The organism is Longimicrobium sp., from assembly GCF_035474595.1.
Lineage (GTDB): Bacteria > Gemmatimonadota > Gemmatimonadetes > Longimicrobiales > Longimicrobiaceae > Longimicrobium.
The window spans coordinates 1-57,671 of sequence record NZ_DATIND010000151.1; the positions used below are offsets into that span (position 1 = coordinate 1).

The window sequence follows — 57,671 nt, forward strand, 5'->3', positions numbered from 1 at the left end:
AGGACAGTGGTCGTGAGCGCTGATGCCACAGAATGAGCGGATCAGCCTCGCGCAGTTTGCGAGGCTTCCCGTAGTTGTTGCTGCGACTTCAGTCGCCGGTGGGGGGCCAGGCCGCGAACTTTCTATTCAGGCCGGCCACACCGACCCAGCCCCCGCGCAAACCGTTGCAGGCCGAAGGATCTATAGCCGGCCCCGCACGCCCGCCCGTCGAACCGCACCCGTCCGAATCGCCCCAAGTGCCGTGCTACTCAGGACTTAGGACTTAGGACTTAGGACTGTCTGTTCTTCAGTTCCTCACCCGCCGCCGCGCCGCGCGCCGCTCCTCCGCCCGCGACCGGCTCTCGGCCAGTCCGGCGTCGTCGCCCGTGCCCGCGGCGGCCAGGTATCCCGCCAGCTCCTCGACCGTGGTGTAGCGGAAGAGGTCGACCATGCGCAGGTCGGCGCGCGCCTCGCGCAGGCGGCTGAACACGCGGTACAGCAGGAGCGAGGTGCCGCCCAGGTCGAAGAAGTTGTCGTGCACCCCGATCTCCGCCGCGCCCACCACCTCGCGCCACACCTCGGCCACCAGCGACTCCAGCTCGTTGCGCGGCGCGGGCGAAGCCGTGCCGCCGCCCTGCTCCGGCGCGGGAAGGGCGCGGCGGTCCAGCTTGCCGTTGGGCGAGCGGGGAAGCCCGTCCAGGAACACGATGGGGCTGGGCACCATGTACTCCGGCAGCGTCTGGCGGAGATGGCTCCGCAGCGCTTCCCCATCGCCCTCGCCCACCACGTAGCCCACCAGGCGCTTCTCCCCCGGCGCGTCCTCGCGGGCGATGACGGCGCACTCGCGCACGCCGGGGTGCGTCCTGAGCGCGGCCTCGACCTCGCCCGGCTCGATGCGGTAGCCGCGGATCTTCACCTGGCCGTCCAGGCGGCCCAGGTACTCCAGGAACGCAGTGCGTGAGTGCGTGAGTGCGTCAGTGCGCTCGGCCTCGCGCGGATCCAGCGCACTTCCGCACTCCCGCACTTCCGCACTCTCGCACCAGCGGACCCGGTCGCCCGTGCGGTACAGCCGCGCGCCGGGGTTCCCCGAGAACGGGTCGGGGATGAAGCGCTCGTCGGTGAGGTCGGGGCGGCCCAGGTAGCCGCGCGCCACGCCCAGCCCGCCGATCAGCAGCTCGCCGGGCACGCCCGGCGGCTGCAGGCGGCCGTGCGCGTCGCAGACGTACAGGCGCACGTTGCCGAAGGGGAGGCCGATCGGGTGCGCCTCCACCCTTCCGTCCGCGGCAACGGGGTGCCACGAGGCCAGGATCGTCCCCTCGGTGGGGCCGTACAGGATGTGCGTGGCGGCCGCCGGGAACGCCCCGGCCATCTCGCCCAGCAGGTCGGGCGAGACCAGGTCGCCGCCCACGAAGGTCCGCCGCAGGCGGCCCAGGCGCGGCGCGGCGCGCTCTTCCCGCGCGATCTGCCGCATCAGCGCGGGCACCGCGTGCAGCAGCGTGGCGTCGGCGATGTCACCCATCAGCGCGGCCACATCGAGAACGCGCTCGCGCTCCACCAGCCGCGTGGCCGCGCCCGAGGTGAGCGGGAGCAGCGCCTCGAAGAGCCAGATGTCGAAGGCGTACGAGGCCAGCGCCGGCATCACGTCGCCCGGCGCCACCCCGAACGCGTCGCGCGTGGCGGCCAGCAGGTTGGCCAGCGAGCCGTGCTCCACCAGCACGCCCTTGGGCTTCCCGGTGGAGCCGGAGGTGTAGATGACGTAGGCCAGGGTGGACGGAGACACCTCCGCCGCCACCGGCGCCGCGCCCGCCTCCGCGTGGATCTCGTCGGCGTGGACCAGCGTGGCCGCGTGCTCCGGCAGCGCGGCGGCCGCGCTTCCCGCGGTGACGATGACGGGGAGCGCCGCGTCCGAGGCGATCCACGCCAGCCGGTCGGCCGGGTAGTCGGGGTCCAGCGGAACGAAGGCGCCGCCCGCCTTCCAGATCCCCAGCACCGCGGCCAGCAGCTCCGGCGTGCGCCCGGTGCACACGCCCACGGGCACCTCGGGGCGCACGCCCAGCGCGCGCAGCCGCCGCGCGACGGCCTCGGCGCGCGCGTCCAGCTCCGCGTACGTCAGCGACCCGCCCGCGTGCAGCAGCGCCACCGCATCGGGCGCGCGCCGGGCCTGCGCCGCGACCGCCGCGTGGACCGGCACCAGCGGCCAGTCGCGGTCGGTGGCGTTCCACTCCACCAGCAGCCGCTCGCGGTCGCCCGCGTCCAGCAGCTCCAGCTCCGACAGGCGCGGGTCGGCGTCGCCCGCCACCTGCTCCAGCACGCGGTGCAGCTGCGCCAGCATGCGGCGGATGGTGGCGGGCTCGAACAGGTCGGCGTTGTACTCCATCACCCCCAGCAGCCCGTCGGCCTCCTCCACGAAGGCCAGCCCCAGGTCGAACTTGGTCGAATCCGACCCCGCCTCGACCACCTCGGCGCGCACGCCGGGGAGCTCGCCGCGCAGGACGCCGCCGTCCACCAGCTGGAACATCACCTGGAAGAGCGGCGCGTGGCCCAGGCTGCGCTCGGGGTGCAGCTCCTCCACCAGCTTCTCGAAGGGCACGCCCTGGTGCTCCCACGCGCCCAGCGTGGTCTCGCGCACCCGCCGCAGCGCCTCGCGGAAGGTGGGGTCGGCGGAAAGGTCGGTCCGCAGCACCAGCGTGTTCACGAAGAAGCCGATCACCTCCTCCAGCTCGCGGCGCGTGCGGCCCGCGACCGGGCTGCCCACCACCACGTCGTCGCTCCCGGCGTGGCGCGCGAGCAGCGACTGGAAGGCCGCGAGCAGGACCATGTACAGCGTGGCTCCCTCGCCTCTCCCCAGGGCCCGCAGCCGCTCCACCAGCGCGGCGGGCAGGGCGATGCGCTCGTCGGCGCCGCGGTGCGTCTGCACCGCCGGGCGGGGGTGGTCGGTGGGCAGCTCCAGCAGCGCGGGGGCGCCGGACAGCCGCTCCTTCCAGTACGCCAGCTCGGCGTCCAGCGCCGGGCCGCGCAGCTGCGCGCGCTCCCACGCGGCGTAGTCGGCGTACTGCACCGCGGGCTCGGCCAGGGGCGATTCGCCGCCCTGCCCGAAGGCCGCGTACAGCGCCGCCAGCTCGCGGAAGAGCACGCCCATGCTCCACCCGTCGGTGACGATGTGGTGCATCGACAGGAGGAGGAGATGGTCCTGCGGGGCGATGCGCACCAGCCAGGCGCGGAAGAGCGGCCCCTGGGCCAGGTCGAACGCGCGCGCCGCCTCCAGGTCCACGATGCGCCGCACCTCGTCCTCGTCCGCGCCCGGGTGCTCGGCCACGGGGAGCGAGAAGCCGGCGAACGGGGCGATCACCTGCACCGGCGCGCCGCCCCGCTCGGGGAAGGTGGTGCGCAGCGACTCGTGGCGGCGGACGATCTCGCCCAGCGCGCGCTCCAGCGCCGCGGCGTCCAGCGGGCCGCGCAGCCGCAGCGCGGTGGGATGGTTGTAGGTGGTCGATTCGGGCTGCAGGCGCTGCAGGAACCAGAGCCGCTCCTGCCCGAACGACAGCGGCATCTGCGCTTGGCGCTCCACGGCCGCGACGGGCGGGAGGACGGGGAGGCCGGCGCGGCGCAGCGCCTCCAGCCGCTCCGCCAGCTCGGCGACCGACGGCCCCTCGAACAGCAGCCGCAGCGGCACGCCCACGCCAAAGATCTCGCGGATGCGGGCCATCACCTGCGTGGCCAGCAGCGAGTGGCCGCCCAGCTCGAAGAAGTTGTCCAGCGCGCCAACGCGCTCCACGCCCAGCACCTCGGCCCACACGCCCGCCAGCACCTCTTCCACCGGCGTGCGCGGCGCGACGTAACCATCCGCGGGCGCCGAGCCGGCGGCGTCGGGCTCCGGGAGCGCGGCGCGGTCCAGCTTGCCGTTCGCGGTCAGCGGGATCCGCTCGATCGCCACGAAGGCGGAGGGGACCATGTATTCGGGAAGATGCCGCCGCAGCGCGTCCCTCAGCTCCGCCGCGGCCGGGGTCTGTCCGCTGGGGACCAGGTACGCCGCGAGCGATGCATCGTCCCCCTCGCCGCGCACCACCACGGCGGCGGCGGAGATGCCGGGGTGCGCGAGCAGGAGCGACTCGATCTCGCCCAGCTCGATGCGGAAGCCGCGGATCTTCACCTGCTGGTCGATGCGGCCCAGGTACTCCAGCGTGCCGTCCGCCTTCCACCGCGCCAGGTCGCCCGAGCGGTAGAGCCGCGCGCCCGCATCGCCCGAGAACGGATCGGGGACGAAGCGCGTCGCGGTCAGCCCCGGCCGGCCGAGGTATCCCCGCGCCAGCCCGGCCCCACCGACGAACAGCTCGCCGGGAACGCCCACGGGAGATGGGTTGCCCGCACGGTCCAGCACGTAGGCGCGGAGATCCGGGATCGCGACGCCGACGCCGCTGCCGGCCGTCTCCCGCCGCAGCTCCGCGCCGGTGACGGTGTGCCAGGTCACGTGAACGGTGGTCTCGGTGATCCCGTACATGTTGACGAGGCGGGGGCGGCGGGGACCGTAGCGGTCCAGCCATCCGCGCAGCGCGGCGTAGTTCAGCGCCTCGCCGCCGAAGACCACGGCGCGCAGGTGCTCCAGCGGCTCCGGCTGCGCCTCGTCCGCGCGGCAGAGCGCGCGGAAGGCCGAGGGCGTCTGGCTCAGCATCGTCACCCGCTCGGCCGCCAGCAGCTCGCGGAAGGCGGCGAAGTCGCGCGACACGGTCCAGGGGACGACGACCAGGCGTCCGCCGTACAGCAGCGCGCCCCAGATCTCCCAGACCGAGAAGTCGAAGGCGTAGGAGTGGAAGAGCGTCCACACGTCGCGCTCGCCGAAGCCGAATCCCGACGCGGTGGAATCGAACAGGCGCAGCACGTTGCCGTGCATCACGCCGACGCCCTTGGGGCGACCGGTGGAGCCGGAGGTGTAGATGACGTAGGCCAGGTGCGCGGGATCAACCTCCACGTCCAAGTCGCCGGGAAGCTCGTCCGCGGGGACGTCTTCCAGCGCCAGGAAGGGGATGCCGTCCGCCGGGACGCGGTCGCGGAGCGCGGACTGGCCCAGGAGCACGCGGATCCCCGAATCCCCCGCCATGTACGCCAGACGGTCCTCGGGATACGCCGGGTCGAGCGGGACGTAGGCGCCGCCCGCCTTCAGGATGGCGAGGATGCCGGCGATCATGTCCAGCGAGCGCTCGGCGACCAGGCCGACGCGCGACTCGGGGGCGACGCCGAGCGCGCGGAGGCGCCGCGCCAGGCGATTGGCCCGCGCGTTCAGCTCGCCGTAGGTCAGGCTCTGGCCCTCGCACGTCAGGGCGACGGCGTCCGGCCGCTCGGCTGCGCGCGCCTCGAAGCGCCGGTGCAGCGCGGTCGTGACGGGGAAGCTCTCCCCCGCCCCGCTCCACTCGCGGACGATGGTCTCGCGCTCGCCCTGCGAGAGCAGGGGGATGGTGGAGACGCGGCGCTTGGGATCGGCCGCGGCGGCCTCGAGCAGCGCTTCCAGGTGCGCCGCCATCCGCTCCGCCGTGGCCGCGTCGAACAGGTCGGTGGCGTAGACCAGCGCGCCGTCCAGCCCCGCGTCGCCGCGGGTGAGGAAGAGCGAAAGGTCGAACACCGCCTTCGCGCCCTCCATGGGGATCTCGGCGATCGCCAGCCCCGGAAGGCGCAGCGCCTCGCCCTCCAGGTTCTGCAGCGCGAAGAAGGCCTGGAAGAGCGGGTTGTGGCCCAGCGAGCGCTCGGGCTGCAGCTCTTCCACCATCTTCTCGAACGGCGCCTCCTGGTGCTCGTAGGCGCCCAGCGTGGCCTCGCGCACGCGCCGCAGCACGTCGCGGAAGCCGGGGTCGCCGTCGAAGCGCGTCCGCAGCACCATGGTGTTCACGAAGAAGCCGATCAGCCCCTCGACCTCCTTGTGCGCCCGCCCGGCCGCCGGGCTCCCCACCACCACGTCGTCGCACCCGGCGTAGCGCGCCAGCAGCGTCTGGAAGGCGGCCAGAAGCACCATGTACAGCGTGGCGCCCTCGGCGCGCTGCAGCGCCTCGAGCGAGGCCACCAGCCGCGCCGGGAGGGTGAAGTGGTGCACGCCGCCGCGGTAGCTCTGCGCGGCCGGACGCGGATGGTCGGCCGGCAGCTCCAGCAGCGTGGGCGCGCCCGCCAGGTGGCTGCGCCACCACGACATCTGCGCCTCCAGCGCCGCGCCGCGCAGCTGCTCGCGCTGCCAGGCGGCGTAGTCGGCGTACTGCACCGGCAGCGCCTCCAGCCGCGGCGTGCGCCCGTCGCGGAAGGCGGCGTACAGCGACGACAGCTCGCGCTGCAGGATGCCCACGCTCCAGCCGTCGGTGGCGATGTGGTGCGTGGCCAGGATCAGCAGGTGCGAACGCGGCGCCAGCCGCACCAGCCGCGCGCGGAAGGCGGGCTCGGCGGCCAGGTCGTACGGACGCGCCGCCTCCGCCGACACCAGCCGGCTGAGCGCGGCCTCGTCCACCCCGGCGACGTCCTCCACCGGCAGCGTGAAGCCGGCGAAGGGGAGCACCACCTGCACGGGGCCGCCGTCCACCTCGGGGAACACGGTGCGCAGCGACTCGTGGCGGCGCACGATCTCGCCCAGCGCGCGCTCCATCGCGGCCACGTCCAGCGCGCCCTCCAGCCGCAGCGCCAGGAAGTGGTTGTACGGCGTCGATTCGGGCTGCAGGCGCTGCAGGAACCAGAGCCGCTCCTGCCCGAACGAGAGCGGGAGCGCGCGCGTGCGCTCCACCGGCGCCACCGGCGGCAGCGCGGGGAGGTCGGCGCGCAGCTGCGCGTCCACGCGCACGGCCAGCTCGGCCACGGTGGGCGCCTCGAACAGGATGCGCACCGGCATGGGCGCCGCGAACACCTCGCGGATGCGGGCCATCACCAGCGTGGCCAGCAGCGAGTGCCCGCCCAGCTCGAAGAAGTTCTCGTCCACGCTCACCCGGTCGGCGCCCAGCACCTCGGCCCAGACCGCCGCCAGCACCTCTTCCACCGGCGTGCGCGGCGCCACGAAGGCGTCGCCCGACGGCTCGCCCACGGCGTCGGGATCGGGGAGCGCGGCGCGGTCCAGCTTGCCGTTCGCGGTCAGCGGGATCTTGTCGATCGCCACGAAGGCGGAGGGGACCATGTATTCGGGAAGATGCCGCCGCAGCGCGTCCCGCAGCTCGGCCGCGGCCGGGGCCTGTCCGCTGGGGACCAGATACGCCGCGAGCGATGCGTCATCCCCCTCGCCGCGTACCACCACGGCGGCGGCGGAGATGCCGGGCTGGGCGAGCAGGAGCGACTCGATCTCGCCCAGCTCGATGCGGAAGCCGCGGATCTTCACCTGCTGGTCGATGCGGCCCAGGTACTCCAGCGTGCCGTCCGCCTTCCACCGCGCCAGGTCGCCCGAGCGGTAGAGCCGCGCGCCGGCCTCGCCCGAGAACGGGTCGGGAACGAAGCGCGTCGCGGTCAGCCCCGGCCGGCCCAGGTATCCCCGCGCCAGCCCGGCCCCACCGACGAACAGCTCGCCGGGGACGCCCACGGGAGATGGGTTCCCCGCGCGGTCCAGGACGTACGCGCGGAGATCCGGAATCGCGACGCCGACGCCGCTGCCGGCCGTCTCCCGCCGCAGCTCCTGGCCGGTGACGGTGTGCCAGGTCACGTGGACGGTGGTCTCCGTGATCCCGTACATGTTCACCAGCCGCGGGCGGCGGGGACCGTAGCGGTCCAGCCATCCGCGCAGCGCGGCGTAGTTCAGCGCCTCGCCGCCGAAGACCACGGCGCGCAGGTGCTCCAGCGGCTCCGGCTGCGCCTCGTCGGCGCGGCAGAGCGCGCGGAAGGCCGAGGGCGTCTGGCTCAGCATCGTCACCCGCTCGGCCGCCAGCAGCTCGCGGAAGGCGGCGAAGTCGCGCGAGACGGTCCACGGCACCACGACGAGCCGTCCGCCGTACAGCAGCGCGCCCCAGATCTCCCAGACCGAGAAGTCGAACGCGTAGGAGTGGAAGAGCGTCCACACGTCGCGCTCGCTGAAGCCGAAGCCCGACGCGGTGGAATCGAACAGGCGCAGCACGTTGCCGTGCGTCACCCCGACGCCCTTGGGGCGGCCGGTGGAGCCGGAGGTGTAGATGACGTAGGCCAGGTGCGCGGGATCGATCTCCACGTCCAGGTCCTCGGGGAGCTCGTCCGCGGGGACGTCTTCCTGCGCCAGGAAGGGGATGCCGTCCGCCGGCACCCGGTCGCGGAGCGCGGACTGGCCCAGGAGCACGCGGATCCCCGAATCCCCCGCCATGTAGGCCAGACGGTCCTCGGGATACGCGGGGTCCAGCGGGACGTACGCGCCGCCCGCCTTCAGGATGGCGAGGATGCCCGCGATCATGTCCAGCGAGCGCTCGGCGACCAGGCCGACGCGGGACTCGGGGGCGACGCCGAGCGCGCGGAGGCGCCGCGCCAGGCGATTGGCCCGCGCGTTCAGCTCGCCGTAGGTCAGCGAAGATCCGTCGCACGTCAGGGCGACGGCGTCCGGCCGCTCGGCCGCGCGCGCCTCGAAGCGCCGGTGCAGCGCGGTCGTGACGGGGAAGCTCTCCCCCGCCCCGCTCCACTGCCGGACGATGGTCTCGCGCTCGGCACCGGTGAGCACCGGGAGCGCGGAAAGGCGGCGCGCGGGGTCGGCCGCCACGGCGCCCAGCAGCACCTCCAGGTGCGCCGCCATCCGCTCCGCGGTGGCCGCGTCGAACAGGTCGGTGGCGTACTCGATGGAGCCGTCCAGCCCATCATCGGTGGGGGTGAGGAAGAGCGACACGTCGAACTTGGCGGTCGCGATCTCCACCGGCACCGGCTCGGCCCGGACCCCGGCCAGCCGCAGCGCCTCGCCGCGGCCGTGCAGGGCGAAGAAGGCCTGGAAGATGGGGTTGTGGCCGAGCGAGCGCTCCGGCTGCAGCTCGCCCACCAGCGTCTCGAACGGCACCTCCTGGTGCGCGTACGCCTCCAGCGTGGTTTCGCGCACCCGCGCCACCACCTCGCGGAACGAGGGGTCGCCGGACAGGTCGGTGCGCAGCGCCATGGCGTTGGCGAAGAAGCCGACGAGCCCCTCCAGCTCGGCGCGCGGGCGGTTGGCCGCCGGCCCGCCCACCACCACCTGCTCCTGCCCGCTGTACCGCGCCAGCAGCACCTGCCATGCGGCCAGCAGCACCATGTACAGGCTGGCCCCCTCGCGCCGCGCCAGCGCCTCGAGCCCCTCCGCCAGCCGCGCGGAGAGCGCGAAGCGGTGCAGCGCGCCGCGGTAGCTCTGCACGGCCGGGCGGGGATGGTCGGTGGGCAGCGCCAGCAGCGCGGGCGCCGGGGCCAGGTGGCCGCGCCACCACTCCACCTGCCGCGCCAGGCGCTCGCCCGAGAGCAGGGCGCGCTGCCAGGCCGCGTAGTCGGCGTACTGCACCGGCACCGCGGGGAGCGTGGCCTCGTCCTGGCCCGCGTACAGCGCCGCCAGCTCGCCGAAGAGCACGCCCAGGCTCCACCCGTCGCTCACCACGTGGTGCACGCAGAACAGCAGCAGGTGCTCGTCGCCGGCCAGCCGCAGCAGCTCGGCGCGGAAGAGCGGGCCGCGCTCCAGGTCGAACGGTGCCTCGGCCGAGCGGCGCATCCGGGCGCGCACTTCGCGCTCGCGGGCCGCGGGCTCCAGCGCGGAAAGGTCGTCCACCGGCAGGTCGGCGGCGATCTCGGCGAGCACCACCTGCACCGGCTCGCCGCCCTCGGCGCGCAGGACGGTGCGCAGCGCCTCGTGGCGGCGCACCACGCCGTCCAGCGCCGCCCGCAGCGAATCCGCGTCCAGCGCGCCGGAAAGGCGCCAGGCGGCGGGAACGTTGTACACGGCCAGCCCGGGCTGCAGCCGGTCCACCAGCCACAGCTGCCGCTGCTGGAAGCTCACCGGGAGCGGCCGGTCGCGCGGCGCGGGCTCGACCGGCGGAAGCGCCGCCGCGGTGCCGCCGGCGCGCGCCGCCTCCACCCGCGCGGCCAGCTCGGCCACCGTGGGCGCCTCGAACAGCGCGCGCACCGTCAGCTCCACCCCGAACACCGTACGCACGCGCGAGATCACGCGCGTGGCCAGCAGCGAGTGCCCGCCCAGCGCGAAGAAGTTCTCCGTCACCCCCACGCGCTCGCGCCCCAGCAGTTCGGCCCAGGCGGCGGCCAGCACCTCCTCGGCCGGGGTGCGCGGGGCGGCGTAGCCGTCGGCGTCGGCCGCGGCGTCGGGCGCGGGGAGCGCGGCGCGGTCCACCTTGCCGTTGGGCGAGAGCGGGAGCGCGTCCAGCGCCACGAAGGCGCCCGGCACCATGTAGCCGGGAAGGCTGGCCCGCAGATGCGCGCGCAGCTCCTCCGCGTCCGCGCCGCCCACCACGTAGGCCACCAGGCGCTTCCCGCCGGGCCCGTCGTCGCGCGCCACCACGGCGCAGTCGGCCACGGCGGGGTGCCGCATCAACGTGGCCTCGACCTCGCCCGGCTCGATGCGGAAGCCGCGGACCTTCACCTGCCCGTCCAGGCGGCCCAGGTACTCCAGTGCGAGAGTGCGGGAGTGCGGGAGTGCGGGAGTGCGCTCGTTCTCGCGCGGATCCGGCGCACTTCCGCACTCACGCACTTCCGCACTTTCCTTCCATCTCACCCGGTCGCCCGTGCGGTACATCCGCGCGCCCGGCTCGGCCGAGAACGGGTCGGGCACGAAGCGCTCGTCGGTCAGCTCCGGGCGGTTCAGGTAGCCGCGCGCCACGCCGTGGCCCGCCGCGTACAGCTCGCCGGGAACGCCGACGGGAACGGGGCGCAGGGCCGCGTCCAGCACGTAAACGCGGGTGTTGGAGATGGGGCGGCCGATGGGGATCGACGTCCCGCTCCACCCGTCGGGAACCGGATAGCAGCAGGTGAAGGTGGTGTTCTCGGTGGGCCCGTAGCCGTTGATCACCCGGCAGCCGGGGATGCGCTCGCCGAGGCGGCGCACCGCCTCCACCGGCAGCACGTCGCCGCCGGCCAGCAGCTGGCGCACGCCGCGCAGGTCGTCCAGCCGCTCCTCCACCATCACCTGGAAGAGTCCGGCGGTCAGCCACATCGTGGTCACCCCGTGGCGAACGATCGCTCTGCCCAGCTCCTCGAGCGTGGGGTTGGCGCCGGCCACCATCACCATCCGCCCGCCGTTCAGCAGCGCGCCCCAGATCTCCAGCGTGCTGGCGTCGAACGACACCGGCGCGGCCTGCAGGATCACCTCGTCGGGCCCCAGGGCGACGTAGTTCGCCCCGCGCACCAGGCGCACCACGCTGCGGTGCTCCACCGCCACGCCCTTCGGGGTACCGGTCGATCCCGAGGTGTAGATGACGTACGCCAGGCTGCGCGGCCCCGCGCCGCTCCCGGCCGGCTCCGCGCTTTCCGCCGCGATCGCGTCCGCGTCGCCATCGACCCTGACGGTCGCCACGCCGTCGGAGACGGGGAGCGAGGCCGCCAGCTTCTCCTCCGTCACCAGCACGGCCACGCCGCTGTCGGCCAGCATGAAGGCCAGCCGCCCGGCGGGATAGCCGGGGTCGAGCGGAACGTAGGCGCCGCCGGCCTTCAGCGTGCCCAGGATGGCCACCACCAGCTCCATCCCCCGCTCCAGGCAGATCCCCACCCGCGTCTCGTGCCCCACCCCCAGGCGGCGAAGGTGCCGCGCGAAGCGGTTGGAGCGCGCGTCCAGCTCGCCGTACGTCACCGCGTCATCGCCGAAGACCACCGCGACGGCGTCCGGGGTGCGCGCGGCCTGCTCCGCGAACAGCGCGTCGAGGGAGGCGTGGGGATACGGCGCCTCGGTGCGGTTCAGCTCGTCGATCACGAACGAGCGCTCGGCCGCGTCCAGCATCTCCATCTCCGACAGGGGGAGATCGGGATGCTCCGCGGCCTGCTCCAGGAGGCGCTGGAAGTGGCCCAGCATGCGCCGGATGGTGGCGCGCTCGAACAGGTCGGTGCTGAACTCCGCCTCCGCGGTGAAGCGGCCGGGAGCCAGGGAGATGCGGAGGGTGAGGTCGAACTTGGCCGTCCCCGTCTCCACCTCGACGCGCTCCGGGCGGATGCCGGGAAGGCCGTCCAGGTCGGCGTCGTTCTCTTCGACCACGAACATCGCCTGGAACACCGGCGAGTGGCTGAGCGAGCGGTCGGGGCGCAGCTCCTCCACCAGCCGCTCGAAGGGCACCTCGCCGTGGGCGTACGCGCCCAGCATCCCCTCGCGCACGCGGCCCAGCAGCGCGCGGAAGCCGGGGTCGCCGGAAAGGTCGGTGCGAACGGCCAGCGTGTTCACGAAGAAGCCGATCAGCTCCTCCACCTCGGTCCCGCTGCGCCCGGCGATGGGGGTGCCGACCACCACGTCGCCGCTCCCGGTGTACTTCGCCAGCAGCGCCTGGAAGCCGGCCATCAGCGCCATGAACAGCGTGGCGTCTTCCCCGCGCGCGAGCGCCCGCAGCCGCCCGGCCAGCTCCGGGGCCAGGGCGATGCGCTCCACCGCGCCGCGGTACGACTGCACGGCCGGGCGCGGGTGGTCGGCGGGAAGCTCCAGCAGCGCGGGCGCGCCGGCCAGCCGCTCCTTCCACCACGCCAGCGGCCGGTCCAGCGCCTCGCCCCGCAGCCGCTCGCGCTGGGCGGCGGCGTGGTCGGCGAACTGCAGGGCCGGCTCGGCCAGGGGCGGCGGGCCGCCCCCGGCGAAGGCCGCGTACAGCGCCGCGATCTCGCGGAAGAGCACGCCGCGGCTCCACCCGTCGCTGGCGATGTGGTGGGTGCAGAGGAGCAGGACGTGGTCGTCGTCCGCCAGCCGCAGCAGGGTGGCGCGGAAGAGCGGGCCCGCCGCCAGGTCGAACGGCCGCGCCGCCTCCTCGCCCGCGCGGCGGCGCACCGCCGCCTCGCGCTCGTCGTCCGCCAGCGCCGACAGGTCCTCGACGGAAAGGGTGAAGCCGGCGAAGGGCGCGATCACCTGCACCGGCGCGCCATCCTCCTCGGCGAAGGTGGTGCGCAGCACCTCGTGGCGGCGCACGACCTCGCCCAGCGCGCGCTCCAGCGCCGCCGCGTCCAGCGCGCCGGTGAGCCGCTGCGCCTCGGGAAGGTTGTAGAGGGCGCTCTCCGGCTGCAGCCGGGCAAGGAACCACAGCCGCTCCTGCGCGAACGAGGCCGGCGCGGTGCGCGTCCGGCTGATCCGCTCGACCTGGATCTTCCGGAGCAGCTCCAGCTTCTCGCTCCTCGACAGCGCGCCCGCGGACTCGGTTGGTGCGGTCATTCCTGTAGTTCCGGCTTCAGGTGGTAAGGCCCAGGAGGCGGTCCAGCTCGTCCTCGGACAGGTCGTCGATCACGGCCAGCAGGCGGTGCGGGCTGGCGGCTTCGCCCACCTCCGCCGCGCGGCCGCCATGCGCCGGAACGGCCGGGGGATCGGGGAGATGGCGGGCCAGCGCCTCGATGGTGCGGTTCTCGAACACCGCGTCCAGCGTCAGCTCGGCACCGAAGGTCCGGGAGATGCGGCTCGCCGCGCGGATGGCCAGCAGCGAGTGCCCTCCCAGCTCGAAGAAGCTCTCGCGCACCCCCACGCGGCCCAGCCCCAGCACCTCGCGCCAGATCGCCGCGAGCGCCGCCTCGGCCGGCGTGCGTGGGGCCACGTACTCCGCGTCCGCCGCCTCGAAGCGGGGCGCGGGAAGCGCCTTGCGGTCCAGCTTGCCGTTGGGCGAAACGGGAAAGCGGTCGACCGTGACGAAGGCGCCCGGCACCATGTGCTCGGGAAGCGTCCGCCGCAGGTGCGCCCGCAGCGCGTCCGCCTCCGCCGCGCCGGCGACGTACGCCACCAGCCGCCGCTCTCCGCCCCCGTCCTCGCGCGCGACGACCACGCAGTCGTGAACGCCCTCGCACCCGCGCAGCGCCGCCTCGACCTCGCCCAGCTCGATGCGGAAGCCGCGGATCTTCACCTGGTCGTCCAGGCGGCCCAGGTAGTGAAGTGCGAGAGTGCGAGAGCGCGAAGGTGCGAGAGTGGCTTCGGCGTGCGATGAGTCGCTCTCGCACTCTCGCACTTCCGCACTTTCGCACTCCGTCCACCGCGCCTCGTCGCCCGTGCGGTACAGCCGGGCCCCCGGCATGCCGCCCAGGGGGTCGGGGACGAAACGCTCCGCCGTCAGCGCCGGACGGTTCAGGTAGCCGCGCGCCACCTGCACCCCGCCGATGTACAGCTCGCCGGATGCGCCGGCGGGCACCGGGCGTAGCTCCGCGTCCAGCACGTACAGTTCGGTGTTCCACACGGGGCGGCCGATGGGAACCACGTCGGCCGCGGCGCGCTCGCACGGCCAGTGGCTGACGTCCACCGCGGCTTCCGTGGGGCCGTACAGGTTGTGCAGCGTGACCGGCGGCGCGAACCGCTCGTGGAAGCGCGCGGCCAGCGCGGGCGGCAGCGCCTCGCCCGAGCAGATCACCCGCTTCAGCGTCCGGCAGCGCGCCGGGTCCGCCGCGTCCACGAACTGCCGCAGCATCGAGGGAACGAAGTGCAGCGTGGTCACCCCGCGCCGCTCGATCACCTCGGCCAGGTACGCCGGGTCGCGGTGGCCGTCCGGCCGGGCCATCACCAGCGTGGCCCCCTGCTGCAGCGGCCAGAACAGCTCCCACACCGAGACGTCGAACGAGACCGGCGTCTTCTGCAGCACCGCGTCGCCCGGCCCGATCCCGTACTCCGCCTGCATCCAGCAGAGGCGGTTGACGACGCCGCGGTGCGCGTTCACCACGCCCTTGGGGCGGCCGGTCGATCCGGAGGTGTAGATGACGTACGCCGCGTTGTCCGGGGTGACGCCGCTCTCCACCGGCTCCGCGGGCTCGGCGGCGATGGCGTCCCATCCTCCGTCCATGCTGGCGACGGCAATGCCCGGGGGGATGGGAACGGCGCCGCGCAGCCGCTCCTGGGTCAGCAGCACCGGCGCGGCCGAGTCGGCCAGCATGTGCCGCAGCCGCTCGGCCGGGTAGCCGGGGTCCAGCGGAACGTAGGCGCCGCCCGCCTTCAGCACGCCCAGGATGGCTACCGCCAGCTCCAGGCCGCGCTCCAGCGCTATGGCCACCGGCACCTCCGGCCCCACGCCCAGCCGGCGGAGGTGGTGGGCCACCCGGTTCGCCCGCGCGTCCAGCTCGCGGTAGGCCAGCGAGGCGTCCTCGAACACCAGCGCCACGGCGTCCGGCGTGCGCGCCGCCTGCTCCTCGATGAGCGCGTGGATGCAGCGATCGGCCGGAAACGCCGCCCGCGCACCGGTCCCGCCCGCCACGACCCGCTCCAGTCCGGCCCCGTCCCGCGCCAGCGTCATGCGGCGTCCCCGGCCGGGAGCGAGAACGGGTCGACCGGCGCGGTCGCACGCGGCGGGGCGATGGAGACCACTTCGGGCGGCCAATCGGCGGACCAGCCGGGGATGGGGAAGCGCGCGCAGAGCGCCGCCACCTCGTCGCGCGCCATGGCGGCCACGGCGGGGCACAGCTCGTACGCGTCGTCGTCCACCGGGCGCACGGCGGCCAGGACCATGTCCACCAGCTCGGCGCACCGCGCCATCTCCGCCGGGCCCATCCCCCGCAGCGCCAGGCCGTGGGTGCCCAGGCGCACGCCGCTCGCGGCGGCAGGGCTCCGCCCGTCTCCGGGAACGCGGCACCGGCTCACCCTCATCCCGCACTCCTCCAGCGCCCGCTCGGCCACCGCGCCGGCCAGCCCGCGCGCGGAAAGGTCGACCGCCACCAGGTGGGTGTCGGTGCCGCCGGTGACCAGGGCCCAGCCGCGCGAAGCCAGCCCGGCCGCCAGCGCCCGGGCGCCCGCGGTGGCGCGGCGCGCGGCCTCGTGGAAGCCGGCCGACGCGGCGGCGGCCAGCATGCTGGCGGCGGCGGCGATCGCGGCCAGGTCCGGCCCTTCCGGCGAGGCGAGCGAGGCGGTGCGCTCGATGGCCCCGGAGAGCGTCCCCTCGCCCACGGGGGCGGGGGCGTCGTGGTCGCGCCCCATCAGCACCAGCCCGCCGCGCGGCCCCGGCAGCTGCCCGCGGGTGCGGGTGATGGTGAAGTGCGCGTGGTCGATGGGGCTGGGGTGCTCGCCCGCCGCCACCAGCGCGGCCACCGGAGAGATGTCGGCCAGGAGGAAGGCGCCCGCCTCGTCGGCGATGCGGCGGAACGCGGCGAAGTCGGTGGCGCGGGGATGGGCGGACGCGCCGCAGACGATCACCCGCGGCCGGTGCTCCAGCGCCAGCCGCCGCACCGCCTCGCCGTCGATCCGCCCGTCCGCTCCCGCCCCGCAGGCCACCGTCACCGTCCCGGGGGGCGAGGACGGGAAGCCGTCCGCCTCCGGCGCCAGGACGACGTCGCCCGGGCGGAGGAGGATGGAAAGGACGAGCTCGCGGGCGGCGGACCCCGAGGCCGGCCGCACGCTGGCGTAGCGCGCCGCGAACGCCAGCCGCGCCCGCAGCACCGCGATGCGCTCGACCGCGCCGGCCACGCCGCACCCGGCCGGCGTGTTGGCCAGCGGCGATCCCCCGCAGGCCAGCACGGCCGCGCCCGCCACGCCCGAGGCGTCGTCCATCGCCAGCGTGGCGTTCTGCCGCCGGTGCTCGCGGGCGACCAGGCCGTACAGCTCCGGGTCTCCGGCGCGCAGGGGCTCCAGCCCGTGCGCGGCGGCGGACTCCGGCGCGCGGCCGTCCGCGTCCGCCCGCTCGCCGGCGTGCGGCGCCGGCGGCTGCACGATCCCGCCGGGAACGCGCACCTTTCCGGGCTCGCGTCCCGCAACCACTGCCGCAGCTGCGCCGATCGGGGTCATTCGCGCTACCTGGTGCCTGTGGGGGGGGTCCGGCCGCCGCCGCGCCCGCGGCGGGGATGCCGCTCGCGCCGGGGTCCCGGCGCGCGAATACTTCGGTTGGCGGGCGCAGCTCGCGCCGGAGCGGCGGCGAATGTTTTGACGCGCGGCGGCGGAGCTGGAGACCGGCTGTCTCCATGAACCGGCCGCGGCGGACAAGGACACGCTGCCGTTCGACTGCGGGGATGCGGCACCGAACCGGCCTGCTGCTTCCGTCGCTCCGGGAGCGCCGCCCGGGGGCGGCAGCCATCCAGAGTTCACGGATGTTTAATACAAAGAGTCTGGAAAGAGATGGATGCGGGATCGCGCCTTTCGACCCCGGGCGGCGCGCCCGGCGCACCGGCAGAGCGCGGTCCCGTGAGTGGAATCCGGCAGTGCGGTGGAGCTCCCATTCGGACGCGAAGCCCGCCAGAAGCCGCCCGGCCACCCGTCTCCCGCCGCTTCGCCGATAAACATGCGGTTACCGCGGCGCACAACTGATAAGGCCACAAGCTCAGAACCACAAGGGATGACCCCGTACCGACACGGAATGCGCCATTACATTTTCAACCGCACCGGAACGACTTTTTATTCATCCAGGTCGACGGAAACACCCGTCGCCGGGGAGGCCCGGCCGTACGGGGGTCTGCCGGAAACCCATGTGCCACCGGCCGCGCGCCGGATGGAATCGGGTGTTTACAGGGGTGCCCTTGACGTCACATAACGGTCGTGGCTACTCTTTGGGCCGGTGCGGGTCCGTTCGTGCGGAGTCTCTCGCCAGTGTCTCATTCGGATCGCAGGCCGGAACCGGCCGTGTTCCGCGGCGCCCCCCCGCCGCGTGATCCGCCCATCCCGCACGCATCGCCGCCGCCCGCGGGAAGGCGGCGCACGTTCATCTCCCCAGGGAGTCCCTGATGGCCACGATCGAGCAGGAAATCCAGGCCCCCGTGCTCCACGGCGCGCTGCAGCTGAACGGCATCGACCACGTGGAGCTGTACGTGGGCAACGCGTACCAGGCGGCCCACTTCTACCGCGCGGTGTTCGGGTTCCGGCCGGTGGCGCGCGCGGGGCTGGAAACCGGGGTGCGCGACCGCATGTCGGTGGTGCTGGAGCAGGGCGACGTGCGGCTGGTGCTGACCAGCGGCATCGCCCCCGAGTCCGAGATCGCGCGGCACGCGGCGCTGCACGGCGACGGCGTGAAGGACGTGGCGTTCACCGTGGACGACGTGGAGGCCGCCTTCGAGACGGCGGTCCGCCGCGGCGCGCACGGGCTGTCGGAGCCGCGGGTGCACGAGGACGCGCACGGCCGCGTGCTGCGCGCCACCATCGCCGCGCCGGGCGACACGGTGCACTCGTTCGTTGAGCGGCGCGGCTACGGCGGCGCCTTCCTCCCCGGCTTCGACCCCATCCTGGGCGCTCCCGCCACGGTCTCGACCGGGATCACCGAGGTGGACCACGTGGCGGTGAGCATGGAGCAGGGCGAGCTGGACCGCTGGATCGACTTCTACACCGACGTGCTGGGCTTCCACCAGTCTCACCACGAGATGGTGTGGACCAAGCACAGCGCCATGAACAGCAAGGTGGTGGAGGACGCGTCGGGGAAGGTGAAGTTCCCCATCGTGGAGCCGGCGCAGAATGCCGAGAAGAGCCAGGTGCAGGAGTACCTGAACTTCAACCGCGGCGCGGGCGCGCAGCACGTGGCCTTCCTGACCCCCGACATCCGCCGCAGCGTGCGCGCCATCCGCGACAACGGGGTGAACTTCCTGAAGGTCCCGCCGACGTACTACGAGGTGCTGGAGGAGCGCGTGGGGCACCTGGGGCCGGAGATGATGGCGGAGCTGCAGGAGCTGGGAATCCTGGTGGACAGGGACGACGACGGCCGGCTGATGCAGATCTTCAGCGAGCCGGTGGGGTCGCGGCCGACGATGTTCATCGAGCTGATCGAGCGGCAGGGCGCGCTGGGCTTCGGCTCGGGGAACATCAAGGCGCTGTTCGAGGCGGTGGAGCGCGAGCAGGAGCGCCGCGGGACGATCTGATCTTCGCTGCGGAAGTGCGGAAGTGCGGAAGTGCGGAAGTGCGTGAGTGCGGAAGTGCGTGAGTGCGGGTGATCTCACGCGGAGACGCGGAGGCGCGGAGAACCGGGCCTCCGTGGCTCCGTATTTCCGCGTGAGGTTTCCCTTCTTTCTGGGTGGAGATGATGACCGAAATCGCGCCGGCGCGGACGCGGATGGAGCTGGCGGCGTGGGCCCGCGCCTCGGGGGCGTCGGCACTGCAGACGATGCTGTCGGTGGGAACGCGCCCGGGGACGATCTCGTTCGCCCTCGGCCTTCCCGCGCCCGAGCTGTTCCCCACCGAGGAGTACGGGCGCGCGGCCGCGGCGGTGCTGGCCGAGGACCCGCGCGCGCTGCAGTACTCGCCGCCGCACGCGCCGCTGCAGGCGCACGTGGCCGCGCTGATGGCCCAGCGCGGGGTCACCTGCGCGCCGGAGCAGGTGTTCCTGACCACCGGCGCGCAGCAGGGGATCGCCCTTCTCGCCCGGCTGCTGCTGGAGCCCGGGGGCGAGATCATCACCGAGACGCTGTGCTACACGGGCCTTCAGCAGGCGGTGGAGCCGTTCGGGCCGCGCTTCCTGACCGTGCCGTCGGACCCCGAGACGGGGATCGACGTGGACGCGGTGGAGTCGCTGCTGGCCTCCGGCTCGCGGCCGGCGTTCCTGTACACGGTGCCCGACGGCAACAACCCGCTGTCGCTCAGCCTGAGCGCGGAGAAGCGCGCGCGGCTGGCGGCGCTGGCGGCGGAGCACGGCGTGCCCATCATCGAGGACGACCCGTACGGCTTCCTGGCGTACGACGGGCCCGCGGCCACGCCGATCCGCGCGCTGGACGCGGAATGGGTGCTGTACGTGGGCTCGTTCTCCAAGATCCTGGCGCCGGGGCTGCGGCTGGGGTGGATCGTGGTGCCCGAGGAGCTGGTGCCGCTGCTGGCCATCGCCAAGGAGGCCAGCGACATCAACACGGCCACGCTGGCGCAGCGCGCGGCGGCGCGGTACCTGGACGGCGGGCACCTGGCCGGGCACCTGGCCACCGTCCGCCGCGAGTACCGCCTTCGCCGCGACACCATGCTGGCCGCGCTGGAGACGCACTTCCCGGCCGGGTCGCGCTGGCAGCGGCCGTCCGCGGGGGTGTTCGTGTGGGTGGAGCTTCCGGAGGGCTACGACACCGCCGAGGTGCTGCGCGCGGCGCTGGAGCAGCGCGTGGCCTTCGTCCCCGGCCACGCCTTCGCGGCGGACGGCAGCCGCACGGGGAGCAACTGCATGCGCCTGAACTTCTCCCACTCGACGCCCCAGGTGATCGAGGAGGGGATCGCCCGCCTCGGACGCGCGCTGGAGGCGGTCCGCGCGTAGATTCCGGCATCGACCTGTCTCACGCGGAGACGCGGAGTCGCGGAGGAGTCATCCGCGGCTCGGCGTCTCCGCGTGAGCTCATCTTTTCAGCGACCGACCAACGTGACCGATACACCTGCGACCGCGGCCGAGACTTTCCCGATCGAGCGGCTGCGCGAGTTCTCCACCCGCGTGTTCGCGGCGTGCGGGGTGCCGGAGGAGGACGCGGCGCTCGCGGCCGGGGTGCTGGCCAGCGCGGACCTGCGCGGGATCGACACGCATGGCGTCGCCCGTCTCCCGCAGTACCACGAGATGTTCGAGCAGGGGAGGATCAACCCGCGCCCGAACATCCACGCCGTGCGCGAGTCGCCGGCGACGGCCACGGTGGATGGGGACAACGGGCTGGGGCTGGTGGTCGGGCCGCGCGCGAACGAGATGGCGATGGAGAAGGCGGAGCGGGTGGGGACGGGATGGGTGGCGGTGCGCAACAGCAATCACTTCGGCGCGGGCGAGTACTATCCGCTGCAGGGGCTGCCGCGCGGGCTGATCGTGTGGGCGATGACGAACTCGCCGCCGCAGGTGGCGCCGCTCTGGGGCGCGGAGAAGATGCTGGGGACCAATCCCATCTCCATCGCCTTTCCGGGGATGGAGGAGCCGGCGGTGGTGATCGACTTCACCACCAGCGCCATCGCGTTCGGCAAGGTGGAGCACGCGGCGCGGAAGGGCGCCACCATCCCCGCGGGCACCGCCATCGACCGCGACGGGCGGATGACGACGGACCCGCGGGAGATGCTGGACGGCGGCGCGCTCCTCCCGCTGGGTGGCGACGCGGAGCACGGCGGGCACAAGGGATACTGCCTGGCGGCGATGGTGGACCTGCTGGCCGCGGCGCTTCCGGGAGCCAACTGGGGCCCCTTCCCCCCGCCCTTCCCCGCGCATCTCCCGGAGCCACCGCGCTCGGTGGGGCTGGGCGTGGGGCACATGTTCGGCGCGTTCCGCATCGACGCGTTCGCCGACCCGGCGGAGTTCCGCCGCCAGGTGGATGACTGGGTGCGGACGATGCGCTCCACCCGCCCGGCCGCGGGCACGACCGGGCCCATCATCCCCGGCGACCCCAACCGCCGCGCGGAGGAGACGCGCCGCGAGCACGGCGTTCCCGTCATCCGCCCCGTGGTCGAGGCGCTGGAGCGCGTGGCGGCGGCGACCGGAGTGCCGTTCCGGTAGAGGCGATGGCGGTGGGGGGGTTCTCCGCCATCGGCGAGCGCGGCTGGGAAGGCGAATGAATTCGCGGCAACAACTGCACGAAGTCCCCGCGGGACTGCTGTCCGGCATCGGGGCGGAGGAAACGGCACCGGTGCGGCCTCGGGTGTGAGGCTGGCGGGCGGAGGGTGTCCGCTCGTGGGACGGCGGTTCCCACATCCGCATACCGATCCTCCCGGCTCCATCGACGAAGTTGTTGCGCTGCAAAGACTTATCTGAAGATACAAATCGGCACGCGTCTTCCTTTACTCTGCGCGCAGCACCGCCCTCCGAACGAGCTGGCGACCGATCCTCAATCTCAATCTTCCGGAGTTGGAAACGTGGATATTCCCCGCAAGCCGGCGCGCAAGAGCCGCAAGTGGTTCGCCTACAGCGGCGCGGCGATCCTGCTGCTGGTGGTGGTGACCGCGGCGCTGGCGCGCATGGACCCGGCGGCGCCGTCGGTCGACCGCGCGACGCTGTGGACCGACACCGTGCGCAAGGGCGAGATGATGCGGCAGGTGCGCGGCCCCGGCACGCTGGTGGCCGAGAACATCCGCTGGATCAGCGCGGTCACGCAGGGGCGCGTGGAGCGGAAGCTGGTGCAGCCCGGCACCACCGTCGCGGAAGGCGCGGTGCTGGTGGAGCTCAGCAACCCCGACGTGGAGCGGCAGGCGCTCGAGGCGCAGCGCCAGCTCACCGCCGCCGAGGCGGAGCTGACCACGCTGCGGACGAACCTGCAGAACCAGCTGCTGACGCAGCAGGGCGCCGTCGCCCAGATCCAGGCGCAGTTCAACCAGGCGCAGCGACAGGCGCAGTCGGCCGAGGCGCTGGCGCGGCAGAACATGGTCTCGTCGCAGGAGCTGGCCACCGCGCGCGACAACGCCGCCGACCTGCAGACGCGGCTGAACGTGGAGCGCCAGCGGCTGGACTACATGCGCGGCTCCATGCGCCAGCAGATCGCCGGGCAGGAGGGGCAGGTGACGATGCTGCGCCGCCTTGCCGCGTTCAACCAGACGCAGATCGCATCGATGCAGGTGCGCTCGCCGCAGGCCGGCGTGCTGCAGGAGCTTCCCGTCGAGCTGGGGCAGTGGGTGAACTCGGGCGCCACGCTGGCCAAGGTGGTGCAGCCGGGGACGCTTAAGGCCGTCCTCCGCATCCCCGAGACGCAGGCGAAGGACCTGGCGGTGGGCCAGCCCGCGTCGATCGACACGCGCAACGGGGTGGTGCCGGGCCGGGTGACGCGCATCGACCCGGCGGCGCAGAACGGCACCGTCACGGTGGACGTGGCGCTGACGGGCCCGCTGCCGCGCGGCGCCCGCCCCGACATGTCGGTGGACGGCACCGTGGACCTGGAGCGCCTGGGCGACGTGCTGCACGTCGGCCGCCCCGCCTACGGGCAGGCCGAGAGCACGGTGGGGATGTTCCGGCTGCTCCCCGGCGGCCACGAGGCCGAGCGCGTGAGCGTGCAGCTGGGCCGCGGCTCCGCGACCGCGGTGGAGATCGTCCGCGGGCTGAACCCCGGCGACGTCATCATCCTGTCGGACATGTCGCAGTACGACGCCGCCGAGCGCGTGCGGCTGAAGTAAGCAACTGCATCCATCGATATCGATCCCCCAACCCCGCTACATCTGATGAACAAGCGTAACGGCAACGGCAGCGACGCGCTGATCAAGCTCGAGGGCGTGAGCAAGGTGTTCCTGACCGAGGACGTGGAGACGCATGCGCTCGGCGGCGTGCACCTGGAGATCGGGAAGGGCGAGTACGTGGCGATCGCCGGCCCGTCCGGCTGCGGCAAGACCACGCTGCTCTCGATCCTGGGGCTGCTGGACTCGCCCAGCAGCGGGACGTACCTGCTGAACGGCGAGCCCGTCTCCGGGCTGACGCCCGCGGACCGCGCGCGCATCCGCAACCGCGAGATCGGGTTCGTGTTCCAGGCGTTCAACCTGATCGGCGACCTGACGGTGAAGGAGAACGTGGAGCTGCCGCTGACCTACCGCGGCATGCCCGCCGGCGAGCGCACGAAGCGCGTGCAGGAGGCGCTGGAGAAGGTGGGGATGAGCCACCGGATGGGGCACTACCCCAGCCAGCTCTCCGGCGGCCAGCAGCAGCGCGTGGCCGTCGCCCGCGCCATCGCCGGATCGCCCAGCGTGCTGCTGGCGGACGAGCCCACGGGGAACCTGGACTCGGCCAACAGCGAGCAGGTGATGTCGCTGCTGCGTGAGCTGCACGCCGAGGGCGCCACCATCTGCATGGTGACCCACGACCCGCGCTACGCCGAGCACGCGCAGCGCAGCGTGCACCTGTTCGACGGCCAGGTCGTCCGCGACGAGAGCAGCGGCGTGTTCGACGAGCTGGAGCGCCACGGCTTCGTGCACGCGTAGCCGCATCCAGAGCATCACCCGGATCGTAAAAAGACCGGGAGTGCGCCCGCTGGCACCGGAAACCGGGATCCGGGCAGATTTCCGCACCTTGGCCCCGTTCACATCGCAAACGCGTCCGTGAGCGTCAGGTCGCGGCGCACCACGAGGAGTATCGCGAACTCCGACCGCGGCGGGGCGGCTGCGGCGAGAAAATAGAAGCCGCCTGCGCGGAAGTAGGTGAACGGCTCGCCTCCCGGCGCCGCGACGGCGGCGGCGCGAAGCCTCCTGCACGCTTCGCTGTCTCGCCGGTCCGTGAGTAGCCGCAGCTGCGCGGGGCTTACGTTGATCCCGTGCTTTGCCCGTTGCACCGCCAGCGCCGGCGACGATAGGAAACGGACCGCGATCGCACGGGTGCGCGGGTACTCGCGAGGGCAGTCGCGCCTCCCCCGGTCCGCGCTCGCCGGTCCGGCGCCCAGGCACCCCGCCAGCGTGATCCCGGCCGGGACTATCATGAGAAGCGCCCTGCGGGCGCCGCGTCCTTTCGGCATTCTCCCTCTTCCCTACCCGGTGAGGCTGGAGCGTACCCGCCGCACCCACTCCGGCGCGGGCACTCCCGCACTGCCATATAGCCGGTTGATCGTGGCGATCAGGATCGCCACTCCCTCATCCGGCTCCGGCAGCGTGCTCACGTAGCGGCGGAGCTGGTCCGCGATCACCTGCGCGGGGACTCCGCTCAAGCCCTCCTCCCGCTGATACCACTCCCGCAGCCGGACCATCGTCTTGCCATAGGGCTGCGTCCCGTTCAGCACGTTGCTCAGGCCCGTGGGCGACATTCGCACCGACTCCGCGACGGAGCGCAGCGAACGAGCGTCGACCTCGGCCTGGAGCGCGCTCCTGATCCGCTCCAGCTCGCTGGAGCTTCCGCGTGGGAAGGTCACGACCTCAGCGCCTCGTCATCTCGGATGTGCACCTGGCGCCGCGCGCCGGATGCCGTCGCGCAGCTCGCCCGCGCCGACGTCGAGCTCCGCCAGTTCCGCCTCGTCGCAGCGGGGCTTGAGCAGGAGCCGCGATCAACCTCGCGACCTCCCCCGGCTCTTCCTCCATCGCCTGCACCCGTACCCGCGCTTCGTGCGGCGGGCTCACGTCCGGAGCCGCGCGCGCAGCCGGCCCAGCCATCCGGGAACCTCCCGACCGTGGGCCTCGTGGATTTCCGCCAGCCGCTCCGCGAACTCCCGCACGGCGTCATCACGCTGCTCCGGCGGGATATCGTCGAAGATGCCGTACAGCATCGTGGCGAGCGCTTCCGTATCGTCCCGAAAGGAATCTCGACTTGACACGCTGCCGCAGCCTGCCGCCGTTGGAACTGGAGCGGACCACTCCCCCGCCTCGCGCCTCCTGCTGCCTCCGGAAGTGAATCGTAGGGCATCCGTTTTCGTGCAAACAGCCGCACAAATCAGCATCCCGGAACTGACTTACAAATTGGCGCGTGCGAACTGACTACGGTTCTGGCGGCTCGTGTGTGGTGCAGGTTATACTCCCCCTTCGCCGTCCGGCGCTCGAATGCAATTCACCCGCGGACCACGGGGGAGACACACCATGAAGCGAATCGGCCTCGCAATGTGCCTGGCGCTGGGTATCGCATGCGGCGTCGCGGGATGCGAAAAAACAGCGGGCACGCCCACGTTTCCCGATGGGGCGCGCTACGACAACGGCGGTTCGCTGGGGGGAGGCGGACGTTCGGGTGGGATTGCGCCGGGTAGCGATTCCGCCGCGGCCACACCGATCAACGGTGGTTCGCTGGGTGGTGGTGGGCGCTGATCACGAAGACGTGCGTTCGCGATGCTAGGTGGCGCCCCGTCGCCATCCGGTAGAGGCGGCTGTTTCGCTCGGCGGGGGTTGCTTCGGTTCATGCTTGCGTAGCATGCGTGCTGCTTGTCCGCGAGGACGGGAAGCCCATCGGCCCAATCTGTCAACGCACTCTCGCGCCAGGGCGGCATACCCGGAGGGCGCGGCCCGGTCGGCGGGAGGAGATTCCTGTCGTTCCGTGCGCTCAATCAGCACGCGTGCGAGCCTTTGCACTTCATTGTCGCTCCGGCGAAGAGCGAGATCCATCGCTCGTGCAGCGAGGTCCACCGCTCGCGAGGCTTGCCCCAAGGAGTGGGCTCCTTCTGCTGCACCGAGGAGCCCGCGTGAGGCGTTTTCGTCCGACACCGAAGCGAGGCGGACAACCTCGTCGGCTGCGGTTTCGAACCGGTCGGCTCTGCGTGCCCCACCGGCAGCGCGTGCAATGTTGCCGACCACCACCACGCGTTCCTGGACTGCGGAAATCAGCGGCTCGACGTGGTCCAGAAGCTTCAGCGCGGCCGTATAAAAGCCATTCCGGGCCAGCAAGAATGCGTAGTCGTGGACCAGGTGAGGCACGCGCGGGAAGTATACGGGATAGAGAGACAGTGCTCTCAGCGCGTGCCGCTCACCTTCTGCATATGAGCCCAGATCGGACGCGAGGGTAAGCAGGTTGTGATGCGCCACTCCTGCCAAAGCCCTGCGCCCGTAACGCCTGGCTGCCCTTCCGGCGGATCGGTACTTCCGTTCGGCCTCGCTGTATTCAGCCTTTTGGAAATGCAAGAACCCGTGCCAGAGCAGTGCTTGAATGAACAATTCCCACTTCTGGAGAGAGCGAGCCAGCGCCGCACCCCGCAGATACCAGCCTTCCGCCCGGTCGTAGTCCGCCGTCCGTCGCCGCAGCCGACCGGCGATGATCGCCGGTGCGGGATCGCCAGGGGTCAGGTAGGCGGCAGATTCGACGCAGAGCGTGGCTGTTTGCAAATAGGAATTGTCCTCGGCCCACGTGGAAATAGCGACCAGGGAGCAAGCCACGAATTCGCGGCGGTGACCGGCAGCATTCCGAATGCATGCAAACGCCTCGTCCAGAGTAGGCTCCGGCGCCTGGACGGTGTGGTCGCCGTCATCACGGCCGGCCTGCTGATCGATGATCGTTCTTACCCTGCGCCAGAGTTGGAGGGTGAATTCTTCGTCTTCACGATTCATTTCCTGAAATATACCCAGCCCCACCGGCTGAGGGTGCGGCGCAGCAGGGATTCGGCGAGGGCGCAAAGAATCAGTCGGACTTCGGGACATGTCTCGCTGGGAAAGGGCACTGCCATCGCTTTACGACAGATTAGCACACGCGTTCTTCTCCCGCCATCCTGAGCTCCCCGGCAGAGAGCAAGAGAACGCACCGACAAAAAGGCGGGAAGTGGAGATCCGGCCGGATTTACCGCGTGAGGTGGCAGGGGTGACACGGAGGCGACGGAAAGGCGCGCCAGACCGTGTCCGTCGCCTCCGTTTCCTCCGTGTGATATCTGTCTTCTTCATCTTCCTGCTTGAGCCGTTCTTCATCCGGCGAAGATGGAGCGGGTACCCTTATGCGGCGCGGAGCACTAGCTTTCCGACCGATTTTCCCGTCTCCCGAAAGCGAACGCCCGTACCGATGCAGATCATCCCGCCGCCGCGCATCCTGATCGCCGACGACCAGCCGGACGTGCTGGAGGCGCTGCGCCTGCTGCTGAAGGGCGAGGGCTTCCAGATCGAGACCGCCAGCTCGCCCGCGGGGATCCTGGCGCTCGCGCGCGAGCAGGACCTGGACGTGGTGCTGATGGACCTGAACTACACCCGCGACACCACCTCCGGCCGCGAGGGGCTGGAGCTGCTGGGCGGGCTGCAGGCGCTGGACGCGACGCTGCCGGTGGTGGTGATGACCGCGTGGGGAAGCGTGGAAAGCGCGGTGGAGGCCATGCGCCGCGGCGCGCGCGACTACGTGCAGAAGCCGTGGGACAACGCGCAGCTGCTGGCCACGGTGAACCGCCAGGTGGAGCTGGGGCGCGCGCTGCGGCGCAGCCAGCGGCTGGAGCAGGAGAACAGCCGGCTGCGCGCCGACGGCCTGCCGCAGATGATCGCCGGGAGCCGGGGGATGGAGGCGGTGCTGCGGCTGATGGAGCGCGTGGGGCCGTCCGAGGCCACGGTGCTGATCACCGGCGAGCACGGCACGGGCAAGGACGTGGTCGCCCGCTGGCTGCACGCCAGCAGCCCGCGCGCCCAGCGCCCGCTGGTGACGGTGAACGCCGGCGCCATTGCCGAGGGGGTGTTCGAGAGCGAGCTGTTCGGCCACGTGAAGGGGGCGTTCACCGACGCGCGCACCGACCGCGTGGGCGCCTTCGAGCTGGCGGACACGGGGACGCTCTTCCTGGACGAGATCGGGACGATGCCGCACGCGCAGCAGGCCAAGCTCCTGCGCGTGCTGCAGACCGGCGAGTTCCAGCGCGTGGGCTCGAGCAAGACGCGGCGGGTGGACGTGCGCGTCCTTGCCGCCACCAACCTGGACATCCGCCAGGCCGCGGCCGAGGGGCGCTTCCGCGAGGACCTGCTCTTCCGCCTGAACACGGTGGAGATCCACCTTCCCCCGCTGCGCGAGCGGCGCGAGGACATCCCCCCGCTGGCCCGGCACTTCCTGGCGCGGCAGGCGGCGCGCTACCGCAAGGAACTCACGGGCTTCGAGCCGGACGCCATGCAGGCGCTGCTGGGGTACGCCTGGCCCGGCAACATCCGCGAGCTGGAGCACACCATCGAGCGCGCCGTTCTCCTCGCCTCGGGCCTGGCGATCGCCGCGGGCGACCTGGCGCTGCGGGCGCCCGCCGGCGCGTCGGCGGCGATGGAGGAGATGTCGCTGGAGGACGCCGAGCGGCTGCTGATCCGCAAGGCGCTGGCGCGCTACAACGGCAACGTGAGCCAGGCCGCCGACGCGCTGGGGCTGAGCCGGAGCGCGCTGTACCGCAGGCTGGAACGCTTCGGCCTGCAGGCGCAGGAAGACGCGTGAGCCGCCCCTCCGCGCGGCCCTGGGATGGCGCGGCGCGCGCCGCCGGAGCCGCGGCGGCCGAGGGAGCTTCGTCGGCCGCCGGGCGGCGGGAGCCGCGGCACCAGACGCAGGTGCTGCGGGGGGCGCTGCTCACCGGCCTTCCCGGCTTCGCGCTGGCGATGGCGCTGCTGTGGACGGGGACGCTCCCGGCGCCGGTGAAGTGGGCGCTGACGCTGCTGGTGGCGGGGATGTGGATCGGGCTGGCGGCGGCGCTGCGCAAGCGCGTGGTGCACCCGCTGCAGACGCTGGCCAACCAGCTGGGCGCGCTGCGTGGCGGCGACTTCGCGCTGCGGGCGCGCGGCGCGCGGGCCGACGACGCGCTGGGGCTGGTGCTGCTGGAGGCCAACGCGCTGAGCGCCACGCTGCGCGAGCAGCGCATCGGGGCGATGGAGGCCACGGCGCTGCTGCGCAAGGTGATCGAGGAAATCGACGTCGCCGTGTTCGCCTTCGACGAGCAGGTGCGGCTGCGGCTGGTGAACCGCGCTGGCGAGCGGCTGCTGGGGCGCCCGCGCGAGCGGCTGCTGGGCCTGGGCGCCGAGGAGGTGGGGCTGGCGGTGGCGCTGGAGGGGAAGGCGCTTCGCACCGTGGACCACGCCTTTCCCGGCGGGAGCGGGCGCTGGCAGATCCGCCGCGACCCGTTCCGCCAGGGCGGGCGGCGGCACCGGCTGCTGGTGATCTCGGACCTCTCCAGCGCGCTGCGCGAGGAGGAGCGGCAGGCGTGGCAGCGGCTGATCCGGGTGCTGAGCCACGAGATCAACAACTCGCTGGCGCCCATCCAGTCCATCGCCGGCACGCTGCACAAGCTGACCGGGCGCGAGCCGCCGCCGCCCGACCTGCGCGACGACCTGCTCCGCGGGCTGGACGTGATCGGGTGCCGGGCGCGCGCGCTGGGCGACTTCATGGCCGAGTACGCGCGGCTCGCCCGCCTCCCCCCGCCCACGCTGCGGCCGATGGAGGTGGGGGATTGGGTGCGCCACGCGGCCGGGCTGGAGACGCGCGTGGCCGTGCAGGTCGCCGAGGGCGCGCCGGTGGAGATCCGCGCGGACCGCGACCAGCTGGACCAGCTGATGATCAACCTCCTCCGCAACGCCGCCGACGCCGTGCTGGAGACGGGCGGCGGGGTGCGGGTGGGATGGGGGATGCAGGGCGAGACGGTGGAGATCCGGGTGGAGGACGACGGGCCGGGGCTGCCGGAGACGGCCAACCTGTTCGTCCCCTTCTTCACCACCAAGCCGCACGGGACGGGGATCGGCCTCGTGCTCTCGCGGCAGATCGCCGAGAACCTGGGGGGGACGCTGACGCTGCGGAACCGCACGGATGCGCGGGGATGCGTCGCCCGGCTCGTCCTCCCGGCAGGATCCACCTGATGTGGTCGGCGTGAATGGAAAGTCCCGGGCGCGACCGGTCACCGGCGACTGAAGTCGCAGCAACAACTACGGGAAGCCTCGCAAACTGCGCGAGGCTGGTCCGCTCACTCCGCGGCATCGGCGCTCACGACCGATCTCCTGATGCCGGGTCGATGCGGCGAGGATGCACGCAGAAAAACGGAGAAGCGGAGAGGGGTGGCATTCCCTCTCCGCTTCTCCGTTTCTCCGCGTGCAACCCTTCCGTCAGCGGAGCTCGCCCGCGAGCGGTTCCGTCTGGGTCGGGCGGCGGAGGGCGAGGGGGTGGCCGGGGAGGACGACGCGGCGGCGGCGCTCCGCGCTCTCCTGACGGGACCAGTCCACCGCGACGCCGTACGTCCAGAGCTGGCCCAGCGCGCGGAGGACGATGGCGCGGTCGCTCCCCGGCTGGCGGCCGTGGCGCAGCGACGTGGCCACGCGCTGCGCCCCCTGCTGCCGCGCCCACGAGCCCAGCACCGCGCCCGGCCCCACTTCCAGCAGCACCGGCTCGCCGCCCAGCCCGCGCAGCGTGTCCACGCAATCGGCGAAGCGCACGGGCGCCATCAGGTGCCGCACCCAGTAGTCGGTCGACTGCGCTTCTTCCGCCGTCAGCCATCCGCCCGTCGCGTTCGCGGCCAGCGGGATCTCGGGCGCGCGGCGCTGGATGGAGGCGAGCACCTGGACGAAGGCGTCGCGCGCGGGCTCCAGCAGCCCCGAATGGAAGGGGTGGCGCACGGCGAGCGGCATCACCAGCGCGTCCTCGCGCTCGGCGGCTTCGGTGAAGCGGGCGATGGCGTCCGCGCTCCCCGACACCACGCACGAGCGGGGGGAGTTCACCGCCGCCAGCCAGAGCGGGCCGCCCTCCGCCACCACAGCGTCCACCAGCGCCCGCGTCTCGTCCCCGGGGAGCGAGACGGCGGCCATGCTCCCGGCGACGGGCTCCAGGAGCGCGGCGCGCCGCATCACCAGCGACAGCGCGTCTTCCAGCGTGAACACGCCGGCCACGCACGCGGCCACGTACTCGCCCAGCGAGTGCCCGGCCACCGCGCGCGGCTCGATCCCCCGCGCGCGCCAGAGCTCGGCGAGGGCGTAGCCGACCGAGAACATGGCCGGGTGCCCCCAGCGCGCGCCCTGCAGCGGATCGCCCTCCGTGGGCCCGCCGCCGCCGCGGACCAGGGCGCGGAGGTCCCATCCCCCGCCCTGCCCGGCCGCGCTCGCCGTCGCCGGGTAGAGCACGGGCGCCATCTCCATCCCCCACTGCTCGCGCAGGACGGCGAAGCAGCGGTCCATCGCGGCGCGGAAGGCGGGCTCGGTGTCGTACAGCTCGCGCCCCATCCCCGCGTACTGCGTCCCCAGCCCCGAGAAGAGGAAGGCGACGCCCGGATCGTCGCCGCCCGCCGTGTGCGTCGCCACGCGCGAGGCGTCGCCGCTCCTGAGGAGCGAGGCGGCCTCGGCGGCGGACGAGGCGACCAGCGCGCGGCGGTGCGCGAAGGCGGTGCGGCCGCGCGCCAGGGTGAAGGTGACGTCGGCCAGCGGCGCGCCCACGCCATCCTCCAGCTGCCCCGCCATCTCCGCCGTGAGCCATTCCAGCGCTTCCGGCGTCCGCGCGGAGAGGACCAGCAGCTCCGGCCGCTCGTCCTCCGCCTCGCCCATCTCCCGCGCGGGGGCCTTCTCCATCTCCACCCGCACCACGCCGTCCGAGCAGGACGCGGCGGAGGGCGATCCGTCTCCCTCCCCGACGGAAATCACGGCACGCACGAGCTCCGCCAGCGCCGCCGCCTCGCCCGCCGTCACGGCTGGCGCGGAGGAGTCACCGTCGACGATGGACGAGGTGATGACGGCGTGCACGCGGTCGCCGTCCGCCAGGGCGTCGGAGAGGCGCTTCAGCAGGAGGACGGCGGCGCCGGCGCCCTTCTTCTCCGAGCCGCCGCATCCGCCCGAGGCGAGCGCGGGGCACGTTCCGCAGCAGCCTGAAGGAGGGAGCGCGACGCCGCCGGCCAGCGCGGCATCGCAATCCCCCACCCGCAGCGCGCCGCAGGCCTGGTGGACGGCGGAGAGCCCACGGGAGCCCGTGGAGCGGACGGTGACGGAGGGGCCGCGCAGCTTCAGGCGCGACGACACCAGCGTGGCCAGCAGGTCGCCGTCGCCCAGGACGCGGAGCGGGCCGCCGTACGCCGCGGGCGCGCCGCCTTCCGCGCCGCCGAAGACGCCCACGCGGCCGGGGAACGACGCCGCGTCGCAGCCGCCGTGCTCCAGCGCGGCCCACGCCTGCTCCAGGAAGAGCCGGTGCCCGGCGGGAAGGTGATCGGCCTGCCCCGGCGCGAAGCCGAAGAACTCGGCGTCGAACGCCCCGCCGTCCGTCTCCCCCGCCCCGCCGCCGCGGAGCGACGCGGCGAGCTCGGGCGCGCCGGGAAGCCGGAACGCCACGCCCACCACCGCGATCCGCTCCGCCCCGCCGGGGCCGCCGCCCGTGCCGCTCATCGCGCGGCGCCGCTGGGCCTGAGCGTCACCACGCGGCGCGACCACAGGTCCTCCATCTCCTTCAGCAGCCGGCCCACCCGCTCGTCGCCGCTGATGCCGCGCTCGGGCATCAGCTCGCCCAGCGTGCGGCGGCCGTCCGCGTCCCACAGCACGCCGAAGGCGTCGGCGGAGATGGGCGTGGCCTTCTCGCCGAAGTAGCGGTTCACGGTGCTCTCGATGAGGTACTCGCGCGCGCCGTCCACCCCGCTCTGCATCACCAGCTTGCGGGTGGAGGGGAGCGCCGGGGAGAGGCCCTGGTAGCCGGCCAGGCGCGCGTCGTCGCCCCGCTTGCGCACCACCCAGTCGCCCACGACCAGGAAGTCCAGCCCGGTGGTGAGGAAGCAGGTGACCGCCTCGTCCAGCGAGTCGACGATGGGCTCGGCGTGGTTGTTGAACGAGGTGTTCAGCAGCATGGGCACGCCGGTGTGCTCCTCGAAGGCGCCCAGCAGCCCCCAGTAGCGGGGGTTGGTGTCCTGCGCCACCGTCTGCACGCGGGCGGTGCCGTCCACGTGGGTGATGGCGCCCAGCAGCGTCCGCGCATCCTCGCGCACCTTCAGCGCGAAAGTCATGAACGGGAACTCGTCGCTCGTCTTGGGCAGCTCGAAGTAGTCGCCCGCGCGCTCCTGCCGCACCGAGGGCGCGAAGGGGCGGTACCCCTCGCGCTTCTTCACCATCGCGTTGATGCGGTCCTTGTTCTCGGCGGGGCGCGGATCGGCCAGGATGCTGCGGTTGCCCAGCGCGCGCGGGCCGAACTCCGAGCGCCCCTGCACCCAGCCGGCCACCTGGCCCTGGGCCAGCAGCGCGGCCGTCTCGCGCTCCACGTCGGCGCTGCGCTGGAAGGTCACCAGCCCTTCCCAGCCGCGCAGTCCCTGCTCCACGCCGCCGTCGTCGGGGATCCCCGTTCCCAGGTAGACGTGCTTCATGGCCTGGGGGTTCATCTCCACCCCCTCGTCGTGCAGCACGGCCAGCGCGGCGCCCAGCGCGTTCCCCGCGTCGTGCGCGGCGGGCTGCACCCACACCTCGTCGAACAGCCCGCTGTAGGCGATGCGGCCGTTCATGGAGCAGTTGTGCGCCACGCCGCCGGCCATGCAGAGCGAGCGCGCGCCCGTCTCGGCCTGGAAGTGGGTGAGCACGTGCATCACGATCTTCTCCAGCGCCTGCTGCAGCCCGGCCGCGAAGTCGCGGTGCGACTGGTTGAAGGGCTCGCCCTTGCGGCGCGCCTGGTGCGCCAGCCCGGCCGCCTGGGTGATGCGCAGCAGGGTGGCCAGCGAGGCCACCTCGTAGGCGCCGTCGGGAAGGAGGCGGTACGACTGCGCGAACATGTCGGCGTAGCGCGACGCGTCGCCGTACGGCGCCAGCCCCATCACCTTGTACTCGTCGAAGCGGGTGTAGCCCACCAGCCCGATGTACTCGCGGTAGAAGAAGCCCAGCGACTGCCGCTGGGGGATCTCGCGGAGGATGGTGAGGTCGTTCCCCTCGAAGGTGCCGATGGCGCCGGAGAGGAAGTCGCCCGAGCCGTCGATGGACACCGCCAGCCCGCGCTGGAAGCCGGAGGGGAGGAAGGCGCTGTACAGGTGCGCGCGGTGGTGGTCGATGAAGCGCAGCCGGTCGGCCACCTCCTGCCCGAACTCGCGCTGGAAGAGGCCCGACACCTGGCGGCGGCCGCTGCCCAGCGGGTGCGCGGCGTTCTCGAGCGCGCGGGCCAGGTAGTACTGGTTCACGTTGGCCTCGGAGAAGTCGACGGCGATGAGGTCGACGTCGTCGAGGGTCTTCCCGGCCTCTTCCAGGCAGCGGCGGATGGCGCGCGCGGGGAAGGCGTTGGAGTGCTTCACCCGGTTCAGGCGCTCTTCCTCGATGGCGGCCAGCACCTTTCCGTCTTCCACCAGCACCGCCGCCGCGTCGTGGTAGGCCCACCCCGGATCCATGGTTTCGAAGTCGCGGATGGGTGAGAAGCTGTGGGTACCCAGAACGAGCATGGCAGAGACTCCCTTGGTGCCGTGTGGTTTGTGCCCCCGCCGCGGTGGGCGGGGCCTTGCTGGTTGATCGCCCGCCCGGCCTCGTGCCGGGCGGATTTCCGGATCTGCATCTACAGCGAACTCATCGAGAGATGAGGCTCGGCGACGGGTGGCGATGCCCTGCCCGCCTGGTCGGCCCTCTCCCCCCGGCCCCCTCCCCAAAACTGCCTGGGGGAGGGGGAGAACTCAGCGTGGGGGCGGTGGTGGATCGATTCCGCTCCCTTCTTCCCGTCAGACGAGCGGGACGGCGCCGATGCGGATGGTGCCGCCCAGGAGGCGGCCCAGGCGCGCGATCCCTTCCTCGATGCGCTCTACCGGCATGCTGGCGAAGCACAGGCGCATGCAGCGGGCGGCCTGGCCCGGGTCGTGGGCGCAGAAGGCCGCGCCCGGCACGAAGGCCACCTGCTCCTCGTCCACCGCGCGGCGGAGGAGCTCCACCGCGTCCTTCCCCGGCGGGAGGGTGACCCACACGAACATCCCGGCCTGCGGCACCGTCCAGCTCACGCTCTTCGGGAAGCAATGCTCCATGGCGGCCAGCATGGCGTCGCGGCGGGCGCGGTACTCGGCGCGGACGCGGGCCAGGTGCTCGGGGAGCGCGCCCGCGTCCAGGAAGGCCGAGAGGGTGCGCTGCGCCGTGGTGGTCACGTCCAGGTCGCTGCCGTGCTTCAGGATGGAGAGGATGGACACCAGCGCCTGGGGCGCCACGATCCACCCCACGCGCACGCCGGGGGCGAAGATCTTGGAGAACGAGCCCACGTACAGCACCCACTCCGGGTCGATGGCCCGCAGCGCCGGCAGCGCCGCGTCGTCGTAGCGCAGGAAGCCGTACGCGTCGTCCTCCACCAGCGGCACCTCCCAGCGCCGGGCCAGCTCCGCCAGGCGGACGCGGCGCTCCAGGCTCATCGACACGCCCAGCGGGTTGTGCCCGTCGGGGATCACGTAGACGAAGGCCGGCCGCGCGCCCGCCTCCAGCATCGCCTCCAGCGCGTCGACGTCGATCCCCTCGGCGTCGGAGGGGACGGTGAGGATCTGGGGGCTCTGCGGGCGCACGGCGGCGTGGATCCCGTCGTACACGGCGGCCTCGACCGCCACCTGGCCGCCCTGCTCCAGCAGCAGGCGGGCGAGCAGGCTCATCCCCTGCTGCGCGCCGGTGGTGAGGAAGACCTGCTCCTCGGTGCAGTCCACGCCGCGCTCGGCCATCATCTCCACGATCTGCCGCTTCAGCGCCGCGTGCGGAACGCCGTACTGCAGCGGGAGGGCGCCGCCGTCCAGCACGCGGCGGGTGGCCTGCACGTACGCCTCGCCGGGAAGGAGCTCGGCGGCGGGCATGCCCAGCGCGAAGGAGAGCAGCCCCGGGCGCGTGAGCATGGGCAGGATCTCGCGCAGCGCCGACGGCGCGATGGTGCGCGCCCAGCCCGCCAGCGAGCCCTCGATGCCGGGGCCGGGCGCGGCACCGGGGTTCGGTGCCAGGGTGTCCGTCATGGTCCTGCGTCTCCTTCCGGCGCGCGGCGCCGTCGGGGTCATGGTGGGATGAAGATGGAGATGCCCGCGCCGGCTCCCGCGTGTCTGGAGCCGGTCCGTCTGACGATGTTCCCGATGAGGGAGCGAAGCTGTCGAAAAATCCCGGAGCGGCCGTTCCCGCGATGGTCCGCGAGGGGGATCGATCGCGCAATCCGGCAGCGCACTTGCGACCTCGCCTATAGATCCTTCGGCCTGCAACCCCTTGTGCTGGGCAAAGACGGTGTGGCCGGCCTCAGGATGACGTCCCTCCGTGCGTTTGTGATGCGCAGGTGATTGCCAGAGCCGTGGGGAGACCCTGCTCCGCCGCGGCTGATCGCTTTCCCGTGCCCTTGAAAAGGTGCGGGAGAGGACATCTGCCGGGGCGTTGCCGCTCCCCTCCCGATGAAGGGAGAGGAGAGGCGGGTCGATTACGCCGCGCGGAGGGCCTCGGTGGGCTCGATGCGGAGGCCGCGGCGCGCGGGGATGACCGCGGCCAGGAGGCCCACCAGCAGCATCAGCACGCCCACCACGGGAAGGAGCACCGCGGCGTGGCCCTGCATCAGCGTGCCGCCGGAGCCCAGGTCCAGCAGCGCGGCCACGACCGCGCCCACCACCACCCCCGCGGCCAGCTGCACCACCGCGCGGCTGAAGATGGCGCCCACGATCTGCCGCGGGTGCGCCCCCAGCGCCGAGCGGATGCCGATCTCGCGGCGGCGCTGGGCCACGGTGAACGACATCAGCGCGTAGATCCCCGCGGCGGAAAGGAGGAGCACGCTCAGGGTGACCAGCGCCAGCGCCCACGCCGTCAGCCGCGTGGCCACCTGGCTCTTGCGGTACACTTCGTCCAGCGGAAGCACGTCGTGCAGCCGCAGCGCCGGGTCCAGCGCCGTGGCCACCTCGCGCAGCCGTCCGGCGAAGGCGGCCGGCGAGCCGCGCCCCACCTTCACCCCGATGCTCACCGGGTACACCTGGCCGGGGACCAGCGGGTGGTACATCCGCGCCTCCACGTCGCCCGGCTCCATGGCGGTGGCGGGAAGGTCGCGCACCACGCCCACGATCTCGTACCAGCGCCCGTCCTCCACGTCGGGCGGCGGCGGCTCGTCGCGCGTGCTCACGTAGCGCACCCGGCGGCCCACGGCGTTGCCGCCGCCCAGGAACTGCTTCACGAAGGCGCGGTTCACCACCACCGCGGTGGAGGCGGCGTTGAAGTCGCCCTCGTAGAAGCCGCGCCCCGAGAGCACCGGGGCGTCGAAGGCGCCGAAGAACTCGGCGTCCACGCGCGAGCGGCGGGCCTGGTGCCCGGTGGCCGTCTCCGCGCCGGCACCCTTCGCGCCGTCGACCTCCACCAGCGACTTCGGCTCGCTCCCCGGGAGCGCCAGCGCCACCGTCACGGCGGTTACGCCCGGATCGGCCTTCAGCCGCCGCACCAGCTCGGCCTGGTAGCCGGCGAAGCGCGCGGAGTAGTCGGCCTGGTACTGCCTGGCCTCGGCGCTGGGCGGCAGCTCGCCGTCCATCGCCACCGTGGCGCTCAGGAACTGGTCGGCGGCGAAGCCGGCCTGGAAGGTGGCGTGGCGCACCGAGTCCCACACGGTGAACACCGCGGCGGGAAGGACGGCCACGGCGAAGGCCACCTGCAGGATGATGAGCGCCGTCCACGTCTTTCCCAGCCGCAGCCCGGTGCCGCCGCCCAGCTGGCGGAGGCTGGACTGCAGCTGCTGCCCGGTGGCCTGCACCGCCGGGAGCACGCCCGCGATCACCGCGGCCAGCACCGTCAGCCCCGCGACGTAGATCACGGTCGTCGACGACAGGTGCAGCTTCATCCAGAAGGGCGCGCCGCCGGCCATCTCCTGCAGCATCAGCTCGTGCGCCTGCTTCAGCCCCACGGCGGCCAGCACCAGCCCCACCGCGGCGGCCGCGGCCGAGAGCACCAGCGCCTCCACGAAGAGCTGCGCCACGATGCGGCGGCGGCTGGCGCCCAGCGCGCTGCGCACGGTGATCTCGCCCTGGCGGGTGACGGTGCGGGCGTAGACCAGGATGGCCACGTTGGCGCAGACCACCACCAGGAGAAGGCTGACCATGAACTGCATCATGTGCATCTCCGCCGGGTCGCCGTCGTCGTCCAGCCCCAGCAGGGGGTAGGTGTAGGGAACGATGCGGGGCTGCAGGCGCTCGTGCGTTCCCGGCGCGGTCACGGCGGTGCGCGCGCCGATGGCGGTGAGCTCGGCCTGCGCGCGCTCGGGGGTGACCCCCTGCGCCATCCGCCCGAAGACGAAGACCGGCGGCGACTTCCCCTCGGCGTAGTCGGCGGGGTCCTCGCGCATGGCGGCCCAGAGATGGTGGTTCATGGGGAAGGCGAAGCCCTTCGGCATCACCCCCACCACCGTGTAGCGCTGGTCGCCCAGCTGCAGGGTGCGCCCCAGCACGTGCGGGTCGCCGGCGAAGCGCGTCTGCCACACGTCCCAGGCGATGACCAGCACCGGCGGCGCGCCCTTGCGCTCGTCGTCGGCCGTCAGCGGGCGCCCAAGCAGCGGCGGGACGCGGGCCACGCGGAAGCCGGCGGCGTTCATCTCGGCCACCTGCACCGGCTCGGCCTGCCCGTCGGCGGCCACCAGGTTGCGCCAGTGCGGCTGGAAGGCGCCCAGCGGCTCGAACGAGCGCACCTCGTCCTTCCACGCGGCGAAGTCGTGCAGCGAGGGGTGCGTGCGGTGGCCGCGGGCCGCGTCCCAGCTCTGGATGGCCACGATGCGCTCGCCCTGGTCCAGCGGGATCGTGGGGTCCAGGTACGCCTGGATGACGTCGAAGAGCGCCGCGCCGATGGCGATGGCCACGGCCATCCCCAGCCCGCCCACCAGGGTCAGGGCGGGATACTTCACCAGCATGCGGGCACCCAGCTTGAAGTCCAGCCAGGAGATGCCTGTCCTCATGACGCCTTCTCCAACCAGTGTGGGTTCGGGGTGCGCTCGCCGGAGCGCCCCGGGTTCGGCTGCCGCACGTCCGCCGCGGATCGTCCCGTCCCCGCAGCGGGGACGGTCACCAGGTCGCGGGAACGGGAATCGAGACGGGGTCCGCGGATCGCCGCGCAGCGCTCGCGCGGCGGGTGTGGCGGGGATCGGGGTGGAGCGTGCTCGGCCGGGGGATTCCGCCGGGGTGAAAGGCATCCCCCGTGCCGCATCCCGCGGGAGATGCATCCCGTTGCGGCGCAACGACCTGCGTCCCGTATCCCCATCTCCCCCATCCCCCGCTCTGTCCGGCCGTGGGAAAGCGCGTTCCACGGCCGGACAACCGTCGTCAGAAAGTTCCGGGCGCGGCCGGGCACCGGCGACTAAAGTCGCAGCAACAACTACGGGAAGCCTCGCAAACTGCGCGAGGCTGATCCGCGCACTCCGCGGCATCGGCGCTCACGTCTGATCTCCTTTCCTCCTCCCCGGACGCGCGCAGCGCGGGGACGACTCAGGATGACGTCTCTCTCTGTGCGTTCGTAAATGCAGAGGTGATTACCAGATCCGGCATCAGAGGATGAGCTCCACCGTGTCTCCGCCCGCCGCCGGGGCCGTGGCCGCCGGCGTGGGGATGAGGTTGGGCGGGACCACCACCTCGGGCTTCTGCTCGCCGCCGACCAGCGCGGCCATCCCGGAGAGCGTGGGGGTCATGAACAGCGCCTGCCCGCCCACGTGCAGCCCGCGCTTGCGCATGCGCTGGATCAGGCGCAGCACCAGCAGCGAGTGGCCGCCCAGCTCGAAGAAGTTGTCGTGGCGCCCCACGCGCTCCACGCCCAGCAGCTCGGCCCAGATCTCCGCCAGCACGGTTTCCGTCTCCCCCTCGGGCGCCGCCCAGCGGCTGCGCGCGAACGCCTCGCCGTCGGGCGCGGGAAGCGCGCGGCGGTCGACCTTGCCGTTCGGCGTGAGCGGGAGCGCCTCCAGCCGCACGTACGCGGCGGGAACCATGTACTCCGGCAGCCGCTCGCCCAGGTGCGCCCGCAGCGCCTCGGCATCCGCGTCGCCCACGCAGTAGGCCACCAGGCGGGTGTCGCCGGGCTCGTCCTCGCGGGCCAGGACCACGGCCTCGCGCACGCCGGGGTGCTCCAGCAGCCCCGCCTCGATCTCGCCCAGCTCGATGCGGTAGCCGCGCACCTTCACCTGGTCGTCGCCGCGGCCCAGGAATTCGAGAATCCCGGTGCGGGAGTGCGAGAGTGCGTCGGTGCGTTCGGTCTCGCGCGGATCCAGCGCACTTCCGCACTCCCGCACTTCCGCACTTTCCCTCCAGCGCGCCAGGTCGCCCGTGCGGTACAGCCGCGCGCCGGGGCGGCCGCCGAAGGCGTCGGGGACGAAGCGCTCCGCCGTCAGGCGCGGGCGGCCGAGATAGCCGCGCGCCACCCCCGCCCCGCCGATGTACAGCTCGCCCACGACGCCGGCGGGCACCGGCTCGCCGTCCGCGTCCAGCACGTACACGCGGTGGTTGGCGATGGGGCGGCCGATGGGAACCGACGCATCGGTGTCGTGCTCCGCGTCGTAGCGGTGGACCACGCAGCCGACCGTGGCCTCGGTGGGCCCGTACTCGTTCCAGATCTCCATCCCGCCGCCCGACGCCTCGTGCACCTGGCGGGCGAGCGGCGCCTTCAGGTCCTCGCCGCCGACGACCAGCCGGCGGATGCGGGAGCCGCGCAGGTCGCGCTGGGCCAGGAGCACCAGGTGCGCGGGGGTGAGCTTCACCACGTCCGTGGCGTTCTCGTCGAACACGCGGGGGATGGTGCGGTCGCCGCTCTCGTTCGGCGCCACCGCGATGCGGCCGCCGCTGGCCAGGGGGACGAAGATCGAGGTGACCGTGAGGTCGAAGGAAAGCGAGGAGTAGAGCGGGAAGTCGCCCGCGCCCTCGCCCACGTACCGCGCCCGGGCGTAGGTGACGTAGTTGGTGACGCCGTCGTGGCGCACCATCACCCCCTTGGGGCGGCCGGTGGAGCCGGAGGTGTAGATGACGTACGCCAGGTGCTCGGCCGTCAGCCCCGCGACCTCCGGATCCTCGGTCGATCGGCCGGCCCAGGTGGATGCGTCCGCGTCCATCGCCAGCACGGGGATGGCGAGGCCGACGAAGCGCCCGGCGAGCGACGCCTGGGTGAGGAGCGCCGCGGGGGCGCTGTCCTCCAGCATGTAGCGCAGCCGCTCCTCGGGGTACGCGGGGTCGATGGGGACGTACGCGCCGCCCGCCTTCAGCACCGCGAGCACGGCCACCACCATCTCCGCCCCGCGCTCCAGGCAGAGCGCCACGCGGGTGTCCGGCCGCACGCCCCGCGCGGCCAGCTCGTGCGCCAGGCGGTTGGCGCGGGCGTTCAGCTCCGCGTAGGAGATCGATCCGCCGTCGAACGACACGGCCGTCGCGTCCGGAGTCCTGGCCACCTGCGCCTCGAAGAGCCGGTGGACGCAGACGCCCGCCGGGTACGCCGCGTCCGTGCGGTTCCACTCCTCCACCACCCGCCGCCGCTCGTCGTCGGGGAGCACGGGGATGCGGGACAGCGGGCGGCCGGGCTCGTTCTCCAGCGCGTCCACCAGCCCCTCGATGGCGCGCTGCATCATCGCGCAGACGCGCTCCGGGCCGGCGGAGGCGGGCACCTGCACCTTGATGCCGAAGCCCTCGCCGCGGTCGTCGACGTAGACGGTGACCGGGTAGTTGGTGCGCTCCTGCCCGAAGATGCGGCGCCCGCCCTCGGCCGCGGCGCCGCCGGCCGCGCGCGGGGCGTCGCCGCTGTGGCGGAAGGAGAAAACGGCGGTGAAGAGCGGCGCCGGCGCCTCCACCCGGCTGCAGCGCTGCGCCAGCGCCAGCGAGGCGTGCTCGTGGCGCAGCAGCTCGGCCAGCTGCCGGTGCATGGAGCGGACGGCCTCCTCCGCGCCCTCGGCGCCGACCCGGGCGCGGACGGGGAGGGTGTTGATGAACGGCCCCAGCACCCGGTCGGCTCCCTCGCCGCCCTGCATCCGGCCGAAGAGCACGGTGCCGGAGACCACGTCGGCGCGGCCCGAGACGCGGGCCAGCACCTGCGTCCACGCCACGTGGCAGACGCTGGCCGCGCTCACGCCCAGCCTGCGGGCGCGCTCGCGCAGCCGCGCCGCGACGCCCGAGTCCAGCGCCACCCGCGCGTCGGCGATCCCCGAGCCGTCGCCCCAGGCGTCCAGCAGGCCGAAGGGGGCGGTGGGCTCGTCCACGTTGCCCAGCAGCGCGCGGAAGTAGGCCTCGTGCTCGCCGCGCTCGATCCCCAGGCGCGTCTGCGCCACGAAGTTGCGGAAGGGGAGCGGGGCCGGCAGCTCGTGCCCGCGCCCGGCCAGCAGCGCGCCCACCTCTTCCGCGATCACCTCGTTGGTGGTGTGGTCGCCCACCAGGTGGTGCTCGAGGAGAAGGAGGAGCCAGCGCCCGCGCTCCTCGTCGCGCGCCACGCAGGCCCGCATCAGCGGCGCGCGGCGCACGTCCAGCCGGGTGCGGCGCGGATCGAAGCGCGCGAACAGCTGCCGCGCCACCTCGCCCGCCGCCGGATCGAGCTCCACCTCTTCCACCCCGAGCGTGGCCTTGCGCCAGACGACCTGCACCGGCTCGTGCACTCCTTCCCACGCCACCGAGGTGCGCAGGATGTCGTGCCGGTCGATCACCGTCTGCAGCGCGGCCAGGTGCGCGTCCACCGCCTCGCGCGTGTCGAACGCGCTCAGCGCGGGAAGGACGTACGGATCGCCCTCGGTGGCCATCACGTTGTGGAAGAGCATCCCCTCCTGCAGCGGGGCCAGGGGGTAGATGTCCTGCACGTTGGCCGCGCCGCCTTCCACGCCGGCCAGCACGCGGTCGATCTCCGCCTGCGTCAGCTGGACGAGGGGAAGCATCTCCGGCGTGATCGCCTCCGCGCCGGCGGGGATGAGGTTCGCCGGGACCGCGGCCTCGTGCGACTCGGCGCCCACCGCCGTGGCCAGCTCGGCCAGGGTGGGGGTGGTGAAGATGGCGCGCACCTCGGCGTGCAGCCCGCGGCGCCGCATCCGCTCGATCAGGCGCACCGCCAGCAGCGAGTGCCCGCCCAGCTCGAAGAAGTTGTCCCACCGCCCCACGCGGGCCACGCCCAGCAGCTCGGCCCAGATCTCCGCCAGCTCCGTCTCCGTGGCGCCCACCGGCGCCTCCCACCCGCGCCGCACGAAGGCGTCGCCGCCGGGCGCGGGAAGGGCGCCGCGGTCCACCTTGCCGCTGGAGGTGAGCGGAAGCTCGTCCATCCGCACGTACGCGGCGGGAACCATGTACTCCGGGAGCTCGGCGGCCAGATGCGCGCGGAGCGCCTGCGCGTCGCCCTCGAAGCCCACGTAGTAGGCCACCAGCCGGCGGTCGCCCGGGGTGTCCTCGCGGGCCACGACCACGGCCTGGCGCACGCCGGGGTGCGCGGAAAGCCGCGCCTCGACCTCGCCCGGCTCGATGCGGAAGCCGCGGATCTTCACCTGGAAGTCGTTGCGCCCCACGAACTCCAGGGTGCCGTCCGCGCGCCAGCGGCCCAGGTCGCCGGTGCGGTACATCCGTCCCCCATCGGCCGAGAACGGGTCGGGGACGAAGCGCTCGGCGGTGATGGCGGGGCGGCCCAGGTAGCCGCGCGCCACCTGCCCGCCGGCCAGGTGGATCTCGCCCGTCACGCCCACGGGGAGCGGCTGGCCCAGCGCGTCCAGCACGTAGGCGCGGGTGTTGGCCAGCGGCCGGCCGATGGAGTGCCAGGTGGACGGATCGTCGGTCAGCGCCTGGCCGGTGGCGTTCACCGTCGCCTCGGTCGGCCCGTACAGGTTCAGCAGGCGCGGGCGATGACCATCGCGCCCGAACCAGGCGGAGATCGAGGGGAGATCCACCGCCTCGCCGCCGACCACCACCAGCCGCACGCAGGCGGGAACCGGCGCGGGGTTGGCCACCAGCAGCTGCCAGAAGCGCGGGGGAAGGTCGAGCACGGTGGCGCCGAAGCGCTCGCAGCGCGCCCAGAACCCTTCCGCGCCCTCCAGCCAGTCGTCGCCGCGGAGGAGGATAGCGCTGCCGGACGACAGGGCGGCGAAGATCTCCTCCACCGACACGTCGAAGGTCACCGAGGCGAACTGCAGCGAGCGGTCGCCCGGCGCCAGCGCGAACAGCTCGCGCGCGGCGGCGATCTGCCGCACCACCTGCGCGTGCTCGATCATCACCCCCTTGGGGCGGCCGGTGGACCCGGAGGTGTAGATGAGGTACGCCAGGTTCTCCGCCACCAGCCCGTCGCGGGGCGGATTGGAGACCGGCTCGCCCGCCCACGCCGCGGCGTCGTCCACCTCGACGACGGGGATGCCGGCATCCGCGAAGCGCGAGCGCAGAGAGGACTGGGTGAGGACGGCGACGGGGCGGCTGTCGTCCAGCATCCCCCGCAGCCGGTCCTGCGGGTGCGCGGGGTCCAGCGGCACGTACGCGCCGCCGGCCTTCAGCACCGCCAGCAGCCCGGCCACCATCTCCGGCGAGCGCTCCAGGCAGACGGCCACCCGCGCGTCCGGCCGCACGCCGCGCCCGCGCAGGTGGTGCGCGAGCCGGTTCGCCTTTGCGTTCAGCTCGGCGTACGTCACCTCGCGCTCGCCCGCGACGATGGCGACGGCGTGCGGCGCGGCCTCGGCGCGCGACTCGAACATCTCGTGCAGGCAGACGCCTCGCGGGTGCTCGGCCTCCGTCCGGTTCCACTCCTCGACCACCAGGCGGCGCTCGGCCTCGGGAAGGATCTCCAGGCGGTCGATGGTGCGTCCCTCGTCGGCCGCCATCTCCTCCAGCACGCGGCGCAGGTAGCCCACGTGCCGCTCCACCGTCGCGGCGTCGAACAGCGCGGTCGCGTACTCCAGCGACCCGGCGATGCGGCCGCCGCGCTCGGTGAGGGTGAGGGAGAGGTCGAACTTGGCGGTGGTGTGCGCCGAGCTTCCGGCGCGCGCCAGCCGCAGCCCGGGAAGCTCCAGCCGGCTTCCGCCCGCGTTCTGCCAGGCGAACATCACCTGGAAGAGCGGCGAGTGCGACAGACTGCGGACCGGCTGCGCCAGCTCCACCACCTGCTCGAAGGGAATGTCCTGGTTCTGCTGCGCCTCCAGCGCCCGCGCCTTCACCCGGCGCAGCAGCCCGGCCACGCTGGGCTCGCCATCGAGATCGACGCGCAGTGCCAGCGTGTTCACGAAGAAGCCGATCAATCCCTCGATCTCGCGGCGGCCGCGGTTGGCCGTGGGCGTGCCGATCACCACGTCGCGCTGGCCCGAGAGGCGGGCGAGCACGGTGGCCCAGCCGGCCATCAGCGTCATGAACAGCGTGGTGCCGTGGCGCTGCCCCAGCGACTTCAGCGCGGCGGTCAGCCGCTCGTCCAGCTCCACGGCGACGAGGGCGCCGGCGTGGTCCTGCCGCGCCGGGCGCGGGCGGTCCGCCGGGAGCTCCAGCCGCTCCGGCGCGCCGGCCAGCGTCTGCTTCCAGTAGTCCGCCTGGCGCTTCAGCACCTCGCCGTCCACCCAGCGGCGCTGCCACGCGGCGTAGTCGGCGTACTGTACCGCCAGCGGCGGGAGCGGATCCGGCTCACCGCGGTGGAAGGCGCCGTACAGCGCGCCCAGCTCGCGGACCAGCACACCGGTGGACCACGCGTCGGAGACGATGTGGTGCGTGGTGACCATCAGCACGTGGTCGTCGGCCGCCATGCGCACCAGGCGCGCGCGGATGAGCGGCCCCATCTCCAGGTCGAAGGGCGCGTTCCCCTCGCTCGTCGTCAGGCGGCGGAGCGCGGCCTCGGGGTCGGCGTTGCCGGACAGGTCCTGCTCGCGGACGCGCAGGCGGAAGCCCTCGGCGGGGGCGATGCGCTGCACCGGCTCGCCGTCCACCAGCGCGAACGAGGTGCGCAGGACCTCGTGGCGCGCGACGATGCGCTCCAGCGCGCGGACCAGCGCGTCGCGGTCCAGCTCGCCCTGCAGGCGCAGGCGGTTGGGCACGTGGTAGGCGCCGTCCATCCCGCCCAGCTGCTCCAGGAACCACAGGCGCTGCTGCGCGAACGACAGCGCCAGCGGCCGGTCGCGGTCCGCCACTTCGATGGGCGGGAGATCGGCGTGCGCGGCGGTGGACAGTGCGCGCGCGAAGTCGGCCAGCACCGGGCGCTCGAACACGTCGCCCAGCGCGGCCTCTACGCCCAGCACCTGGCGGACGCGGGAGATGACCTGCACCGCGAGCAGCGAGTGGCCGCCCAGCTCGAAGAAGTGGTCGCGCCGCCCGACCGCGGAGATGCCGAGCACGTCCGACCAGATCTCGGCCAGCGCCTGCTCGGTCTCGCTCTCGGGCGCCTCGAAGCCGCGGCGCGCGAAGGCGTCGCCCTCGGGCGCGGGAAGCGCGCGGCGGTCCAGCTTGCCGTTCGGCGTGCGCGGAAGCTCGTCCAGCGCCACGTAAGCCGCGGGCACCATGTGCTCGGGAAGATGCTCGCCCAGGTGCGTCCGGAGCGCATCCGCGTCGATCGCGGAGTCCCCGACGTAGTAGGCGACGAGCCGCCGGTCGCCGGGCGAATCCTCGCGGGCGATGACGACGGTCTCGCGGATCTGGGGATGCTCGGCCAGGCGAGATTCGATCTCGCCCAGCTCGATACGGAAGCCGCGGACCTTCACCTGCGCGTCGGCGCGCCCCAGCACCTCGATCGCCCCCTCCGGAAGCCAGCGGCCGAGGTCGCCGGTGCGGTAGAGACGCGCGCCGGGCTCGCCCGAGAACGGGTCCGCGACGAAGCGCTCCGCCGTCAGCTCGGGGCGATGGTTGTATCCCCGCGCCACCTGCACGCCGCCGATGTACAGCTCGCCGACGACGCCCGCGGGCACCGGCTGGCCGTCTGCGTCGAGGACGTACATCCGCACGTTCGCCATCGGACGGCCGATGGGGATGCGATCGCGCTCGTCATCCGCCGCGCAGCTCCACTCCGTCACGTCCACCGCGGCCTCGGTCGGGCCATAGACGTTGTAGAGGCGGGTGTTGGGGAGATGCTGATGGAAGCGCTTCACCAGTTCCGCCGGCAGCGGCTCGCCGCCGCAGACGACGCGCTTCAGGTCGGTGCACGACGCCGCGAACTCCGGCTCCTGCACCAGCACCGCCAGCATCGTGGGGACGAAGTGCAGCGTCGTCACGCGCTCGCGGCGAATCGTCTCCAGCATGTACGTCGGATCCCGATGTCCGCCCGGCCGCGCGATCACCATCCGCGCGCCGACGAGGAGCGCGGGGATCAGCTCGCGCAGCGAAGCATCGAAGCTGTACGGCGTCTTCTGCAGCACCACGTCCGTCGAGTCGAGCTGCCACGACGCGTTCATCCACGCGAGGACGTTCACGACGCTGCGGTGCTCGACCATCACCCCCTTGGGCTGGCCGGTCGATCCCGAGGTGTAGATGAGGTACGCGAGGTTGTTCGGGGTGACGGCGCGATCGGGATTCGTCTCCGGCGCCTCCGCCCACATCGCCGCATCGCGATCCAGCGCGACGACGGGGACGTCGAGGCCGCCGAAGCGATCGCTCGCCGCGCCGTTGGTGAGGAGGACGGCGGGCTCGCTATCCCCCAGCATGTAACGCAGCCGCTCCTCCGGATACTCCGGATCAAGCGCGACGTAGGCGCCGCCCGCTTTCAGGATGCCGATCAGCCCAACCATCATCTCCATGCTGCGCTCCACGCAGAGCCCGACGCGCACGTCCGGCCCGACGCCGCGCGCGATCAGGTGATGCGCGAGGCGGTTGGCGCGGGCGTTCAGCTCGCGGTAGGTGATCGAATCGCCCTCGAAGGTCAGCGCGGTCGCGTCCGGCGTCCGCTCCACCTGCGCCTCGAAGAGGTGGTGGAGGCAGGACGTGCGGGGATACTCCGCGTCCGTCGCGTTCCATCCCTCCACCACCTGCCGGCGCTCGTCCTCAGGCAGCAGGGCGATGCGCTCGACGGGCTGGGCCGCGTCGGCCACCATCCCCTCCAGCACCCGCCGGAAGTAGCCCAGGAAGCGCTCGACCGTCGGCGCGTCGAAGAGCGCGGTCGCGTACTCCACGCGGCCCACGATGCGCCCGCCGGACTCGTGCAGCGAGAGCGACAGGTCGTACTTCGAAGTCTCCGCCGACGAGAAGGGGAGCGCGGCGGGCTCCAGCCCGGCCAGGTCCAGCCGCCCGCCCGGCGCGTTCTGCCAGGTGAACAGCACCTGGAAGAGCGGCGAGTGCGACAGCGAGCGCACCGGCTGCACCCGCTCCACCACCTGCTCGAAGGGGATGTCCTGGTTGTCCTGCGCCTCCAGCGAGCGCGCCCTCACCCGCCCCAGCAGCTCCGCCACCGTCGGCGAGCCCGACAGGTCCACGCGCAGCGCCAGCGTGTTCACGAAGAAGCCGATCAGCCCCTCGATCTCCGGCGACCCGCGGTTGGCGGTCGGCGTCCCCACCACCACGTCGTCCTGCCCGGCCAGGCGCCCCAGCGTGGCCGCCCACCCCGCCATCAGCGTCATGAACAGCGTGGCGCCGTGGCGGCGGGAAAGCTCCTTCAGCCCCTCCGCCAGCGCCTCGTCCAGCTCCACGCGCGCCGAGGCGCCGGCGTGGTCCTGCCGCGCGGGGCGCGCCCGGTCGGCCGGGAGCGCCAGCACCTCGGGCGCGCCGGCCAGCGCGCGCGTCCAGTACGCCGCCTGCGCCTCCAGCACCGGGCCGTCCATCCAGCGCCGCTGCCACGCCGCGTAGTCGGCGTACTGCACCGCCAGCGGCGGAAGCGGGTCGCCCTCGCCGGCCACGAAGGCGCGGTAGAGCGCGCTCAGCTCGTCGGTCAGCACCCCGGTGGACCAGCCGTCGCCCGCCACGTGGTGGAGGGTGAGCAGCAGCACGTGGTCGTCGTCCGCCAGCCGCACCAGGCGCCCGCGGACCAGCGGCCCGCGCTCCAGGTCGAAGCGCGCCCGCGCCTCCTCGGCGATCAGGCGGCGCAGCCCGGCCTCTGCGTCGGCATCGTGGCGGAGGTCGTGGTCCACCAGCCGGAAGGCGCTCTCCCCCGCCGGCGCGATGCGCTGGCGCGGCTGCCCGCCGCTGACGGTGAAGGTGGTGCGCAGCGCCTCGTGGCGGGCCACGATGCGGTCCAGCGCGCGCTCCAGCGCCAGCCGGTGCAGGTCGCCGCGCAGCCGCACGCGCAGCGGGATGTGATAGGCCGCGCCGGCGCTCCCCATCTGCTCCAGGAACCAGAGCCGCTGCTGCGCGAAGGAGAGGGCCAGCCGCTCGTCGCCCGCCACCGCCGTCACCGGCGGCAGCTCGGCGCGCGCGGCGCCGCCCAGCCCGCGCGCGAAGTCGGCCAGCACCGGCCGCGCGAACAGGTCGCCGACGGAGGCTTCCACCCCCAGCGCCTGGCGCACGCGCGAGATCACCTGCATGGCCCGCAGCGAGTGGCCGCCCAGCTCGAAGAAGCCGTCCATCCGCCCCACCCGCTCCACCCCCAGCAGCTCGCGCCAGATCTCCGCCACCGCCGTCTCGGCCTGGCCGACGGGCGCCTCGTACGCCCGCGCGGCGAACGCGTCCACGCCGGGCTCGGGGAGCGCCTTGCGGTCGACCTTGCCGTTGGGGGTCAGCGGAAGCGCGTCCAGCCGCACGTACGCGGCGGGAACCATGTAGTCCGGCAGGTGCCGCGACAGGTGCGCGCGCAGCGCCTCGGGCTCGGCGTCATCGCCCAGCCACCAGGCGATCAGCCGCGGGTCGCCGCTGGAGGAGGGGCGCGCGGCCACGATGGCCTCGCTCACCGCGGGGTGCTCGGCCAGCCGCGCCTCGATCTCGGCCAGCTCCACGCGGAAGCCGCGGACCTTCACCTGGTTGTCGATGCGCCCCAGGAACTCGACGTTGCCGTCCGCGCGCCAGCGCGCGCCGTCGCCGGTGCGGTACACGCGCGCACGGGGGTCGGAGTCGAACGGGTGGCGGACGAACTTCTCCGCCGTCAGCTCGGGGCGGCCGTGGTAGCCGCGCGCCAGGTTGCGCCCGCCCACGTACAGCTCGCCCGCCACGCCGATGGGCGCCGGCTGCCCGTGCGCGTCCAGGATGTACAGCGTGGTGTTGGCGAAGGGGCGGCCGATGGGCACGTGCTGCTCGGCGCCGAAGCCGTCGAGCGAGCGCGCCTCGAACCACGTGCTGTCGATGGCCGCCTCGGTGAGCCCGAACGAGTTCACCAGCCGCGTGTCGGGGCCGCAGAAGGAGAGGAAGTGGCGGTACTCGCCCACGCTCCAGGTGTCGGACCCGCAGATCACCAGCCGCATGAAGTCCAGCGTCGCGCCGGTCGCGGCCAGGTGCCGGATCAGCTCGCGCAGCACGGCGGGAACGAACTCGGCGGTGTCCACGCGCTCGGTCACCATCAGCGCGTACAGGCGCTCCGCCTCCAGCAGCAGCTCGCGCGGGCAGAGCACCAGGGTGCCGCCAGAGCAGAGCGCGCGCGTCCAGTCGCCGGTGAACACGTCGAACGAGAAGCTCGCCATCTGCAGGTGGCGGCGGGCGCGGGTGCCCAGCTCGTACGGCTCCTCCCAGGCGCGGAAGGCGTTGGCGATGCTGCCGTGCTCGATCATCACCCCCTTGGGCTGCCCGGTGGAGCCCGAGGTGTAGATGACGTAGGCGAGGTGATCGGCGCGGAGCCCGCCACGCTCCGGATCCGTCCCCGGCGCGCCGGCCCACGCGGCGGGATCCATCAGATCGACCGTGTGGACGCCGATCCCCGCGAACACCCCGGCCAGCGACGGCTGGGTGAGGAGCACCGCGGCGCCGCTGTCGTCCAGCATGTAGCGCAGCCGGTCGTGCGGGTACGACGGGTCCAGGGGGACGTAGGCGCCGCCCGCCTTCAGCACCGCCAGCACGCCCACCATCATCTCCATCCCCCGCTCCACCGAGAGCCCCACGCGCACGTCGGGGCCCACGCCCAGCGCGCGGAGGTGGTGCGCCAGCCGGTTGGCGCGGGCGTTCAGCTCGCCGTACGACAGCGACTCGCCCTGCCAGACGACCGCCTCCGCCTCCGGCGCCGCCGCGGCCCGCGCCTGGAAGATCTGGTGGATGCACTCCCCCGCCGGGAAATCGACAGACGTGCGGTTCCACTCCTCCACCACCATGCGGCGCTCGGCGGCGGGAAGGAGGTCGATACGGGCGACGGAAACCGAGTCGTCGGCCGCCATCTCCTCCAGCGCGCGGCGCAGGTAGCCCGTCCAGCGCTCGATGGTGGCGCGCTCGAACAGCGCGGTGGCGTACTCCACCCGCCCGGCGATGCGGCCGCCGGTCTCCTGCAGGTCCAGCGACAGGTCGAACTTGGCGGTCTCCTGCTGCGCCGAGGCGACGGAGGAGAGCTCCAGCCCGGAGAGCGAGAGCGTGCTGCGCGGCGCGTTGGCCCAGGTGAACATCACCTGGAAGACCGGCGTGTGCGCCAGGCTGCGCGCCGGCTGCACCAGCTCCACCACCTGCTCGAAGGGGATGTCCTGGTTCTGCTGCGCCTCCAGCGCCCGGTCCTTCACCCGCGCCAGCAGCCCGGCCACGGTGGGCGCGTCGGAGAGGTCCACCCGCAGCGCCAGGGTGTTCAGGAAGAAGCCGATCAGCCCCTCGATCTCCGGCCGCGCGCGGTTGGCCGACGGGGTGCCGAGGACCAGGTCGCCCTGCCCGGAGAGGCGGGCGAGGACCACGCTCCACGCGGCCAGCAGCGTCATGAACAGCGTGGTGCCGTGGCGCTGCGCCAGCGCCTTCACCGCCGCGGTCAGCGCCTCGTCCAGCTCCACCGGCACCGTGGCGCCCGCGTGCTCCTGCCGCGCGGGACGGGGGTGGTCGGTGGGCAGCTCCAGCAGCGCCGGGGCGCCGGCGAGCGCCGTCTTCCAGTAGTCGCCCTGCTGGCGGAGGACGTCGCCGTCCACCCACTTCCGCTGCCACACCGCGTAGTCGGCGTACTGCACGGGAAGCGGGGGGAGCGGATCGGCGCCGCCGGCGCGGAAGGCGGCGTACAGCGCGGAAAGCTCGTTCACCAGCACGCCCATCGACCACGCGTCGGCGACCACGTGGTGCAGGGTGAGGAGAAGGACGTGGTCCGCCTCGCCCATGCGCACCAGCCGCCCGCGGATGAGCGGCCCGCGCGCCAGGTCGAAGGGCGCTTCGGATTCCTCCGCCGCCAGCCGCCGCAGCTCGGCTTCCGCATCGCCATCGCCCCGCAGGTCGTGCTCGCGGAGATGGAACGCGCCGTCGGCGTGGATGCGCTGCTCCGGCTCGCCGTCCACCACCGCGAAGGTGGTGCGCAGCGCCTCGTGGCGGGCGACGATGCGGTCCAGCGCGCGGCCGAGGGCATCGCGGTCCAGCTCGCCCTTCAGCCGCAGCGCGCGGCGCACGTGATAGGTGCTGCCCATGTCGCCCAGCTGCTCCAGGAACCAGAGGCGCTGCTGCGCGAACGAGAGCGCCAGGCGCCCGCCGCGGTCGGCCGGCTCGATGGGGGCCAGCGTGGGCCAGCTGCGCTCCAGTTTGGCGGCGCGCGCCTTCTTCAGGAGCTTCTCGCGGTCGGCGGCCGTCAGCGTGCGGTTCATGGCAGTGCAGTCGTTGCGTAGAGGGAGCAGGCCGGCGTGCCCGGAGGGTGGGTCCGGGCGGCGGCCGTGCGATTTCGTGTTCGGGTCGATCGCCGCGCGGACGCGGGTCACCGCCGCCGGGAGAAGCTTCCCCCGGCGGCGGAGGGTGGATCAGTCCAGCCCCAGCGCGGCCAGCTCCTCGGGGTCGAACTGCGCCAGCTGCGCGTCCAGCACCCGCAGCGCCAGCTCGGCCAGCACCGGCGCCTCGAAGACGTCGCGGAGGGCGATCTCCGTCTCCAGCTGCTGGCGGATGCGGAGCACCAGGCGGCTGGCCAGGAGCGAGTGGCCGCCCAGCTCGAAGAAGTGGTCGTTGCGGCCCACCTGATCGATCCCCAGCAGCGCCGACCAGATCTCCGCCAGCGCCGTTTCCGTCTCCCCGTCCGGCGCCTCCCACCCGCGGCGGGCGAAGGCGTCGGCGCCGGGCGCGGGAAGGGCGCGGCGGTCCACCTTGCCGTTGGGCGTCAGCGGCAGCGCATCCATCGCCACGAACGCCGCGGGCACCATGTAGTCGGGAAGACGGTCGGCCACGTGGGCGCGCAGCGTCTCCGCGTCCGCCGCGTCCGCAGGGACCACGTAGGCCACGAGCCGCCGGTCGCCGGGCGCGTCCTCGCGGACCAGGACGACCGCCTCGCGCACCGAGGGATGCTCGAGCAGCCGCGCCTCGATCTCGCCCGGCTCCACGCGGAAGCCGCGGACCTTCACCTGGCTGTCGTTGCGGCCGATGAACTCCAGGACCGCAGTGCGTGAGTGCGTGAGTGCGTCAGTGCGTTGGGTTTCGCGCGGATCCAGCGCACTTCCGCACTCCCGCACTTCCGCGCTTTCCTTCCATCTCGCCAGGTCGCCCGTGCGGTACAGCCGCGCCCCCGGCTCGCCGCCGAACGTGTCGGGGACGAAGCGCTCGGCGGTCAGGCCGGGGCGATTCAGGTAGCCGCGCGCCACGCCGGCGCCGCCCAGGTACAGCTCGCCGGTGACGCCGGCGGGCACCGGCTGCCCCTCGGCGTCCAGCACGTAGGCGCGGACGTTGGCGGTGGGGCGGCCGACGGGCACGGTGGCGCGCGACTCGTCCGGCGTGCAGCGGAGCGCCGTGAGCGCCGTCGCCGCCTCGGACGGGCCGTAGAGGTTGTGGATGTCGACGTGCGGCAGGCGCTCGCGGAAGCGCGCCAGCAGCGCGGCCGGCAGCGCCTCGCCGCCGCAGAGGACGCGGCGGAGGTGCGTGCAGCTCGCAAGATCCTCGTCCTCCACCAGCAGCTGCAGCATGGAGGGGACGAGGTTCACCGTGGTGATTCCCCGGGCGCGGATGGCGTCCAGCAGGTAGCGCGGGTCGCGGTGGCCGTCGGGCGAGGCGAGGACGACGCGCCCGCCCGCCATCAGCGGCCAGAAGATCTCGCGCACGTGGCCGTCGAAGCCCAGCGAGGTCTTCTGCAGCACCGCCTCGCCCATCTCCATCGCCCACGCCTGCTGACCCCACACCAGCCGGTTCACCAGGTTGCGGTGGAGGTTCATCACCCCCTTGGGCAGGCCGGTGGAGCCGGAGGTGTAGATGACGTAGACCAGGTGCTCGGGCGTCAGCCCGCCGCGCGCCGGGTTCGCCGGGGATTCGTCCGCCCACGCGCTTCCATCGCCATCCACGGGGATGACGGGGAGATGCGGGTCGGCGAAGAGGCCGGCGAGCGCGCGCTGCGTCAGGACGACGGCCGGACGGCTGTCGGCCAGCATGTGGCGCAGGCGGTCCGCCGGGTACTGCGGGTCGAGCGGGACGTACGCGCCGCCCGCCTTCACGATGGCGAGCAGGGCGACGATCATCTCCATCGACCGCTCCATGCACAGCCCCACGCGCACGTCGGGGCCGACTCCGCGCGAACGGAGATGGTGCGCGAGGCGGTTGGCGCGCGCGTTCAGCTCGGCGTACGTCAGCGCATCGCCCGCACGCTCGCCCTCGACGGCGACGGCGTGCGGCGTTCGCTCCGCCTGCGCCTCGAACAGCTCGTGCACGCAGGCATCGGCGGGATAGTCGGCCGCGGTGTCGTTCCACGCCTCCAGCACCCGCGCGCGCTCGTCCGCCGGGAGCACGTCCAGCCGGTCGACGGCCGTGCGGTCGTCCTCCGCCATCGCCTCCAGCACGCGGCGCAGGCAGGCGGCGAAGCGCTCGGCCGTGGCCGCGTCGAAGAGCGCGGTGGCGTACTCCAGCCGCCCGCGGATCCGGCCGTCGGCCTCGGAGAGCCAGAGGGCCAGGTCGAACTTGGCCGTGTCGGGCGTGGCGCCCTGCAGCGGCGCCAGCTCCAGCCCGGGAAGCGACAGCCGCTCGCGGCGCTGGCTCTGCCAGGCGAAGGTCACCTGGAAGAGCGGCGCGTGGGCCAGGCTGCGCACCGGCTGCACCCGCTCCACCACCTGCTCGAAGGGGATGTCCTGGTTCTGCTGCGCCTCCAGCGTGCGCGCCTTCACCCGGTGGAGCAGGTCGGCGACGCTCGGGCGGCCGGAGAGGTCCACGCGCAGCGCCAGCGTGTTCACGAAGAAGCCGATCAACCCCTCGATCTCGCGGCGGCCGCGGTTGGCCGTGGGCGTGCCGATCACCACGTCGTGCTGGCCCGACATGCGCGCCAGCACCGCGGCCCAGCCGGCCATCAGCGTCATGTACAGCGTGGTGCCGTGGCGGCGGCTGAGCGACTTGAGCGCCGCCGTCAGCGCCTCGTCCAGCTCCACGCGCACCAGCGAGCCGGCGTGGTCCTGCCGCGCCGGGCGCGGGCGGTCCGCCGGCAGCTCCAGCAGCTCAGGGGCGCCGGCCAGCGCGCGCGTCCAGTACGCGCCCTGCGCCTCCAGCACCTCGCCCCGCACCCAGCGGCGCTGCCACGCGGCGTAGTCGGCGTACTGCACCGGCAGCGGCGGCTGCGGGTCGCCCTCGCCGCGGCGGAAGGCGCGGTAGAGGGCGCCCAGCTCGTCGATGAGCACCCCGGTGGACCACGCATCGGAAACGACGTGGTGCAGGGTGATGAGGAGCACGTGGTCGTCCGCCGCCATCCGCACCAGCCGCCCGCGCACGAGCGGCCCGTCTTCCAGGTCGAACGGCGCGCCCGCCTCCAGCGCGGTGATGCGCCGCAGCTCGGCCTCCGGGTCGTCGCGACCGGCGAGGTCGTGCTCGACGAGGGCGAAGCCGCACTCGTCCGCGGGGGCGATGCGCTGCACCGGCTCGCCGCCGGACACGGCGAAGGTGGTGCGCAGCGCCTCGTGCCGCGCGACGATGCGCTCCAGCGCGCGGACCAGCGCGCCGCGGTCCAGCTCGCCCTTCAGCCGCATGCCCTTGGGGATGTGGTACGCGCTCCCCATTCCGCCCAGCTGCTCCAGGAACCACAGGCGCTGCTGCGCGAACGACAGCGGCAGCGCCCCGCCGCGCTCCGCCGGCTCGATCGGCGGCAGCTCCACGCGCGCCGACTCGTCCAGCGTCCGCGCGAGGTCCGCCAGCACCGGGCGGTCGAAGACGTCGCCCAGCGCGGCCTCGATGCCCAGCACCTGGCGGACGCGGGAGACGACCTGCACGGCCAGCAGCGAGTGGCCGCCCAGCTCGAAGAAGTGGTCGTGGCGGCCCACGTCGCGCACGCCCAGCACGTCGGCCCAGATCTCGGCCAGCGCCTGCTCGGTCTCGCTCTCGGGCGCCTCGAAGCCGCGGCGCGCGAAGGCGTCGCCCTCGGGCGCGGGAAGGGCGCGGCGGTCCAGCTTGCCGTTGGGCGTGCGCGGCAGCTCGTCCAGCGCCACGTACGCCGCCGGCACCATGTGCTCGGGAAGATGCTCGCCGAGGTGCGCGCGGAGCCCGTCGACGTCGATCGCCGCATCCGCGACGTAGTAGGCGACGAGGCGCCGGTCGCCGGGCGAATCCTCGCGGGCGATGACGACGGTCTCACGGATCTGGGGATGCTCGGCCAGGCGAGATTCGATCTCGCCCAGCTCGATGCGGAAGCCGCGGACCTTCACCTGCGCGTCGGCGCGCCCCAGCACCTCGATGGTGCCGTCCGGAAGCCAGCGGCCGAGGTCGCCGGTGCGGTAGAGACGCGCGCCGGGCTCGCCCGAGAACGGGTCCGCGACGAAGCGCTCCGCCGTCATCTCGGGGCGATGGTTGTAGCCGCGCGCCACCTGCACGCCGCCGATGTACAGCTCGCCGACGACGCCCGCGGGCACCGGCTGGCCGTCACCATCCAGCACGTACATCCGCACGTTCGCCATCGGGCGGCCGATGGGGATGCGGTCGCGCTCGTCATCCGCCGCGCAGCTCCACTCCGTCACGTCCACCGCGGCCTCGGTCGGCCCGTAGACGTTGAAGAGCTGCGTGTTGGGTAGATGCTGATGGAAGCGCTTCACCAGCTCCGCCGGCAGCGGCTCGCCGCCGCAGACGACGCGCTTCAGGTCGGGGCACGACGCGGCGAACTCCGGCTCCTGCACCAGCACCGCCAGCATCGTGGGGACGAAGTGCAGCGTCGTCACCCGCTCGCGGCGAATCGTCTCCAGCATGTACTGCGGGTCGCGGTGCCCGCCGGGCCTCGCGATCACCATCCGCGCGCCCACCAGCAGCGCCGGAATCAGCTCGCGCAGCGAGGCGTCAAAGCTGTACGGCGTCTTCTGCAGCACGACGTCGGTCGAATCCAGCCGCCACGACGCGTTCATCCACGCGAGGACGTTCACGACGCTGCGGTGCTCGACCATCACCCCCTTGGGCTGGCCGGTCGATCCCGAGGTGTAGATGAGGTACGCGAGGTGATTCGGGGTGACGGCGCGCTCCGGATTCGTCTCCGGCTGATCCGCCCACATCGCCGCATCGCGATCCAGCGCGACGACGGGGACGCCGACGCCGCCGAAGCGGTCGCTCGCGGCACCGTTGGTGAGGAGGACGGCGGGCTCGCTATCCCCCAGCATGTAACGCAGCCGCTCCTCGGGATACTCGGGATCAAGCGCGACGTAGGCGCCGCCCGCTTTCAGGATGCCGATCAGCCCGACCATCATCTCAAGGCTCCGCTCCACGCACAGCCCCACGCGTACGTC

20 protein-coding genes (1 of these 20 running past the window's edge) are annotated in these 57,671 nt (G+C 73.3%); 8 read left to right on the forward strand and 12 right to left on the reverse strand.

Going from position 1 to position 57,671, the window contains the following annotated elements; translation table 11 throughout:
* Window positions 1–286: 286 nt before the first annotated feature.
* The 3 genes from VLK66_RS25795 to glyA are packed head-to-tail and all read right to left on the reverse strand — an operon-like array spanning window position 287 to window position 16,711.
* A complete protein-coding gene (locus tag VLK66_RS25795) occupies window positions 287–13,237 on the reverse strand; it encodes a non-ribosomal peptide synthetase (RefSeq protein WP_325312388.1) in 12,951 nt (4,316 codons plus the stop codon).
* A gap of 16 nt (window positions 13,238–13,253) precedes the next feature.
* Window positions 13,254–15,284, reverse strand: a complete 2,031-nt coding sequence (locus tag VLK66_RS25800) for an amino acid adenylation domain-containing protein (RefSeq protein WP_325312389.1) — start codon at window positions 15,282–15,284, stop codon at window positions 13,254–13,256.
* Window positions 15,281–16,711: a hypothetical protein gene (glyA, locus tag VLK66_RS25805; RefSeq protein ID WP_325312390.1), complete on the reverse strand. Its 1,431-nt coding sequence runs from the start codon at window positions 16,709–16,711 to the stop codon at window positions 15,281–15,283. Before glyA ends, VLK66_RS25800 begins: the two co-directional genes overlap by 4 nt.
* Before the next feature lie 983 nt (window positions 16,712–17,694).
* On the opposite strand from glyA, the gene hppD reads away from it, so the two are divergent.
* The 5 genes from hppD to VLK66_RS25830 all read left to right on the forward strand — a co-directional run bounded on the left by hppD (window position 17,695) and on the right by VLK66_RS25830 (window position 23,785).
* Entirely contained in the window at window positions 17,695–18,816 is a 1,122-nt protein-coding gene (gene hppD / locus VLK66_RS25810; protein WP_325312391.1) for a 4-hydroxyphenylpyruvate dioxygenase, read from the forward strand.
* A 158-nt stretch (window positions 18,817–18,974) separates the two neighbouring features.
* Window positions 18,975–20,183 carry a PLP-dependent aminotransferase family protein gene (locus tag VLK66_RS25815; RefSeq protein WP_325312392.1) on the forward strand — a complete coding sequence of 403 codons (1,209 nt, stop codon included), beginning with the start codon at window positions 18,975–18,977 and terminating at the stop codon, window positions 20,181–20,183.
* A 102-nt stretch (window positions 20,184–20,285) separates the two neighbouring features.
* Window positions 20,286–21,386, forward strand: a complete 1,101-nt coding sequence (locus VLK66_RS25820; protein ID WP_325312393.1) for an Ldh family oxidoreductase — start codon at window positions 20,286–20,288, stop codon at window positions 21,384–21,386.
* 356 nt (window positions 21,387–21,742) lie between these two features.
* Window positions 21,743–22,990, forward strand: a complete 1,248-nt coding sequence (locus tag VLK66_RS25825; protein ID WP_325312394.1) for an efflux RND transporter periplasmic adaptor subunit — start codon at window positions 21,743–21,745, stop codon at window positions 22,988–22,990.
* 45 nt (window positions 22,991–23,035) lie between these two features.
* Window positions 23,036–23,785 (forward strand): ABC transporter ATP-binding protein, encoded by a 750-nt coding sequence (locus VLK66_RS25830; protein ID WP_325312395.1) that lies wholly within the window; start codon window positions 23,036–23,038, stop codon window positions 23,783–23,785.
* Between the two features lie 539 nt (window positions 23,786–24,324).
* Here the strand turns inward: VLK66_RS25830 and VLK66_RS25835 are convergent.
* Together VLK66_RS25835 and VLK66_RS25840 are read right to left on the reverse strand one after the other, a co-directional pair.
* Window positions 24,325–24,702 (reverse strand): hypothetical protein, encoded by a 378-nt coding sequence (locus VLK66_RS25835; protein ID WP_325312396.1) that lies wholly within the window; start codon window positions 24,700–24,702, stop codon window positions 24,325–24,327.
* Window positions 24,703–24,903: 201 nt separating this feature from the next.
* Window positions 24,904–25,053 carry a hypothetical protein gene (locus VLK66_RS25840; protein ID WP_325312397.1) on the reverse strand — a complete coding sequence of 50 codons (150 nt, stop codon included), beginning with the start codon at window positions 25,051–25,053 and terminating at the stop codon, window positions 24,904–24,906.
* A 307-nt stretch (window positions 25,054–25,360) separates the two neighbouring features.
* On the opposite strand from VLK66_RS25840, the gene VLK66_RS25845 reads away from it, so the two are divergent.
* The gene (locus VLK66_RS25845) at window positions 25,361–25,582 is read left to right on the forward strand and encodes a hypothetical protein (RefSeq protein ID WP_325312398.1); all 222 of its coding nucleotides are present in this window, start codon (window positions 25,361–25,363) and stop codon (window positions 25,580–25,582) included.
* 24 nt (window positions 25,583–25,606) lie between these two features.
* Here VLK66_RS25845 and VLK66_RS25850 read toward each other — a convergent pair whose 3' ends face one another.
* Window positions 25,607–26,812, reverse strand: coding sequence for a hypothetical protein (locus tag VLK66_RS25850; protein ID WP_325312399.1), 1,206 nt, complete (start codon window positions 26,810–26,812; stop codon window positions 25,607–25,609).
* A gap of 442 nt (window positions 26,813–27,254) precedes the next feature.
* Between VLK66_RS25850 and VLK66_RS25855 the strand changes: the two genes are divergently transcribed.
* Together VLK66_RS25855 and VLK66_RS25860 are read left to right on the forward strand one after the other, a co-directional pair.
* A complete protein-coding gene (locus VLK66_RS25855; RefSeq protein ID WP_325312400.1) occupies window positions 27,255–28,637 on the forward strand; it encodes a sigma-54 dependent transcriptional regulator in 1,383 nt (460 codons plus the stop codon).
* The gene (locus tag VLK66_RS25860) at window positions 28,634–30,043 is read left to right on the forward strand and encodes a sensor histidine kinase (RefSeq protein WP_325312401.1); all 1,410 of its coding nucleotides are present in this window, start codon (window positions 28,634–28,636) and stop codon (window positions 30,041–30,043) included. Before VLK66_RS25855 ends, VLK66_RS25860 begins: the two co-directional genes overlap by 4 nt.
* A gap of 243 nt (window positions 30,044–30,286) precedes the next feature.
* On the opposite strand, the gene VLK66_RS25865 is transcribed toward VLK66_RS25860, so the two are convergent.
* The 6 genes from VLK66_RS25865 to VLK66_RS25890 all read right to left on the reverse strand — a co-directional run.
* Window positions 30,287–32,539 carry a type I polyketide synthase gene (locus VLK66_RS25865; RefSeq protein ID WP_325312402.1) on the reverse strand — a complete coding sequence of 751 codons (2,253 nt, stop codon included), beginning with the start codon at window positions 32,537–32,539 and terminating at the stop codon, window positions 30,287–30,289.
* Entirely contained in the window at window positions 32,536–34,554 is a 2,019-nt protein-coding gene (locus VLK66_RS25870; RefSeq protein WP_325312403.1) for a carbamoyltransferase family protein, read from the reverse strand. Before VLK66_RS25870 ends, VLK66_RS25865 begins: the two co-directional genes overlap by 4 nt.
* 270 nt (window positions 34,555–34,824) lie before the next feature.
* Window positions 34,825–36,075 (reverse strand): PLP-dependent aminotransferase family protein, encoded by a 1,251-nt coding sequence (locus tag VLK66_RS25875; protein WP_325312404.1) that lies wholly within the window; start codon window positions 36,073–36,075, stop codon window positions 34,825–34,827.
* 446 nt (window positions 36,076–36,521) lie between these two features.
* A complete protein-coding gene (locus VLK66_RS25880; protein WP_325312405.1) occupies window positions 36,522–39,017 on the reverse strand; it encodes an ABC transporter permease in 2,496 nt (831 codons plus the stop codon).
* A gap of 585 nt (window positions 39,018–39,602) precedes the next feature.
* Window positions 39,603–52,607 (reverse strand): non-ribosomal peptide synthetase, encoded by a 13,005-nt coding sequence (locus tag VLK66_RS25885; protein ID WP_325312406.1) that lies wholly within the window; start codon window positions 52,605–52,607, stop codon window positions 39,603–39,605.
* Between the two features lie 150 nt (window positions 52,608–52,757).
* Window positions 52,758–57,671 carry the 3' end of a non-ribosomal peptide synthetase gene (locus VLK66_RS25890; RefSeq protein WP_325312407.1) on the reverse strand. The gene runs 6,153 nt beyond the window's last position, so 4,914 of the gene's 11,067 nt are visible here — the last part of the coding sequence; its start codon lies off the right edge, out of view; its stop codon occupies window positions 52,758–52,760.

What these genes read in the sequence shown, in the direction of transcription:
- VLK66_RS25795 (WP_325312388.1), bottom strand. Translation starts at nt 13,237, where the DNA reads ATGACCGCACCAACCGAGTCCGCGGGCGCGCTGTCGAGGAGCGAGAAG.
- VLK66_RS25800 (WP_325312389.1), bottom strand. Translation starts at nt 15,284, where the DNA reads ATGACGCTGGCGCGGGACGGGGCCGGACTGGAGCGGGTCGTGGCGGGC.
- hppD (WP_325312391.1), top strand. Translation starts at nt 17,695, where the DNA reads ATGGCCACGATCGAGCAGGAAATCCAGGCCCCCGTGCTCCACGGCGCG.
- VLK66_RS25815 (WP_325312392.1), top strand. Translation starts at nt 18,975, where the DNA reads ATGATGACCGAAATCGCGCCGGCGCGGACGCGGATGGAGCTGGCGGCG.
- VLK66_RS25830 (WP_325312395.1), top strand. Translation starts at nt 23,036, where the DNA reads ATGAACAAGCGTAACGGCAACGGCAGCGACGCGCTGATCAAGCTCGAG.
- VLK66_RS25840 (WP_325312397.1), bottom strand. Translation starts at nt 25,053, where the DNA reads ATGCTGTACGGCATCTTCGACGATATCCCGCCGGAGCAGCGTGATGAC.
- VLK66_RS25845 (WP_325312398.1), top strand. Translation starts at nt 25,361, where the DNA reads ATGAAGCGAATCGGCCTCGCAATGTGCCTGGCGCTGGGTATCGCATGC.
- VLK66_RS25850 (WP_325312399.1), bottom strand. Translation starts at nt 26,812, where the DNA reads ATGAATCGTGAAGACGAAGAATTCACCCTCCAACTCTGGCGCAGGGTA.
- VLK66_RS25855 (WP_325312400.1), top strand. Translation starts at nt 27,255, where the DNA reads ATGCAGATCATCCCGCCGCCGCGCATCCTGATCGCCGACGACCAGCCG.
- VLK66_RS25865 (WP_325312402.1), bottom strand. Translation starts at nt 32,539, where the DNA reads ATGAGCGGCACGGGCGGCGGCCCCGGCGGGGCGGAGCGGATCGCGGTG.
- VLK66_RS25870 (WP_325312403.1), bottom strand. Translation starts at nt 34,554, where the DNA reads ATGCTCGTTCTGGGTACCCACAGCTTCTCACCCATCCGCGACTTCGAA.
- VLK66_RS25875 (WP_325312404.1), bottom strand. Translation starts at nt 36,075, where the DNA reads ATGACGGACACCCTGGCACCGAACCCCGGTGCCGCGCCCGGCCCCGGC.
- VLK66_RS25880 (WP_325312405.1), bottom strand. Translation starts at nt 39,017, where the DNA reads ATGAGGACAGGCATCTCCTGGCTGGACTTCAAGCTGGGTGCCCGCATG.
- VLK66_RS25885 (WP_325312406.1), bottom strand. Translation starts at nt 52,607, where the DNA reads ATGAACCGCACGCTGACGGCCGCCGACCGCGAGAAGCTCCTGAAGAAG.